The sequence below is a fragment of the Lentzea kristufekii genome (assembly GCF_033949925.1).
Lineage (GTDB): Bacteria > Actinomycetota > Actinomycetes > Mycobacteriales > Pseudonocardiaceae > Lentzea > Lentzea kristufekii.
On record NZ_JAXAVV010000008.1, the window covers coordinates 225,087 to 282,075 of the forward strand.

A 56,989-nucleotide genomic window follows, 5' to 3' on the forward strand; every position below is an offset into this window, starting at 1 on the left:
AATCGATCTGCTTGCCGTCGAGCAACACAGCACCGGACCGAGCAGGCAACAACCGCCCAAGAGCCTTGAGCAGAGTCGACTTGCCACACCCGTTGGGCCCGATCACCGCGGTGACGGTGCCACCGATGATCGACAGGTCGAGGTTGTCGACGACCTGCCGTTCCCCGTAGCCCACGCACAACGACGAAGCCTCAAGACGCACACTCATACCCGCGCCTCCCGGCGGCTTCGGATCAGCAGGAACATCAGGTAGGGCGCTCCGAGCACGGCGGTGACCACACCGACCGGCAGCTCGGTGCGGTAAATGGTCCGCGCGACCAGGTCCGACAACATCACGAGCGCGCCGCCGATCACCACCGAGCCGAACAACGGCGGCTGAGCGGTGCCGGACAGGCGAAGAGCGATCTGCGGCGACGCCAGCGCGACGAAGACGATCGGCCCGGCCGCGGCGGTGGCCACCGAGGCCAGCACGATCGCCACGATGATCAGGAACGACCGCGCCGCGTTCACCCGCACGCCGAGCCCGCGCGAGGTCTGGTCGTCGAACTGCAAGGCCCCGAGAACATGGCCGCCGATCAGGGCCACGGGAACCAGCACGACCAGCGCCAACGCGACCGGCACGACGTGCTCCCAGCCGCGGCCGTTCAGCGAACCGGTGATCCACACCATCGCGCGGCCCGCGTCCTGCACGTCGCCGACGGTCAGCAGGTAGTGCGTGAAGTTGCCGGCCACGGCGGTGATGCCGATGCCGACCAGCACCATCCGGAAGCCCTCGATGCCCTGCCGCCACGCCAGCGCGTAGACCAGCAGGCCCGCGAGCAGGCCACCGGTCAGGCCCGCCAGCGGGACGCCGACCGAGGCGGCGGTGCCGGTCACCACGCCCAGCGAACCGGCGAAGGTGATCACCGAGACCGCGCCGGCACCGGCTCCCCAGGTCACGCCGAGGATGTCCGGCGAGGCCAGCGGGTTGCGCACGATGGCCTGGAAGATCGCGCCGGAGAGTCCCAGGGCGCCTCCGACCAGCAGGCCCGTCAGCGCTCGCGGCATCCGCAGTTCCATCACCACGAACTGGTCGCGGCGCGTGCCGCCGCCCAGGAGCGTGTCGACGACCTGGGTCACCGTCAGCGGGAAGTCGCCGATCATGATGTCGGCGACCAGCAACGCCGCCAGGACGACCAGCGAGGCCGCCACCACCAGCAACGGCCGGCGGCGCAGCCGGAACGAGGCCGCGCCCAGCCGCAGGGCGGGCGCCTTGGCCGCGGGGGTCTTCACAGCGGTCGTCGTCAAATCTTCACCAGCTTCTTGCGCCGCACCAGGAAGATGAAGAACGGAGCGCCGATCAGCGCCAGCATCACGCCGACCTCCACTTCGGAGGGACGGGCGACCACCCGTCCGACGATGTCGGCGAACAGGATCATGATCGCTCCGAGCAGTGCCGAGTACGGCAGGATCCAGCGGTAGTCGGGGCCGGTGAACGCGCGCGCGACGTGCGGCACCACCAGCCCCAGGAACCCGATCGGCCCGCACGCGGCCACAGCCCCGCCGACCAGCAGCGTGATGGCGAAGATGCCCAGCGACCGCGTCCTGCTGACGTGGACGCCCAGCGACTTCGCCACGTCCTCGCCCAGCGACATGGCGTTGAGCCCCGGCGCGTTGAACGCCGCGATCACCAGGCCGACCAGCAGGAACGGCGCCACCTGCGACAACACCGTCAGGTCGCGGCCGGCGATCGCGCCGACCTGCCAGAACCGGAACGCGTCGAGCGACTGCTGGTCGAGCAGCACGATCGCCGACACCAGGCCGTTCATCAGCGCGGAGACCGCGGCACCGGCCAGTGCCAGCGTCACCGGCGACGGCCCGCCCCGCCCGGCCGACCCGAGCAGGAACACCACGACGCTCGCGATCATCGCGCCGGCGAAGGCGAACCAGATGTAGCCGACCAGCGAGTTCACGCCGAGCAGGAAGATCGAGAGCACGACCGCCAGCGCCGCGCCGTGCGTGACGCCGAGGATGCCGGGATCCGCCAGCGGATTGCGCGTGTGGCCCTGCATGAGAGCGCCGCCCACACCGAGCGCGATGCCCACCGCGATGCCGAGCAACGTGCGCGGGATCCGCAGCTCGCGGACCACCACGTCGTCCTCGACACCGGTCGGCGTGAAGAGACCGTGCCACACCCCGGAAAGCGGGATCTCCTTCGAGCCGATCGCGATGCTCGCCACGCACACGGCGACCAGCACGACCAGCAGGAAGAGCAGGCCGAACGACCTACGACCCAAGGCCCACCCTCCTCGATCAAGACAGGAGAGGTAAGCCTAACCGAACCACCTGGTCGCACCGAGGTCCAGGGCGGCGGTTCCGGTCACACCACCGGCCTCATCAGGAGAAGAACGGGCCCAGGAAAGATCACCAAACAATGTTCAGCCAACCCGTTGTCGGGTCAACTAAAAAGTCAGCAGCAAGAGTGTTCATGATCTCGTTTGGACAGGACCGTTCCACCTTCCGCGCACCGAGCAGTAGCTGACCGATCACTCAAATAGCACGAAGGGGTTCCGGGAAGATTCCCCGGAACCCCTTCGTGTTTTGCCGAATTTCAGCCCTGCTGGTGGTAGGCGTCGAGCACCTCGGCCGGGATGCGGCCGCGGTCCGACACCTTCATGCCCTGCTTGCGGGCCCACTCGCGAATGGCCTGGTTCTGCTCACGATCCGCCGATGCGGGGCGCGCCTTCACGCTGCCGGCCGGACGGCCGGGGCCAAGACGCTTACGACCACCCGCGCGACGTGCACTTCCCACGAAGTCGGCAAGAGCATCCCGCAGTTTGCCCGCATTGCCCGAGGAAAGGTCGATGGTGTAGCTGACACCATCCAGTCCGAACTCGACGGTCTCCTCAGCGGTGGAACCGTCCAGATCGTCGACGAGGGTCACCGTGACCTTCTGCGCCATGCGTATCCTCCTGGACCCCGAATGCGCGGTCACCCGCGTGCGAACTAAAGCCTTCTGCGAGGCAGGTTAGCGCACGGATGCCGCATTGCACCTATCGACATCCGGAAAGTTACTCATTCAGGGCGAACGAGCGGGAACAAGATGGTCTCCCGGATACCCAGACCGGTGAGCGCCATCAGCAGCCGATCGATACCCATTCCGACACCACCACTCGGTGGCATTCCGTACTCCAGTGATCGCAGAAAGTCTTCGTCGATCGGCATCGCCTCGTGGTCACCGGCCGCCCCAAGACGCGCCTGTGCTTCCAGGCGTTCCCGCTCGATGACCGGGTCGACCAGTTCGGAGTAACCGGTTCCGAGTTCGAATCCGCGCACGTAGAGATCCCACTTTTCGGCCACACCCGGCTTGCTGCGGTGCTGCCTGGTCAGCGGAGACGTCTCCACCGGGTAGTCGCGCACGAACGTCGGCGCGTAGAGCGAGTCGCACACCAGGTGCTCCCACAGCTCCTCGACCAGCTTGCCGTGCCCGAACTTCGGGTTCACCTCGAGTTCGTGGCGGTCACAAAGCTTGCGCAGGGTCTCGGCAGGCGTCTCGGGGGTGATTTCCTCACCAACCGCTTCGGACAACGACTCGTAGATGCTCAGCGTCGTCCATTCACCCGAGAGGTCGTACTCGGTGCCGTCCGCCAAGGTGACGATCTGAGAACCCGTCACGGCTTCCGCCGCTTCCTGGATCAGCTCGCGCGTCAGTACCGCGTTCGAGTCGTACGTGGCGTACGCCTCGTAGTACTCCAGCATCGAAAACTCGGGCGAATGCGACGAGTCCACGCCCTCGTTGCGGAAGTTGCGGTTGATCTCGAAGACCTTCTCGATGCCACCGACGACGCAGCGCTTCAAGTACAGCTCCGGCGCGATGCGCAGGAACAGGTCGATGTCGAGCGCGTTCGAGTGCGTGATGAACGGACGCGCGGAGGCACCTCCCTGCAGCGTCTGCAACATCGGCGTCTCGACTTCGAGGAATCCACGCCGGTGGAACGAGTCGCGCAGAGAACGAACGACGTTCGCACGGGTCCGAACAGTGTCACGCGCCATCGGCCTGAGGATCAGGTCGACGTATCGCTGACGAATGCGGGTTTCCTCGCCGAGTTCCTTGTGCGCGACCGGCAACGGACGCAACGACTTCGACGTCAGCTGCCACCCGTCGGCCATCACGGAAAGCTCGCCGCGACGTGAGCTGATGACCTCACCGCTCACGAAAACGTGGTCGCCGAGGTCGACGTCGGTCTTCCACTCGGAAAGCGCTTCTTCACCGACACCGGCAAGGCTCAGCATCGCCTGCAGTTCGGTGCCGTCGCCTTCGCGCAACGTCGCGAAGCACAGCTTTCCGGTGTTGCGCATGAACATCACGCGCCCGGTGACGCCGACCTGCTGTCCGGTCCGGGTGTCGGGTTCGAGTTCGGGATGCGCGTCGCGAATCTCGCGCAACGTGTGCGTGCGCGCGACTTCGACGGGATAGGGCTCCTTACCGGAAGCGAGCAGCCGCGCACGCTTCTCCCGGCGCACGCGCATCTGCTCTGGCAGGTCTTCTTCGCTGGTCACGAGGTTTTGCTTCGGCTGCTCACTCACGCGGAGAAGGGTACGGACACCTGTGATGTCAAAGCGAACCGGATACCCGTTTCACGAGGTGGCCGCAACACGCCGACGCCCTGCACGAGAGGCTGAACCTGCGGACGAGCCGCCGTCGTCCCCCTGACACCGGTGGTACCGCTCAAATCCCTGACCGCGGCGGACCAGCCGCCTCCTGGTATCGCCAACGGCCGTGCCGCGCGGGCGATCGGCCACTACGTCAGACGTGCGAACCAACTCGTCCGGCGCCTCGAAGAACCTCACCAGACCATTCTGGACACCGGTCCACTCACTAAGTTGGGGTGATGGATCTACACGCTAGGCGAGCGGACTCGTTCGGCGAGCAGGCCGAGGCCTACGCCGAACACCGGCCTGACTATCCCGTGGCGGCGATCCGGTGGGCTCTGGAGCCGCTGGGCACCGACGAGCGGCTCGACGTGCTCGACCTGGCCGCCGGCACCGGCAAGCTGACCGCGGGACTGTGCGCGGAGGGCCACCGCGTGACAGCCGTGGAGCCCAACGAGCAGATGTTGTCCGAGTTGGTGCGCCGCGTTCACGGCGTGCGCGCGCTGCCGGGTCATGCCGAGCACATCCCCGTTCCCGACCAGACCGTCGACGCCGTGTTCGTCGGCACCGCGTTCCACTGGTTCGACCAGCAGAAGGCGTTGCCGGAGATCGCGCGCGTGTTGCGGCCCGGCGGGGTGCTGGCTGCCATGTGGGCCGAGCCGGTCACGGACGTCGAGTGGGTGCGCGAACTGGAGCAGGTGTCGGCGAGCAGCGTCGAGTCGCAGCGGCAGGACCCCGTCTCGTTCATGGCGCACCCGTCGTTCACGAAGGCGGAGCAGGCCACCTTCCCGCACACGCACCGCCGTGACTCGCCGGAAGCCGCCCTCGCGTGGATCAACACGCATTCACGCCTGCTCGTCATCGACGAAGCGGAGCGGGCCGCGATCAGCGACAAGATCCTGGCGTTCCTGCGCGCGCGTCCGGAGACGTCGAACGGGCCGTTCGACGTCCCCTTGCGCGCGGAGGTCTATCGGATGGTGCGCGTCAGCGAGTAGCGGGCATGTTGCGCTCGAACACCATGCGCAGGCCCAGCAGGGTCAGGTCGGGCACGTGGTGCGCGATCGTCGAGGACTCGGAGACGACCAGAGGAGCGAGCCCGCCCGTGGCGATGACCGTCACGGGACCGGGGTCGGTCTGCTGGAGCTCCTCGGTGATCTTGCGCACCAGCCCGTCCACCTGGCCGACGAACCCGTAGACGATGCCGGACTGCAGGCACTCCACGGTGTTCTTGCCGATCACGTTGCGGGGCCTGACCAGCTCGACCTTGCGCAGCTGGGCGGCGCGGGAGGCGAGGGCGTCGACCGAGATCTCGATGCCCGGCGCCAGCGCGCCGCCGAGGAACTCGCCCCGTGACGAGATGACGTCGAGGTTCGTGGACGTGCCGAAGTCGACCACGATGCACGAGGTCGCGTAGAGGTGGTGGGCGGCCAGCGTGTTGATCACGCGGTCCGAGCCCACCTCCTTCGGGTTGTCGACGAGCAGCGGGACGCCGGTCTTCACGCCCGGCTCCACCAGGATCTTCGGCACCGCGTCGTAGTAGCGGCCGAGCATGACCCGCAGCTCGCGCAGCACCGCGGGCACGGTGGACAGCGCGGAGATGCCGGTGATCTTGTCGGCGTACTCGCCGAGCAGTCCGCGCATGGTCAGCGCGAGCTCGTCGGCGGTCATCCTGGCGTCGGTGCGCATCCGCCAGTCGCGCACGAGCGGGGCCGAGTCGCCGACCCCGTCGTACAGACCGAGCACGATGTTGGTGTTGCCGACGTCGATGGCGAGCAGCACGGTGCGTTTCCTTAGTTCTCGGCCTGGATCAACGCGTCGAGCGCTGTCGCTTCCACGGTCTCAGACGAAGGCGCGCTCGTGGAGCCGTTCACCAGACCGGACCCCTCCGGGGCGTGCGCGGGGTCGCTGCCGAGGTCGACGACCTTGTTGTCGGCGTCCACGAACACGACCCGCGGCTGGTAGGTGCGCGACTCCGCGTCGTCCATCTGCCCGTACGCGATCAGGATCACGATGTCGCCGGGGTGCACGAGGTGCGCCGCGGCGCCGTTGATGCCCAGCACGCCGGTGCCGCGTTCGCCGGGGATGACGTAGGTCTCCAGGCGGGCGCCGTTGGTGACGTCGACGATGGCGACCTGTTCGCCCGCCAGCAGGTCGGCGGCCTCCATCAGGTCCTCGTCCACCGTCACCGAACCGACGTAGTGCAGGTCGGCCTGCGTCACGGTGGCGCGGTGGATCTTGGACTTCAGCATCGTGCGGAACATGTCACTCCCCCTGCTCGTCGCCGTCGCCGAGCAACACCGCGATGTTGTCGATCAGGCGGGTGGAACCGACGCGGGCCGCGACCAGCAGCCGGGCGTCGCCGTTCTCGGGTGCGGGACCGAGGTCGACCCCGCGCAGCTCCAGGTAGTCCACTTCGACCTCGGGCGTCTGCGCCAGCACGTCGTTCGCGGCCTTGAGCACCGCGTCCGCGCCCTGCGACGACACGTGCGCGCCGGCGGTGAGAGCGGCCGACAGCGTCACGGCGTGATGGCGCTGCTCCGGGCTCAGGTAGGCGTTGCGCGACGACAGCGCGAGGCCGTCGTACTCGCGGACGGTCGGCACGCCGACGACGTCGAGCGGGAAGTTGAGGTCGCGCGCCATCTTGTGGATGAGCTGCAGCTGTTGGTAGTCCTTCTGCCCGAACACCGCGTACGTGGGCTGCACGATGTTGAACAGCTTCGACACGACGGTGAGCACGCCCGCGAAGTGGCCGGGGCGGACAACGCCCTCCAGCTCCTCGCCCAGCGGGCCGGGATGCACGGTGACCTGTGCGCCCTCGGGGTACATGTCCTCGACGGACGGTGCGAAGACGATGCCCACGCGCTCCTCGCGGCAGATGTCCACATCGGACTCGAACTGGCGCGGGTACTTCGCGAGGTCCTCGTTCGGCCCGAACTGCAACGGGTTCACGAAGATCGACACGACGACCACCGTGTTCTGCATGACCTGCGCCTCGCGGATCAGCTGCCGGTGGCCCGCGTGCAGGGCGCCCATCGTGGGCACCAGCGCGACGTTGCGCCCGGCGTTGCGCAGCGCCCTGATGACCCTGTTGAGGCGGGCCGGGTCGCGGTGCACCGTGACGTCGTCCGGGCGGTAGTCGTCCTTGGTCAGTGGCTTCGTCACGTCAGTCCTCAAGAGTGGTGCGAACGTCGTTGGCCGCGTCGGGCTTGAGCAGCCCGGAGTCCTCGGCCCGCTCGGCGGTGCGGCGGGCGAGCACGCGGTAGCTGGGAAGGATCTCGGGTGCCTGCTGCGCGAGCACGCCGAGGTGCTTGCGCAAGGTACCCGTGTCGCCTCGGGCGACAGGACCGGTGAGGGCGCGGTCACCGTGCCGCAGCGCGTTGTCGAGCGCGGCGGACAGCAACGGGCCGAGCAGGCGCTCGGCATTGGCGATCCCGGAGCCGGTGAGCAGGTCCGCGGCGTCGCGGACCAGCGTGATCAGGTGGTTCGCGCCGTGGGCCAGCGCCGAGTGGTAGAGCGGGCGGACGGCCTCGGGGACCCTGACCGGTTCCGCGTCCATCTCGACGACCAGCGCCTCGCCGACGCTCCAGGCCACCTCGTCGCCGTCCGCGGCCGTGACGCCGACGCACGCGGCGCTCATCCGCTGCAGGTCCTCCGCGCGACCGGTGAACGTCATGACGGGGTGCAGCGCGATCGTGAGCGCACCCAGTTCGGCAGCGGGTTCGAGGATCCGCACGCCCATCGCGCCGCTGGTGTGCACGACGATCTGGCCCGCGCGCAGCGATCCGGTGGCGACGAGGCCCTTGACCAGGCCTTCCAGCTCGTCGTCCGGCACGGCCAGCAGCACCAGGTCGGCACGCGCGGCGACCTCGGTGGGGTCGGCGATCGGGATGCCGGGCAGCAGCTCGTCCGCGCGGTTGCGGGATGCTTGCGAGACGGCGGAAACGCCGGTCACCACGTGGCCCGTCCTGGCCAGCGCGGCGCCCAGCACGGAACCGACGCGGCCTGCCGAGATGACACCGACGGCGAGCCTCGCCGGACGTGGGGTCGCGTCCATGCGACTAACTCCTTCTGACGTTCCAGTCCCTTGTGCGGGTACCGGACGACGCCGCCGAGGGTAGCTCCGCCGAGTGCCCGTGGACCCGCTCGGTGACCGGATTCACCGACGGGCGGCGGCCCTGGCGGCGTGCAACGTGTCGAGCAGCACCCCGTGGCGTTGCTCGGCGCTCTGACCGGCCGTTCCCTGCTCGATGCGGTGCCGCAGGAAGGCCAGTTCGGTGACGGCGATCTGGTAGCTCTTCACGGCCTTGACCGACGCCTCACCCGACTTGCGCTTGACCGCCCGCAGCCAGTTCCTGCGGCCGTTGAGGCTGGCCAGCAGGGCGACCTCGCTGTTGGCGATCCACCGGTTCTGCGCCATCGCGGCGAGCTGCCCCGCGACGATCCGCTGCTCGCGTCTGCGCTGCCACACCACGATCGCGACGGCGCCGGCGAACACCGGGACCATGATCAGGAAGTACAGGTTGATGAAGGCCGAGCCGGTCCCGACGGTGGTCGAGAAGTTCCACAGCGAGTGCAGCCCGACGGCCGTGAGGTAGCCACCGATCGGCGCGATGACGCGCACCGTGGCGTTGCCGGTGGTCGCCGCGATGCCGACGCCGATGCCCGTCATGGCCGTGAACAGCGGGTGCGCGAACGGCGAGAGCACCCCGCGCAGCACGAACAGCGCGATCACGCCGCCGCTCAGGTCACCGAGCCCGTTCTCCAGGAAGACCCGGCCGAAGTACCAGATGTTCTCGGTGAACGCGAAGCCCGCGGCCGTGATGCCGGCGTAGACCATGCCGTCCACGACCCCGTCGAACTCGTGACGGCGGCGGACGAACACGGCGATGAGGAACACGGCCTTGGTGGCCTCCTCGACGATCGGCGCGCCGACGACGGCCGTGAACGTCGTGCCGTCGTCGGTCAGCAGGTTGCCGAGCACCCTGGACGTCTGGTTGAACGCGAGCGAGCTGATGGTCGCGCCGCACGAGCCCCAGACGAACGCGAAGAGCAGCATCTTCGCGGGTTCCGGTTCCCAGCGGTCGATCCAGAGGAAAGCGCTCACCACGAACGCGACGGGGATCAGCGCCGCGGCGGCACCGACCAGCAGCGGCTCGATGCCGATGCTCGACGTGCCCAGTGCGAACAGCACGAGCCCGGCCGCGGCGAGTGCGATCAGCGCCACGACGGGGAACAGGACGGTCCAGCGGCGCTGCTCGATGCGCTTCTTCGTCGGCGTCGGCATGGGGTCGGCGTCGGTCACGGGAAATGACCTTAGATGCACACTTGTCCGATGTTCGACTGGGAAGCCGCTTGGCACGCCGCGCTGTACGGCCCCGGTGGCTTCTTCGCCCGCGGCGAGAAGCCGTCCGCGCACTTCCGGACGTCTCCGCTGGTCGGACCGGAGCTGGCGGAGGCCCTGCTGACGTTGCTGTCGCGCGTGGACGCCGCGCTCGGATTTCCCCCGGTCGTGGACTTCGTGGACGTGGGTGCGGGCGGGGGCGAGCTGGCGTTCGCGGTGCGCTCGCTGGCGTCCGGTTCGCTGGCGTCGCGCCTTCGGGTGACCGCGGTCGAGGTCGGTCCTCCCGTTGAGCTGCCAGGGGTTCGGTGGACCTCGTCCGTGCCCTCGTGCGTCGGGCTGCTGGTCGGGCACGAGTGGCTCGACGCGATCCCCTGCCCGGTGGTGACCGGGCCTTCTACCGACCCGTGGATCACCCGGTGGTGGCCTTCGCTGGCCGACGGCGCCCTGGCCGAAGTGGGGGCGCCCCGGGATCGGGCCTGGGCCGCGGCGGTGTCGTCGGTGCGCGGTGCGGCGTTGGCGATCGACTACGGGCATCTCGTGTCCTCGCGGCGGTTCACGCTGACCGGGTACCGGGGTGGGCAGCAGGTGGAGCCCGTGTTCGACGGGTCCTGCGACATCACGGCGCACGTCGCTTTCGACGCCTGCGCTGCCGCTGCCGGCGGGGACTGGGTGCTGGTGTCGCAGCGGGATGCTTTGCGCGCCTTGGGGTTGACCGGTGCTGCGTCTGGTTCCGGGTGGGACTGGCTGGAGTCGGCCGCTCGGGCCGGGCGGATCGCCGAGCTGCGCGATCCCTCGGGGTTGGGGGGCTTCGGCTGGCTGCTGCACGGGAACGGGGTGGCGGTCGCGGACCTGCTGCCCGCGCTGCCGCCCTGGCGTCCGAATCCCGCCAGCTTTCCGGAGTTCTGACGGCGATCGTTGGGGGCATGCGAATCCACAACGTCCTGCCTTCGGCCGCGCTGGCCGATCCCGGCCGCGAGTACCGCGCCTCCGAACCTGGCGTGCCGTTGCGCTGCTGCCTGCGCAAGTCGCTGGCCGGTGAGCCGGTCTGGTTGTTCCGCCACTCGCCGTCGGTCGGCAAGGGTCCCTACTGCGAGGTCGGCCCGATCTTCACGCACGTGGACTGCCCGGACTCGCCGTCGTTGGATCGTCTCCCCGTCGAATTGTTGAACAATCCCCGGATCCTACGTTCCTACAACGCCGCAGGTCAGATCCACGACGGCGAGGTGGTGGAGCCCGGATCGTTCGATCGTGCCATCGCCGGATTGTTCAACAATCCCGCAATCGAGGCGATCCAGGTGCGGAGCTTGTCGCACGGGTGCTTCTTCTTCGCGGTCACGAGGTCGTAAGCCTGGTTTTGGCCTGACTCGGCCAGACCTGGAACGGCGAGAGCTGGACCGGTAGGAGCTGGCCCGGCCGGACTCGACTAGGCACGGTCGATGCGGCCAGACCCTGTTCGGCCAGACCCTTCTGGGCAGGACCAATGTGGCCATACCCAACTCGACCAAGCCCAATGCGGCTAGACCCGCCTCGGCAAGGTCCGATGTGGCCGGACTCGACTCGACCAAGCCCCAGGCGGATCCGGTTCGGTCCGGCTCGGTCGGTCCGGCGCGGTCGGTCCGGCGCGGTCGGTCCGGCGCGGTCGGGCCAGCTCAGTCGGGCCAGCTCAGTCGAGCCAGCTCAGTCGAGCCAGCTCAGTCGAGCCAGCTCAGTCGAGCCAGCTCAGTCGAGCCAGCTCAGTCGAGCCAGCTCAGTCGGGTCTGACTCGCTACACCCGCCCGATTCAGCCAGACCGGGCACGGCCAGGGCCGACGCGGTCGCGCCTGATGCGGTCCGACCCGACGCAGTCACCTCGGATGTGGTCACATCCGACTCAGCACAGCCAACGCAGCCACATCCGGCCCAACCAGGCCTCAGGCCGTCACGCGGGAACGGCCGAGCCCCACGCAGCCATTTCCGATGCGGCCACTTCCGATGCGGCCACTTCCGATGCGGTCAGGTCCGATGCGGTCAGGTCCGATGCAGTCAGGTCCAGCTCGGCCAGACGCGACAGCTAGGCCCGACGTGAAGCGGCCCGCCCCGCCACGTCCGCCCCAGCCAAACCCGACACGGCCACGTCGCCCCCCAGCAGACCCGACACGTGCCAGACCCGACGCGGCCAGACCCGACGGGGCGGCAGACGGACGCGGCCAGGCCCGTGCGGCAAGCAGGAGCGGCCAAGCCCGACCCAGCCACCTCCGGCGCGGCCCCTCCCGACGCACAGGCACCGGACCCCGGCGCCCTCGACCGTGCGGCGGCGGATTCGCGGCCCGTGAAACCATGCTCGGGTGAGCGAGCAGATCACCGTCGGCGTAGGCGCAGGCGCCCGCTACCTGGGTGTGGACCGCGTGATCGACCTGGGGCCACTGCACCCGTCGGCCCACGGCGCGTACCGCCTGCGGCTGACCGTCACGCCGGAACTCGTGATCACCGCTGCCGAACCGCTGGTAGGTCACCTTCACCGCGGCGCCGAGAAGCTCTTCGAGGTTCGTGACTACCGGCAGGTCCTGACGCTTGCCAACCGGCACGACTGGCTCTCGGCGTTCTGCAACGAGTTGGCCGTCGCCCTGGCCGTGGAGCGCATGACGGGCATGGACGTCCCGGCCCGTGCCCAGTGGTTGCGGGCTCTGCTGTGCGAGCTGAACCGTCTGATGGCGCACATGGTCTTCCTGACTCCGTTGTCCCCCAACGCCGCCGCCTACCGCGAGGGCGTGCAGGCGTTGATGGAAGAGGCGTCGGGCGGGCGCATCCACTTCATGTTCAACAGGATCGGCGGCCTGCGCGAGGACGTCCCGGCCGGCTGGACCGAGCGGGTCGCCGACTTTTTGTCCACTGTGGACACCACATCCCTGCCCATCGATTTCGGTGCGCTCGAAGGGCTTGGTGTGCTGCCGCGCGAGGACGCGCTGGCGTATGGCGTCACCGGACCCATCGGCCGGGCCAGCGGGGTGGACTTCGACCTGCGCCGTGACGACCCGCTGCCTGCCTACAAGGCTTTGGGCTTCTCGCCCGTAGTCCGGACCGAGGGGGATGCAGCCGCGCGCGTCCGGTGCCTTCTCGGCGAGGTCGAGAAGTCGGTGGAGTTGGCTCGCGCGTGCCTGGAGCAGTTGCCGCAGGGGCCGGTGAACCTTCGGCTGCCCAAGGCCATCAAGGCACCCGAGGGTTCCGTCTACACGCGCGTCGAGGCGCCGTTGGGCACTTCGGGGGTGCACCTGTCGTCACGCGGCGAGAAGACGCCGTGGCGGCTCAAGCTCCGCACGCCGTCGTTCAACAACGTTCAGGCGCTGTCCGCGCTTCTGCCCGGCACGAAGGTGGACGACCTGCCGGCCGTGCTGAGCTCGTTCGCCGTCATCGTCGGCGACATCGACAAGTAGGACCTAGTCGTCGCGGCGGCGACGGCGGCGCGGTGCGTCGCCTCCGCCCAGCGATGCCAGCAGTTCGCTCACCGACTTGCCGTCCGCGTGCGCGCCCGACGGGTCTTCCGGCGCGGCGCGGCGGCCCGTCGAGACCGCGGGCAGGCGGGTGGACGAGTCCTCGGCGACCCGGCGGCCGGAGACCGGGGTCTCGTCGGCCGGGGAACGCCTGCCGGGCGAGACCGCCGGGAGCCTGGCCGACGACTGCTCGGCTGCGGAACGGCGGCTCACCGGGGGCAGCGACACCAGCGAGTCCTCGGAGGCGGTGCGGCGCGACGGCCGCTCGTCGGAGCGACGGCCGGGGCTCGGGGCGTCCGGCTTCAGGGTCTCCCACGAGCCGCTGTCCTGCACCGGAGCCGGGGACTGGGACTGGGACTGGCGGTCGTCCGCTCGGCGGCGGCCTCCGCCGGTGGCCAGGGCCTTCGGGTCGATCATCTCGGTGCGCTCGGCCACGCGGGAACGCGGTTCGGGCTTGCGGGTCTCCACCGACTTCGCGACCGCCGCGGGGGCCTTCGGGGGCTGCTCCGGGCGCTGCATCGGCTCGGGGCGGGCCGGGGGTTGCTGCGGGCGCTGCACCCGCTCGGTGCGGTGGACCTGCGCCTGCACCGGCTGGGCCTTCACGGTGGGAGGCGGCGGGGCCTTCTGGGGAGCCGGGGTGGCACCACCGAGCCTGGCCGAGACGGCTGCCGCCGCCGATGCGGGACGGGGCTGCGGCCTGGGCGGTTCCTGCTGCTTCGGGGCCTTCACGGGCTCGCGGCGGACCACGGCCGGCTGCGGGCGCGGCGAGTTCCTGGCCGGATCCGGGCGCACGGGCTCGGGACGGGCCTGCTCGCGGCGCGGGGGCTGCATCTTGGCGTCTTGGGCGACGCGCTCGATCAGTTCGGTGCGCTCGGACGGCTTCTCCGAGGTGACGGACGACGTCGCGGTGATCACCGGCTTGGCGTTGATGACGCGCTGTTCGGGTGCCGCCGTCAGCCGTGCCGCTTCCGAGCCGAGTGAACGCAGGCGGGTCGACTCGGCGCGCAGGGCCACGCGTTCGACGAGGACGTCACCGCCGAGCAGGGCCTGGAGGTTGTCGCGCAGCGCGTGCAGATCGGCGCGCAGGGCCTCGATGTCCGCGCGCGATTCTTCCTCGATGCGCTTGCGGGTCTCCGACTCGATCTCGAGCTCGTACTCGCGGCGCGCGGCGACCTCGCGCTCCAGTTCCAGTTCGTAGACGGACTGGAGATCGGCCACCTCGTCGTCACGTTCCGTGACCTGCCTGCGATACCTCGCAGCGAGGAAGGCACCCACCAGAGCCGCCCACAACGCGGCCACCACGGCCAGACGCAGCATGCGGGCGCTGTCGCTCAGCACGAGCACCGCCGCGGCCACGAGGGCGAGCGCCAGTGCCGCTACCAACAGCAATCGCCCTGAGCCACGACCGTGATCATCTTGCTCGTCGTCGGTCGACGCGCCTCGCCCGGTCATGCGCACTACGGTACCGCGTAGTTATGTGACTGAGACCTACGGCCGGGTATCTAATCCGTCCCGGAACTCTCGTCCGGCGTCCTGCAGCAGTGCTCCAGCCACAGCGCGGCAGCCGTCAGCGAGACCGCGGCGATCATCCCCACAACGGCCGCCACCAGGTCGTTCGAGGCCGCTGGGAACGAGTCGCGGACGGGCAGCACGAAGATCAGCAAGCCTGTCCAGGCACCGAACATCAAAGCGCCCAGAACGGACGACGCCTTCGCCAGCACGACCGCTCGGGCGGCCGTCAGCGGCTGCACCGGACGAGCGCCCCGCCGGCGCTGGATCCTGGCCCGCAACGAGAACGCGAACACGGTCTCCACGACCGCGATGACGAACAGCGTCGACCCGGCCAGCAGAGGCAACGCCGGCAACGAGTCGTACGTGAGCCGCAGCAACAGGTGCGCGAGCAGACCGCCGACGATCGCAACGGCCGCCAGGTCGCGGGGACGGGTGAACTTCACGCTTCCATCCAACCCGAAAGCACGAGATCGTCGCGCCGACGCACGCCCTCGGCGGAAAACTTCAGGCCCGCAACGGGTCCGTGGCCCGCCAGCACCGCGTCCGGTTCCACGTCGAGCCACGGGATGAGGACTGTTGCGCGCTCAAACGCCCCAGGATGCGGCAGAAGCAGCTCCGGGTGGTCCGAAGTCACCCCGTCCACCGAAACCACGTCCACGTCCAGCGTGCGGGGGCCCCAGCGCTTCTCCCGCACGCGCCCGGCGGCGTTCTCCAGCGCCTGACCGCGCCGCAGCCAGCCCCACTCGTCCACGTCGTCCGATGACACGATCACGACGGCGTTCAGGAAGTCCGGCTGGTCCTCGACGCCCCACGCCGCCGTCTCGTACACCGGCGAGACGGCGACGACGAACGGCCGCAACCCGTCCACGACGGACTGCAGGAACTGCAACCGATCGCCGAGGTTCGAGCCGATCGAGAGGACCGCGCGGCTCAACGGGCCTCCTTGGGCAGCGGCGCGGCCAGCCGGCGCGACCGGCGGATCGTCACCGACACGTCGTCGAACGTCAGCGGGATCGGCGCGGACGGCTTGTGCAGCGTCACCTCGACCGCGTGCAGCCGTGAGTCGGCCATCGCTGCGTCGGCGATCCGGCCGGCCACGGTCTCGATGAGATCGCACGGCTCACCACCGATGATCCCCGCGGCCATCTCGGCCAGTTCGCCGTAGTGGTAGGTCTCTTTCAGGTCGTCGGTGCGGGACGCCGCGCTCAGGTCCAGCCAGAGCGTGATGTCCACGACGAACTCCTGCCCGTCGCGCTTCTCGTGCTCGAACACCCCGTGGTTGCCGCGCACCCGCAGGCCCGTCAACGCGATTCGGTCAGCCATGTCCCCGCCTCCACGCACCGGCGACGGCGACCGCGTCCAGCGTCCGGTCGACGTCGTGCACCCGCACACCCCACGCTCCGTTGAACGCGGCCAGAGCGGACACCGCCGCGGTCGCGTCCTCCCTGCCGTCCGGTGGACGGTTGCCGAGCAACGTGCCGAGGAAGCGTTTGCGCGACGCCCCCACCAGCACCGGGAAGCCCAGCTCGACCAGTTCGTCCAGGCGCTGCAACAACTCCCAGTTGTGGTCGCCGAGCTTCGCGAACCCCAGCCCGGGGTCGAGCACGATCGACGACTCCGCGACACCGGCGGCCAGCGCGGCCTCGACGCGTTCCAGCAGCTCCGTGCGAACGTCCGTCACCACGTCGTCGTACGTCGCCAGCGCGTCCATCTCCGTGCTGTGCCCACGCCAGTGCATGAGCACGTACGGAACTCCGGCCGCGGCGACGACAGCGGCCATCTCGGGATCGGCGAGGCCACCGGACACGTCGTTCACGATCGACGCACCCGCCTCCAACGCCGCCACGGCCACGGAAGCACGCATGGTGTCCACGCTGACCGGCACGCCCTCGGCGGTCAGCGCCCGGATCACCGGCACGATGCGGGCGATCTCCTCGGCCGGCTCGACGCGCCCGGCACCGGGCCGGGTCGACTCGCCGCCGACGTCGATCATGTCCGCACCGCGCTTGAACATCTCGACGCCGTGCGCGACCGCGTCCCGCCGGTCGATGTAGCGGCCGCCGTCGGAGAACGAATCGGGCGTCACGTTCAGCACGCCCATAACGACACAGCGGCCGGGACGAGGCAGACCGTTCACCTCGACCGGCCCCTGATCAGTTCGATCGCTTCCGCCCGTGAGGACGCGGACGTGCGCAGCAACCCCCGCACCGCCGACGTCGTCGTGCGGGAACCGGGCTTGCGCACACCGCGCATGCCCATGCACAGGTGCTCGGCCTCCATCACGACGATCACGCCGCGCGGCTCGAGCTTGCGCACCAGGGCGTCCGCGACCTGCGACGTGAGTCGCTCCTGGACCTGCGGCCGCTTCGAGTAGAGGTCGACGAGCCTCGCGAGCTTCGACAACCCCGTCACGCGGCCGTGCTCGTTGGGGATGTACCCGACGTGCGCGACGCCGTGGAACGGCAGCAGGTGGTGCTCGCAGAAGCTGAACATCGGGATGTCCGTGACGAGGACGAGCTCCTCGTGGCTCTCGTCGAACGTCTTCGCGAGGACGCTGTCCGGATCGGTGTAGAGGCCGGCGAACAACTCCTGGTAGGCGCGCGCCACCCGTCCGGGTGTCTCGCGCAGGCCCTCCCGCTCCGGATCCTCACCGCACGCGATCAACAGTTCGCGCACCGCAGCCTCGGCCCGCGGCTGGTCGAAGACCCGCCGCGCGGAGACGCCGGCCTCCCCGTCAAGGGTGAGGCCGGCGTCTCCGTCGAGCTGGTGTTGCTCGGTCACTGCCGCTCGTCCTGCTCTGACTGCGGCTTCTTCGGCTCCCAGACGTTGTGCGGCTTGCCGCCGGGCACCGTCGCCGGGGTCCATCCGGGCGGGGCGCCGTAGTTCGGCGGACCCGCCTGGTTCGAAGGCTGACCGGGCTGGTGGGCACCGTTCGACCCGTTGGGCGACGGCAGTGCCTCGGTGGCCGGTTCCGCGGCAGGCTCCGCCTGCTGCGTCTCCGGCTCGTCGTCGAGGGTGTCCTCGACGACCGGCGGCCACGGCTCGCCGCGCTCCCTGGCGAGCTCACCAGGGGTCTTGATCGGCGGGATGTCGGACGGCCTGCGGTCACCGAAGTCGTTGAACTGGGTGATGCGCGGCCGCTTCTCGACGCGGGCGAAGATCCGCTCCAGTTCCTTCTGGTGCAGGGTCTCCTTCTCGATCAGCTCGAGCGTGAGGTCGTCGAGGACGTCGCGGTAGGTGACGAGCACCTCGTACGCCTCGGTGTGCGCGGCCTCGATGAGCTTGCGCACCTCCTCGTCGATCTCGTGCGCGACCTCCAGCGAGTAGTCCGCCTGGCGACCGGCCGAGCGACCGAGGAACGGCTCGCCCTGCTCCTGCCCGTACTTCACGGCGCCGAGCTTCGCGCTCATGCCGTACTCGGTGACCATCGCGCGGGCGATCTTCGTCGCCTGCTCGATGTCGTTGGACGCACCCGTCGTGGGCTCGTGGAAGACGAGCTCCTCGGCGGAACGGCCACCCAGTGCGAACACCAGTCGCGCGATCATCTCGGACCTGGTCATCAGGTCCTTGTCCTCTTCCGGCACCGACAGGGTGTGACCACCCGTGCGGCCGCGGGCGAGGATCGTGACCTTGTAGACCGGGTCGATGTCCGGCATCGCCCACGCGGCCAGGGCGTGCCCCGCCTCGTGGTACGCGGTGATCTTCTTCTCCTTCTCGGAGATGATCCGGCTCTTGCGGGCCGGACCGCCGATCACGCGGTCCACCGACTCCTCGAGGGCCGCACCGTCGATGGTGTGGCCGTTCTGGCGCGCGGTGAGCAGCGCCGCCTCGTTGATGACGTTCGCGAGGTCGGCGCCGGAGAACCCGACGGTGCGCTTCGCGAGGCCGTCGAGGTCCGCGTCCGCGGCCAGCGGCTTGCCCTTCGAGTGCACGCGCAGGATCTGCTTGCGGCCCTTCAGATCCGGCACGGACACCGGGATCTGACGGTCGAAGCGGCCGGGGCGCAGCAGGGCCGGGTCGAGGATGTCGGGGCGGTTCGTCGCCGCGATCAGGATGATCCCGCCGCGCGAGTCGAAGCCGTCCATCTCGACGAGGAGCTGGTTGAGGGTCTGCTCGCGCTCGTCGTGACCGCCGCCCATACCCGCGCCGCGGTGGCGGCCCACCGCGTCGATCTCGTCGACGAAGACGATGCACGGCGCGTTCTGCTTGGCCTGTTCGAACAGGTCACGCACACGCGAGGCACCGACACCGACGAACATCTCGACGAAGTCCGAACCGGAGATCGAGTAGAACGGCACGCCCGCCTCGCCGGCGACGGCTCGGGCGAGCAGCGTCTTGCCGGTGCCCGGAGGGCCGTAGAGCAGCACGCCCTTCGGGATCTTCGCGCCGAGTGCCTGGTAGCGGCCGGGGTTCTGGAGGAAGTCCTTGATCTCTTCCAGTTCCTCGACGGCCTCTTCGGCACCGGCGACGTCGGCGAACGTCGTCTTCGGCATGTCCTTGGACAACTGCTTGGCCTTGGACTTGCCGAAGTTCAGAACGCGGTTGCCGCCGCCCTGAGCGTTGTTCATCATCCACATGAGCAGCAGCAACAGGAGGCCGAGCGGCACGAGGTAGATCAAGATCTGCATCAGGATGGACTCCTGGCTGACCTTGGTCTCGACCGTCGGCTTGTTGCCGGCCTGGTCGAGGACGGTGAAGATCTCGTCCGTCGAGCTGGCCGGGAACTGCGTGATCAGGCGGTTGCTGCCCTCGAAGGTGGTGCCGTCGGTGAGGGTGAGTCGGAGACGCTGCTCCTTGTCCTCGATCGTGGCTTCCTTGACCTTGCCGTCCCTGACCTGTTGCAGTGCTTGGGACGTCTTGACCGGGTGATACCCCCGTGAGTCGTCAAAGAGCACGGTGAAGACGAAGTAGAGCAGCAACACCGCAGCGATCCACAGCAGCGGGTTGCGAAGCAGGCGCTTGCGGTCCATGCACTTACGGCCGGCGGGCGGCCTCGACCCTCCCTGACTTGCGCGTCGGGCAGTGGAAGACCCACATACCGCGTCCGACCAGCCTACCGCTCGCTGGCCGGGTACTGAGCAACCAACGGGCGGGGGCCATCTGTGGTTCCCACGGGTGACCCCCACCACGCATGTTCACGCAGTTTGGTTCATCCGGAACAAATACGGCCGTCCAGACGAGTGACGCAGGTCACGCCATCTCATTACGTTTGCGGGTCACATGTCATCCTCATTCATCCCCCGAGTGTTCTCCCGCCACTCGAAAGAGTGAACACGTGACCGAAGGTAAGTAACTGTATGTCAGCACGTCATACGTCCCCCGGATTGTTCCGGCGGGTGGCCCTCCCCGTGGCCGCCCTGCTCGGGGTGGTCGCGGCGGCGGGCGTCACGGTCGTGGCACTGCGTGCCACCAGCGGTGCCGACTGCTCCGGCGCACTGCCGTTGAAGATCGCCGTCACCCCAGCCGCCCTGGATGTGGTGAACGCGGCGGCGCAGGACTACCAGCGATCACAACCGGTCGTGCGCGGCCGGTGCGTTCAGGTCCAGGTCGAGTCGCGCAACGCGGCCGACGTGGCGAACGAGCTCCCCACCGCGCAGATCAACCCCCACTCCCTGTGGATCCCGGACTCCTCGATGTGGGCGGCCGAAGCCCAGCGTCAGGCCGCCGAGACCGGCCCGGAGGCCCCGAAGCTCGACATCAAGCCCTCGCTGGCGTCGAGCCCGCTGGTGATGGCGGGCTCCGAGCAGGCGATGTCCAAGATCGGCTTCCCGGTCACCCCCGTGTCGTGGGCCAAGGTCGTGGACCCGAAGGTCCAGATCTCCATGAGCGACCCGACGATGACGTCGGAGGGCCTCGCCTCGCTGTTCGTGATCCGCACCCTGCTGGGCAATCCGGACGGAACGCCCAAGCCCGAACTGGTCGGCACCCTCCTGCGTGTCGGTCGCAGCGCCGTCCCGTCGGTCCGCGACTCGTTCGGCAAGGTCACCACGGACGCGGACAAGGCACCGCTCTTCGCCGCCACCGAGCAGTCGGTGGTGTCCAACAACCGCTCGGCGAAGGACAACGCCGTCCTGGGCGCCCCGCCCAAGGAGGGCACGCTCTCGTTCGACTACCCGCTGGTCCGGGTCTCCCGCCCGAACGAGCCGGAGGGCATCGGCGAGGCAGCGGCCGAGTTCGAGAAGGTCCTCCGCTCCGGCGAGACCTCCAAGCGCTTCGGGGAGGCGGGCTTCCGCACGGTGGGCGGCGCCGCCCCCGCGAAGTGGAGCACCGACGTCGAGGGCGTCCAGGCGGGCGACGTCAAGCTGATCGAGACCCCGAACGCCGACCAGGTCTCCGAACTCCTGCGCACGTGGGGCGCCATCAGCCTCGACATGCGCATGCTGACGGTCATCGACGTCTCCGGCTCGATGATCGAGAAGAGCGGCAACGGCAAGACCCGCGTGGAAGCCGCCACCGAGGCGTCCATGACGGCTCTCTCCATGCTCCCGGACACCACGGCGATCGGCCTCTGGGCGTTCTCGACCGACAAGAAGCCGCCGAACGACTGGATCGAACTGGTCCCGATCGGCCCGCTGGGCGAACCCCTCGCCGGCGTCACCCGCCGCAAGCGCCTGGAGGCGGGCGCCTCGCAGCTCCCGGGCCTCGTCGGCGGCGGCACGGCCCTGAACGACACGACGCTGGCCGCGTACCGCCACGTCCTGAAGGGCTACGACCCGTCGAAGGTCAACTCGGTCGTCCTGATGACCGACGGCCGCAACGACGACATCTCGTCGATCGACACCAACGCGCTGATCGAGACGCTGAAGCGGGAGTCCGACCCCGCGAAGCCCGTTCCGGTCATCATGGTGGGCCTCGGCGACGAGGTGGACATGGAGGCGCTTCGCGCGATCTCCGCCGCCACCGGCGGCAAGGCGTACCAGGCGCCGAACCCGGAGGACATCCGCGGCGTGCTGCTGGACGCCGTCTCGCAGCGGCGGTGCCGTCCGAACTGCTGACCGTGCAACGCACGCGGGGCGCTTTCGTACTCTCATGCAGTACGAAAGCGCCCCGCGTGCGTTTCGAGCAGGTCGATCAGATGCTCAGTTGGAGTAGACCTTCGGATCCAACGTGCCGATGTACGGCAGATCCCGGTACCGCTCCGCGTAGTCCAGCCCGTACCCGACGACGAACTCGTTGGGGATGTCGAAGCCGACGTACTTCACCGGCACCTCGACCTTCACCGCGTCGGGCTTGCGCAGCAGCGTGCACACCTGCAGCGACCGGGGCTTGCGCGACTGCAGGTTCTTGAGCAGCCACGACAGGGTCAGTCCCGAGTCGATGATGTCCTCGACGATCACCACGTTGCGGTCGGCGATGTCGCGGTCCAGGTCCTTCAGGATGCGCACCACGCCGGACGACGACGTGGACGACCCGTAGGACGAAACGGCCATGAATTCGAGCTGCACCGGAACGGGCAGCGCGCGGGCAAGGTCGGCCATGAACATCACGGCGCCCTTGAGCACAGTGATCAGCACGAGGTCGGAGTCACCTTCTGGGTGATCAGCCGCGACCTGCTTGGCGAGTTCGGTGACCTTGTCGCTGATCTCCTGCTCGGTGATGAGCACGGATGCGATGTCGCCGTCGTACACGGACAGGTCCCCTCTGCTTAAGACTGTGGTTCCACAGCGAGCCTGCCATGCGCGCGCCGCACGACAAAGCCGCCAGGTAGCCAGACACCGCCCTGACCGCGCCATTCACTCACCAGTGCGTCGACACGGCGCAGGTGCGAATCGGACAGTTCAGGCACGCCTTCGTCGATCAGCCACGCCCTGACCACTCTGCGTCGCAAAGCCGCGGGCAGTTCGGCGATGTCGTCAACAGCACAGCAGTCGCCGGCGAAGGCTTCCGCGAGAGAGTCGAGTGCGTCACAGTCCTCACGCAACTGAGCCGCCGTACGCGCCAACGACGAGGCCACGCCGCCCTGCAGCACGTCCTCCAGCAACGGCAGGACCTCGGTTCTCAGCCGCACGCGCGTGAACGACGGGTCGACGTTGTGCGGGTCCTCCCACACCTCGATGCCCTGCTCCGCGCACGCCGCACGGGTGACGGCCCGCGACACGCCGAGCAGTGGTCGTCCCCACGGCGGGTCGAACGCGCGCATGCCGGCGATCGACCGCGGCCCGGATCCGCGCCCCAGGCCCAGCAGCACGGTCTCCGCCTGGTCGTCCAGGGTGTGGCCGAGCAGCACGACGCCGGACGACGGCTTCAGAGCCGCGTAGCGGGCCTTGCGGGCCGCGGCCTCGGGGCCGCCGCCGCCCTCGACGGCAACCGGCTCCACACGCGCTACGAGACCGAACTCGGAGCACTGCTGAGCCGCCCGAAGCGCCACGTCACCCGATCCCGGCTGCAGCTGGTGGTCCACGACGACCGCCGACGCGCCGGGCACCAGCCGTGCCACGGCGGCCGCCAGCGCGAGCGAGTCCGCGCCGCCGGAGACCGCGACGGTCACGTGCTCCGGCTGCACCTCGTCGAGGAAACGGCGGACCGCCGTCCTGATCTCGGCGACCGGTCCGTTCACGGTGACACGCGGCGCAGCCAGCTCATGGGCTCGGCGATCTCGGCGCGGGTCGGCAACGTGTCGGCGGACGTCCAGATCGCGTTGAAGCCGTCCATGCCGACGCGCTGCACCACGTACTCGGTGAACTCCGCGCCCTCCTCGTACTGCCGCACCTTCGCCTCGACGCCGAGCACCGTGCGCAGGATCCGGTCGAGCAGGCCGCCGCCCTTGCGCCGCGCGCTGAAGCGGGTGCGGATGGTCGACACGGACGGCACCACGGACGGGCCCACCGCGTCCATCACGTGGTCGGCGTGGCCTTCGAGCAAAGTGGACAGTGCGATCAGCCGGTCCAGCAGGACCTTCTGCTGCGGCGACTGGATGAGCTCGATCAGTCCCATCGGGCCGTCGCCGGCGCGCAGCTTGTGCCGGAAGTCGCGGATCACGTCGGACAGCGGCGCGCGTTCCTCGTCCATTGAGGACAACAGCGCCGTGACCTGGTCGGAGAAGTACTTGCGCAGCCACGGCACGCCGGTGAACTGCAGCCGGTGCGTGCACTCGTGCAGGCACACCCACATGCGGAAGTCGTCGTCCGGCACGTCCAGGGCCTGTTGTGCGCCAACGATGTTCGGCGCGACGAGCAGCAACCGCCCGGCGAGCTGCTCGTTGGGGCTGAACGGGTCGTACTGGCCCAGCACCCGCGAGGACAGGAAGGCCAGCACGACGCCCGCCTGCACACCGGCCGTGCCGGCGAGGATGCCCGCCATCGGACCTGTCTGGCGCGGCATGGCGGGCGCGGTCAGCGCGGCCAGGCCCTGCGCGGCGGCCGCGACCCACGCCGGCCTGTCCACGACCTCGCCCGGCAGCAGCGGCAGTCCCTGACCGAGGCCGGTCAGCTCGCGGACGTGCACCTCCGCCTGCGGGGCGAGCTCACGAAGTCTGCCTACGACGTGGTCGGCCTCGCCCTTGCCGATCACGGGACCCGGCCGGACGAGCCGCACGGCGGTCGAAACCGCCAGCTCCCAGTCCACCGGGCCGAGCTCTGCCTCCGTCGCGCCGTTCACGCTTCCGACGCTACCTGCGACCGGCCCGCTACGAACAGCCACAACCCCGCAACGCGGCGGCCAGCACGTCCAGCGCGGGCCGCACCTCGGTCTCCGGGTTGCGGTTGCTCGCGGACATGAACGAGAACACGAGCACGCGTCCGTCCACGTCGACGACCATGCCGGCGAGCGCGTTGACGCCGGTGAGCGTGCCGGTCTTGGCCCGCACCCAGCCCTTGCCCGGTGCCGCGGTGCCGCCGTAGCGACCGGCGAGGGTGCCGCTGCCACCCGCGACCGGCAGCGCCGTCAGCAACGGCCGCAGCTTCGCGGTGCGCGCGTCGTCGAGCGTGGGCTTGGCCGCCGTGGTGAGCACGTCGGTGAGCAGCTTGGCCGGGATCTTGTTCGTCGCGGACAGCCCGCTGCCGTCCACGAAGTTCGCCCCGGTGAGGTCGAACCCGTTCTTGCTCAGCACGTCCCGCACGGCCTTCACACCGCCCGCGAACGACGGCTCGTTGCCCGTCTTGATCGCGATCTCGCGCGCGATCGCCTCGGTCAGCACGTTGTCCGAGATCTGCATCATGTTGTCGACGAGCTGCTCGATCGACGCCGACTTGATCTCGCCGAGCACCTGCGCGCCCGCCGGAGCCGCTCCCGCCGTGGCGCCGGGGGCCCCGATGCGCTGCGCGAACACGTCCGCCGCCGCCTGGGCCGGGCTGCCGGTGCGCGCGCCGTTGACGTTGGTCTGGTCGATCCGGCCGCCGTCGAGCATGAACGGCACGATCGGCGCGACCGAGCCGCCCGCGATGTCCACCGACTCCCACTGCGGCCCGAGCGCCTCGCCCGCGTACCGGCTGAGGTCGAACTGGACCTTGGTGACCGCGCCCTTGGCCTTGACCTGGCCGACCAGGTCGTCGAGTGTCGCGGCGCCGGGGTAGACCGACCTGCCGGGCGCGCCGGAGATCGTCGGGTCGCCACCGCCGACGATCACCACGGTGCCGGGCTCCGCGCCCTGGACGACCTTGGTGGACAGCCGGTCGGTCTTCTCGAGGCTCAGCAGCGCCGCGGCGGCCGTGAGGATCTTCAGGCTCGACGCCGGGGTGGCGGGCGTGGTGTCGCCCTGCTGCCACAGCGCGGTGCCGCTGGCGGGGTCGATGACGCTGCCGGTGAGCGTGCCCAGCGCGCTGTTGCCCGCCGGCCCGGTCAGCGCCTGCTTCACGCCGGCGGGGGTCGGGGCCGGTGCGCCCGCGGTGGCGGCCTTGACCAGCGGCTGGACGTTCGCGGGCGCGGCCGGGGGCCGGGTCTCGATCGCCTTGGTGCCGCCGAACTCGTCGACCGCGTAGATCGTGGCGCCGGCCAGGGCCGCGACGACGAGCAGGCTCAGGACCGCGAACAGCGGCTTGCGGCTCTTCCTCGGCTCCTCGGCGAGGCGGTCCTCCGGTTCCTCCTCGTAGCCGGTGACGGGGAGGTCCCGGGACTCCTGGCGCGGAGGCGGTACCGGACGGGCCGGCTCGGCACGCTGCGGTTCCTGACGCTGGGGCTCATGGCGCTGGGGCTCATGGCGCTGGGGCTCATGGCGCTGGGGCTCATGGCGCTCGGGTTCCTGGCGCTCGGGTTCCTGGCGCTGCGGTTCCTGGCGCTGCGGTTCCTGGCGCTGCGGTTCCTGGCGCTGCGGTTCCTGGCGCTGAGGCTCCTGGCGCTGCGGTTCCTGACGCGGAGGTGCCTGGCCCTGGAGCTGGTCGACGCGCCTGGTCTGCTCGGGACGCGACTGCTGCTGGTGCTGCTGCCGGTCCGACTTGACCGGCTTGTCGAACCACGACTGTTCCAGGTGCGGCAGCTGGTCGACGCGCGCCGTCTTGCCGGGCGGCACCGAGAGCTCCGTGGTCTTCTGCTCCGGCCTCGGCACGACGCGGGTCCGGTCGTTCTTCGGCTCGACGCGCACCGGAACGGCCCGAGGTTGGCCGACTTCTGGACCAATCGCCCCGTGAGACTTCCCACCGGCGGCTTCACCGGAAGGCCCGCCGGGAGCGCCGGAACCGGCCGTTGGCACACCCGGAGCGGCCTGGCCCGGACCGGTGGCGTTCGGGCTGGAACGGACCGGCGACGAGCGCAGCGGCTCCTGAGTGGACGGTGCCGAGAGCACCGCGGCGAGCGGGAAACGCATCGTCGGCTGGTCCACGGACGGGCGGTTGACCTGCACCGTTGACTGTGAAGCTGCGGCGACCGACTCGGCGTCGTCGTCCTCGGTCGGCCACTGGGGGTCGTCCGGCAAGAGAGCCTCCGTCAGCTCGGTACGGGCAATCTCACACCCACCAACCGCCGCTCCGATGAGGGTTGACAAGGCGTCGTGGTCCACACTAGTGGGCGTCACGAATGGGCTACATGAGCGAGGACCAGTGGAGTTCGACGTCCTGATCGAGATCCCCAAGGGCGTGCGCAACAAGTACGAGGTGGACCACAAGAGTGGCCGCATCCGCCTCGACCGCACGTTGTTCACGTCGACGCAGTACCCGGCCGACTACGGGTTCATCGAGAACACCCTGGGTGAGGACGGCGACCCGCTGGACGCCCTCGTCCTCGTCCAGGAACCGACGTTCCCCGGCTGCCTGATCGCGGCCCGCGCGATCGGCATGTTCCGCATGACCGACGAGAAGGGCGGCGACGACAAGGTTCTGTGCGTCCCGGCCTTCGACCCGCGGCACGAGCACCTGCGCGACATCCACCACCTGGCGGAGTTCGACCGCCTGGAGATCCAGCACTTCTTCGAGGTCTACAAGGACCTGGAGCCCGGCAAGAGCGTCGAGGGCGCGAGCTGGGTGGGCCGCACCGAGGCCGAGGCCGAGGTCAAGCGCTCCTACCAGCGTCTCAAGGACGCCGAGGCGCGCGGCGAAACGCTGCACTGAGAACGACGAAGAAGAGGGGGCCGCACGCAGCGGCCCCCTCTTCTTCATGTTCTGGCCTAGACCGCGATGGCCTCCGCGTCCGCCACGCGCTCCAGACCCGAACGGGTCGAGAGCGGCTTCTCGCGCAGGAACCACACGAGGACGAACGCCGCGATCATCACGATGCCGCCGGTCAGGAAGACCGTGTCGATCGCGCTGGAGAACCCGTCGAGGAACGGCTTGGCCAGCACCGGGTCGAGGCCGTTGAGGAACTCGGTGTTGTTGATGTCCACACCGGCCCCGCCACTTCCCTGCAGCATCTTCGCGAACTCCGGGTTCTGCGCCAGAGCGGCCTTGAACGCGTCGGTCTGCAACGCGGACTGCAGCCCGGAAGCGATCTTGTCGCCGACCGTGCTGAACAGGATCGACAGGAACACCGCGGTACCGACGGTGCCACCGATCTGGCGGAAGAACGTCGCCGAAGCGGTCGCCACACCCATGTCACGCGGCTCGGCGTCGTTCTGGATCGCCAGCAGCAGCGTCTGCATGCACTGGCCCAGCCCGGCACCCATCACGAACATGTAGACCATGACCAGCCAGCTCGGCGTGTCCGTGCCGATGGTGCTGAGCAGGAACAGCGCGATCGCCATCAGCCCGGCGCCGATGATCGGGAAGATCCGGTAGCGCCCGGTCTTCGACGTGACCTTGCCCGCGATCGCGGTGGCCGACATGATGCCGAACGTCATCGGCAGCAGCATCAGACCGGCCGTGGTCGGCGTGACGCCCTTGACGATCTGCAGGTACAGCGGGATGGAGACCATGCCGCCGAACATGCCGATGCCGAGCACGAAGTTGATCGTGTTGCCGAGCGAGAACGTGTGGTTGCGGAACATCCGCATCGGCAGCATCGCCTCGTCGCCCATGCGGTTCTCGACCCACACGAACGCCACCAGGCCGAGCACACCGACCACGTACATGGCGATCGACGTGGCCGACGCCCAGCCCCACTCACGGCCCTGTTCGGCCACGATCAGCAGCGGCACCAGGCCGACGGTCAGCGCGATGGCGCCACCGAAGTCGATGCGGTGGTTCACCCGCTGGTGCGGGATGTTCAGCACGCGGGCGACGACGAACAGCGCGAGCAGCGCGATCGGGACGTTCACGAGGAACACCCAGCGCCAGCCGGTGACACCGAGGAACGAGCTGAGACCGGCGAACACGCCGCCGATGACCGGCCCGAGCACGCTGGCCGAACCGAACACGGCCATGAAGTAGGCGGAGTACTTGCTGCGCTCACGCGGCGAGATGATGTCCGCCATGATCGCGAAGGCGAGCGACATCAGACCGCCGGCGCCCAGACCCTGCACCGCGCGGAACGCGGCCAGCTCGTACATCGACGTCGCGATGCCCGAGAGCAGCGAGCCGATGAGGAACAGCGAGATCGCCGCGAGGTACATCGGCTTGCGCCCGTAGATGTCCGACAGCTTGCCGTACAACGGGGTCGTGATGGTCGCGGTGATCAGGTAGGCGGTGGTCGCCCACGCCTGCAGCGTCTGTCCGTGCAGCTGGTCCGCGATGGTCTTCATGGCGCTGGCGACGATCATCTGGTCCAGCGCCGCGAGGAACATGCCCAGCAGCAGGCCGGACAGGATCGTCATGATCTGGCGATGCGTCAGGGAAACCCCTGGCGTGGGTGTCGCATCGGTTGTCGTTGACATCTCTAGTTTTCCCCTCCTGCGCGGGTCCCCATCCCGCGTTCGGTCAAAAGCGCTGGAATCGTGCGCTCGTAGTCCTGGACGAAGCGTTCGAACAGGTCCGCGAAGCCCTTGAAGTCCTCGTCGGCCCAGTCCGCGAACACCTGCTCGATCGCCTCGTTGCGCTGCCGGCGTCGGTTCAAGATCAGCTCACGGCCCGCTTCGGTGACCGCGAGAACACTGGCCCGGCCGTCCGCCGGATCAGCACGCCTCTCCACGAGTCCGTCCTTCACGAGCCCGGCCACCTGCCGGCTGATCGTGGACGGATCGGAGAGCACCGCCTCCGCGAGCGCACTCGAGCGGCACTCCCCGAGACCGGAGAGCGTCGCGAGGAGCACGAAGGCGGACTTGTCCATGCCCTGCTTGGCCATCTGATGGGTGACCTGGGCGTGCATCTTGTTCAGCCGCACCATTGCCATGCCGACACGGTCCGCGAGCTCGTGCTCGGGATCGACACCGGTGCCGAGGCACCTGCCCGGATCGACCATCTGACACCTCGTTGCTTGTATCACCCAACTAGTTGCTCGGTACAAGCATCCATCTCGGTCCAGCGAATTGCAAGTGAGTTCCGAGTCTCACTCCACAGTGGAGTGGTACGGGCGCGCCGAGTAGTGGTTACTGACGGGTAGCCACTAGAGCTACCCGTCAGTAACATCCCTCTCATGAGCCAAGACGTGTCGTTCATCGCAGATGCCATGAAGCAGGCCGTGCCCTACGTGAAGACCACGGGCATCGAGTTCGAGGAGGTCTCCGCCAGCCGCATCGTCGCGTCGCTGCCGGACACCCCGACGCTGCACAACCACATCGGCGGACCGCACGCCGCGATGATGTTCGGCCTCGGCGAGTCCGCGTCCGGCGCCGTCGTGATGGCCGCGTTCGCCGCGCACCTCGGCAAGGCCACGCCGCTCGCCGTCCGCGCGGAGATCGCCTACAAGAAGATCGCGATGGGCCCGCTGCGCGCGGAGGCCGTGCTGGGACGCTCCGCGGACGAGGTGCTGGCCGAACTGGAGTCCGGCACGCGGCCCGAGTTTCCCGTCACGATCACGATCACCAACGCCGAGGGCGTGACCACCGGCGAGATGACCGTCGTCTGGACGTTGAAGCCCGCGCGCTGAACTGGGCATCTCCGTATTTCAGTTCGGAATCGCGATGAACCGATCCGATCCAAATACGTAACCTTGGCCACACCGCTGCGAGCAGGCAGTATTCGGGCCTATGTCGGGGTGGAGAAGTGTGGGCGGAGTCGTGCTGGTCCTGCTCACGGCGGGATGTGCCGCGCAGGTGCAGCAGTCGAGGCCCGTCGCGGTGGAGAAGCCGGCCGAGGACGCGCCGGTGACGGCGTCGTCGTCGTCCGCGGCGATTCCGCCCGCCCAGCTGGGCATCAGCGTGACCTCGATCGTCGACGGCCGTTCCGTGATGCTCTCCGACGGGTCGAAGGCCGAGGTCAGCGCCCTCGCGCAGCCCGGGCCGTGCTGGGCTGACGCCGCCGGCAAGTTCGCCAAGGCGATGCTGCTGAACCAGCAGGTGCGCTACGACCGCACGACCGGCGCGCTCACCCTCGCGGACGGCACCGACTACGCGTTGCTCGCGCTGGGCAACGGCGCCGGGCGCACGGCCGGCGCCCCGACACCGGTGCAGAAGGAAGCCGAAGGGGCCGCGCAGCGCGTTCCGATGGGCCTCTGGGGAGCGCCATGCGGCGGCAAGGACACCCTGGAGACCTCCACTCCCCCGCCTCCGCCACCACCGCCGGCCCCGACCACGACGACGAAGCCGCCCACACCGCCCAAACCGAAGCCCGTCTTCTACGCGAGCTGCGACGAGGCACGCCGGGCAGGCGCGGCACCGCTCTACTGGGGTCAGCCGGGCTACCGCGTCGAACTCGACCCGAACCGCAACGGCATCGCCTGCGAGTCCCACTACCGCTGACCGGCGGGGCAATAACCTCAGCGGCATGAAGCTGGACAGCGCTGCCGTCGACTACACCCCCGGCGAGGCCTGGGCCATCGCGAAGCGGGCGGAGGACCGGGGTTACGACGGGTTCTGGCTCGCCGAGACCAAGCACGACCCGTTCCTCGCGCTGGCCGGCGCCGCCGCGGCGACCGAGCGGATCGAACTCGGCACGGCGATCGCGGTGGCGTTCGCGCGCAACCCGATGACCGTCGCGACCACGGCGAACGACCTCCAGCTGCTCTCCGGAGGCCGTTTCAACCTCGGGCTGGGCTCGCAGGTCGAAGCGCACATCACCAAGCGCTTCGCCATGCCGTGGAGCAGGCCGGCCGCGCGCATGCGCGAGTTCGTGCTGGCGATCCGCGCCATCTGGCACGCCTGGGAGACCGGGGAGCGGCTGGCGTTCCGCGGCGAGTTCTACAAGCACACGCTGATGACACCGTTCTTCGACCCCGGCCCGAACCCGCACGGCACCGCGCCGATCTACCTCGCGGGCGTGGGCGAGCTGATGACCGAGGTGGCGGGCGAGGTCGCGGACGGCTTCCTGTGCCACAACTTCACGACCGAGCGGTACCTGCGCGAGGTCACGCTGCCGGCGCTCGATCGCGGCCGCGCGAAGGTCGGGAAGACGCTGGAGGGCTTCGAGATCAGCGGCCCGGTGTTCGCCGCGACGAACGAGCAGGAGATCGCGGACGTCAAGCGGCAGATCGCGTTCTACGGGTCGACGCCCGCGTACCGGCCGGTGCTGGACCTGCACGGCTGGGGCGCGCTGCACGAGGAGCTGCACCGCATGTCACGGCGGCAGCAGTGGGCGGAGATGAGCGAGCTGATCACGGACGAGGTGCTGGCCGAGTTCTGCGTTCTCGGCGCCCCTGAAACCGTCACGGCCGCTCTGCTGGACCGTTACGGCGACGTCGTCACCAGGGTCTCTCCGTCGAGCGCGGTGCTTCAGCGCCCGGAGAAGTGACTGAGCCCGGCACGTGCCAGCTCGGCGTGGAACGCGTCGAGCTCGGCGCGCACCCTCGCGACGCCCCTCTTGCGGATCCACCGCCGTCTGCCGACGTTGGCCGCGGTCAGGGCGAAGGGCAGTGCCAGCAGGGTCAGGGCCAGCATCATGATCATTCTGTCTCCTCAAGGGTTGCGAACAAGCAACGACCAATCGAGACATCGCTTACGGTACCGGCTCGAACGCCACCCAGGTGGAGCAAAGTCACCGACAGCAAGTCAGTTCTTGACTAATTTTGTTTTCGGTGTGACGCTTGCGCCATGTTCGAAGTGGCGGTGATCGAGGATCCTTCCGCGGCCGAGGTGTCGCTGGACCCGGTGCGGGCGCGTCTGCTCGCGGAGCTGGTGGAGCCCGGATCGGCGACGATGCTCGCCGCGAAGGTCGGGCTGCCCAGGCAGAAGGTGAACTACCACCTGCGCACGCTGGAGCAGCACGGCCTGGTGGAACTCGTCGAGGAACGGCGCAAGGGCAACGTGAACGAGCGCCTGATGCAGGCGACCGCCGCGTCCTACGTCATCTCGCCGACGGCGCTCGCGGCCGTGCAGCCGGACCCGGCGCGGGCACCCGATCGGTTGTCCGCCCGGTGGCTGCTGGCGGTCTCGGCCAGGCTGGTGCGCGACGTCGGCACGTTGATCACGGGAGCGACCAAGGCGAAGAAAAGGCTCGCGACCTTCGCGCTGGACGGTGAGGTCAGGTTCGCCACGGCGGCGGACCGCGCTGCGTTCGCCGAGGAGCTCGCCGGGTTCATGACGCAGCTGGTCGCCAAGTACCACGACGAACAGGCCGAAGGAGGGCGTCCGCACCGAGTCGTCGTCGCCCTGCACCCGAGCGTGATCGCCAAGGAGGAAGAGTCGTGACCCACGAGTTCGAGATCAGCAAGGAAGTCGAGGTCGACGGGACCCCGGAGCAGGTCTGGGACGCCATCGCGACCGGACCGGGCATCGACTCGTGGTTCATGGGCCCGCACACCGTCGACGGCCGTCTGGGCGGCCGCATGTCGCTCGACATGGGCTTCTTCCAGGAGGCCTCGACGATCACCGCGTGGGAGCCCGGCAAGCGCCTCGCCTACCAGAGCGACAAGGGCGAGGACGGCACGTTCCACGCGATGGAGTACCTGGTCGAGGGCCGTGAGCAGGGCTCGACCGTGCTCCGGTTCGTGCACAGCGGCATCCTCGCCGACGGCTGGGGCGACGAGTTCGTCGACCAGCAGTCGAAGGGCTGGGACATGTACCTGTTCACGCTGGCCGAGTACGTGCGGCACTTCGCGGGCAGGCCCGGCGTGTACGTGTTCGCCCAGTGGCCGCCGCAGCCCGAAGGGGCCGACAACTGGCCGGTGCTGCTCAACGCGCTCGGCATCCCCGAAGGCGCGAAGGTCGGCGACGAGGTCACCCTCGAACCGTTCGGCGTCCACGGCGTCGTCGACTACGTGGTCGAGCACGACGTGCACAACTTCCTCGGCGTGCGCGGCCCGGAAGGCATCTACCGGTTCCACGGCACCAACGCCGTCGGCCACCACCTGTTCGGCGATGCGACCGGGCAGGCCGAGAAGTGGCAGGCGTTCCTGGCTCAGACCGTCGGCGGGCAGACCTCGTAGACGTACTCGTCGTGCCCGTACGGCACCACGTTCCGATCGCGGCGGATCACCGAGACCCGTCCGCCGCGATCGGCGCACGACTTCCGGAAACCCTCGTCGGTGTACTCGATCTGGAAGAAGTCGTTGCCGAACGCGGCAGCGTACGCGTTGCACTCGTCGCGGGCCTGGCAGTCCTCGGCGATGGCGAAGTCGAAGCCGATCTCCTTCTTGCCCGCGTCACCCAGTTCCGCGGTGTTCTTCTGCGCCACCGCGAGACCTTGTTCGTGCGCGTACCTGACGAACGCCTTCATGAACTCCTTGGTGGCGTTGAGGTCGAACGTCCCCTCAGCCCTCATGTAGGAGTCGAGGTTGTCCGGCTCGACGCCCTTGAAGAAGGCCGTCTTGCAGTCCTTGATCCACTTCTTCTGGATCTCCAGGATCTTGTTCCGCTTGTCGCCGGTGGAGATGTCGAGGATGCCCTCGTTCCACTCCGGGTCGATCGCGACCTCACCGTTCGGCTTCTTCACCAGCAGGTCGGCGTGGTTCTTGCGCCACCAGTCGAGCCCACCGTCCATCGAGCTCGGCTGCGTCTGCAGCGCGTTGAGGTAGCAGATGTTGTAGCGCCTGCCGTCGATGGTCTTGCTCCGGTCGCGCACGACGATCTTGACAGGCACGTCCGGCTGGTAGGCGCCGCCGAGCTGGTAGTCGAGCTGCCCACCGGCCGGCGGCAACTCGCGCGGCGGCAGGTCCGGCTCACCCGAACAGGAGGCGACCAGCAGGAGCAGGGCGGCCACCACCGCGGCGGTTTTCATGCGCGGCAGTCTGTCACTCGTGGGGTTGCGCAGGCGTAACAGCACAGCACTCCATTGCTCATGAATGAGATCTAGCTTCCAGCGGGTGAAAACTCGGTCGCTCTTCCTGCAGCTCCTCGTGGCCGTGGTCGCCGGCGTGCTGGTCGGTCACTTCTTCCGGTCGTTCGGCGCCGACCTGAAGCCGATCGGCGACGGCTTCATCAAGCTGATCAAGATGGTGATCGCGCCGCTGATCTTCTGCGTGGTGGCGACGGGCATCGCGAAGGTCGGGGACCTGCGCGCGGTCGGCCGGATCGGGCTGAAAGCGCTGATCTACTTCGAGGTCGTGTCGACGGCCGCGCTCGGGTTCGGCCTGCTCGTCGGCAACGTGGTGCGTCCCGGCGACGGCATGAACGTCGATCCGTCCACATTGGACGCGTCCGCCGTCGAGGCGAAGACGCAGGGCGGCCACCTCCCCGGCGTCGTCCAGTTCCTGCTCGACCTCATCCCTTCCAGTGTGGTGGACGCGCTGGCGCGCAACGCGTTGCTCCAGGTGTTGCTGTTCGCGGTGCTGTTCGGCTGCGCGCTGGCCCAGCTCGGCGAGCGCGGCAAGCCGGTCGTGGACCTGTTGGAGCGCATCAACCTGGCGTTCTTCGCGGTGCTGGGCTACATCATGAAACTGGCGCCCCTCGGCGCGTTCGGCGCGATGGCGTTCCTGGTCGGACAGTACGGACTGGGATCGTTGCGCACGTACCTGTGGCTGATCCTGGCGTCCTACGGCGCGGCCCTGCTGTTCTGCGCGCTGCTCGGCGTGATCGCCTGGGTGTTCGCACGGGTCAACCTCCTGCAGTTCCTGCGCTACACCAAGGAGGAGTTCCTGCTGGCCCTCGGCACGGCGTCGTCGGAGGCCGTGCTGCCGCGGATGATGGCGAAGCTGCAGCGCGCCGGCTGCGCACCCACGTCCGTCGGCCTGGTGCTGCCGACCGGGTACTCGTTCAACCTCGACGGCGCCTCGATCTACCTGTCGCTGGCCACGCTGTTCCTGGCGCAGGCGTTGAACATCCCGCTCGACCTCGGCGACCAGCTGACGATCGTGCTGGTGCTCGTGCTGACCTCCAAGGGCATGGCGGGCGTGCCGGGGTCGGCGTTCCTGGCCCTGTCCGCCACCGTCGCCGCGGTCGGCTCGATCCCGGCCGCGGCAGTGGCGTTGCTGCTCGGCGCGGACCGGATCATGGACTCCATGCGGGTCTTCACGAACCTGCTGGGCAACTGCGTGGCGACGTTCGTGGTGTCCCGCTGGGAGGGGATGCTCGACGTCGAGCAGATGCGGTCGGTGCTCGACGGGTCTGCCACACCTGAGGACGACCTCGTGGAGGCCGAACACCGCCCCTAGTTACGCCGTTGGGCGGCCATGACACCCATCGTGGCGGGTAAGCCTCTCCCATGCGGTGGCTGTTGCTGATCATCCTGCTGACCGGCTGTTCCGCCCTACCCCTCTCCTCCTCCGCTCCACAGGTGGACCGGGTACCGACCGGCACCCTCGACGCCGCAACCGCGCGCACGTCGCTCGCAGCCCTTCCCGTCGCCGCGCCGGGCCGGATGGACGGCTACGTGCGCGACTGCTCGGACGGCAAGGCGTGCGTCTTCGGCCAGCCGTGGTTCGACACCGACGGCGACGGCTGCGACCAGCGCAGCCAGGTCCTGGCCCGCGACCTGACCGGCGTCGAGCGCAAGCCCGGCCGCTGCGGCGTCCAGGCGGGCACGCTCGACGACCCCTACACGGGCTCGCGCGTCACCGGCGTCTCGAAGATCCAGATCGACCACGTGGTGCCGTTGGCGGAGATGTGGCGCAGCGGCGCTTCGGCGTGGGCTCCCGAACAGCGCCTGGCCGCGGCCAACGACCTGCGCAACCTCGTGGCGGTGTCGAGCAAGGTGAACCAGTCGAAGAGCGACAAGACGCCCGACGAGTGGATGCCGCCCAATGCGGGGTACGCGTGTTCGTACGGGCGGATCTACGTGACGGTGAAAGCCGCTTATGGGTTGTCCGTGGCGCCGGCGGAACGATCGGCGCTGGAGCAGGCACTCACGACGTGCGGTTAGTGGCCCTCGGGACGCTGATGCGCGAGTTCGAGAACGTTGCCGTCCTGATCGGTGACCTCGGCGTGGAAATCGCAGTTCTCGACGTAGACGACCAAGTTCTCCACCCCGGCCGCTCGATCCGCGTCAGTGGCGTGGGTGGAAACGCTGAACGCGAGCTCGTCACCGGTGTAGTCGGTGCGGATGCGGATGCCCTCCCCGCGCCGCAGCCAGTAGTCATGGGCGAGTGGTTCCAGCCACACGACGAGCCACTCCGCGGAGTCGTTGTGCACGTCCATCACAGCCATGACGCGAGCGTAGAGAAAAGGCAGAAGGGCCAGGTCAACGAGTGACCTGGCCCTTCCGTCTCACCGAGCCGCCTATCGGAATCGAACCGATGACCTGCTCATTACGAGTTCCCTGGTGTTCATGTTGAGGACTGACGGGTAGTACCGCACCGGTCTGATTGATCCTGGTCAGGCCGGTGCGGCTGCCGTTCGGTGCCGTTGTCGATCAGCTCGTTTCGGAGCGTTCGGGCACACAATGGGCACACTTTGCGAGCCCTCATGTCGTCCCCGCTGACCAGCACGGATGCCGCTCCGCAGACGGCGAACCAGAGTGCGATCCCTCGGAAGTTGATCGGGCGTGCCGTCGCTTCGACCGCGTGCAGCAACGACCGGAAGACACCGGCTGCTGGTCTAGCTACGGCGTCCACAGGATCGGTCCGGTCGCCTTCACGAGCCGAGGCGCGAGCCGATCGCCAGGAGCGGGAACGCTCAGCAGCTCCTGAACCACGTGCGTGAGCGAACCTGTGCGCTCCCACACGATGCCGGGCGGCTCATCCCCATCGGTGCGCAACGCCATCGCGTCGTCCTCATCGCGAACGCGGACGGCGTCGATCCATCCGCCTGGCCAGACTCGGTAGCCGTCGACCTGTGACGGCACGCCCTCGACCGCGTCGCGGTGGACGAAGGTCCAGCCCGCATCTCTGATCGCAATGAGCGCAGCGAGTGTGGGAAAGGCGCGAATCGCCGCGTCGTCGCTCATGCGGCATCACTCGACGCCCGGACGCGAACACCCGTCGCCACAACCAGTTCCGGCAACGGATCGCCGTTCACGCGATGGACCACGCGCTGCCCGGTGAACGCTCGCCGGCCGTGCAGCCAGCGGTGGTTGTCCAGGACGTACCCCTGCCCGGCAGTCAGCCTGAACTCGAACGCGTGACGGTCGATCGCGGCCCTCAACACCGGAATCCAGCGGTCGACTTCAGGTGCGAACTGAGCGAGCTCATCGAGCCGAAGTCTGACGGCGATCCGACCACGACCGTTGTCGCTGAAGATCGAGCTGAGGTGACCGGCCGCGCCGCCGAACAACACGGAGCGCGGTGTGCTCAAGGCGGTGAGCGCTTCGGGCTCCGACTCGGAGAGATCGTCGTACACGGCCTGGCCATCGATGAGCACGCACTCGCCGCCGCTTGTCGCTGCCTGCGTGCAGCTCATCATCAGCAGCGCGGGCGGATGTGGAACGCCGGAGCGATCGGTATGCGGGTTGAGCGCACAAGCGCTGAAGCCTGCGAACCCGCTACGCACGATCGACTCACCAAGGTCAGCGATCGTGGTGACGCCATCAGGTCCGCTGTCCCGGTGCGGCACGACGATGGCGATCGGCTGCGCGAGCTTGAGCAGGTCCTCAGGGCCGTCGAGACCATCGACTACAGCGAGTCCCTGCTCGGCGATCAGCTCGACCAGGTTGGCGGAGTCCGCGTTGACGCGATACGGCTCGATCATGGCGTCTACCTCCCGAAACGACTCGTCTACGGGATCAGCAGAACGCTGTTCTGTCCACCACGTCCAGTGACAGGTTGTCAACACCGCGTCGCCTCGGCATGGTGGGTTCCGGTGCTACGTTGCCGGTGAGCAGCCAGCCCGCGATCACGGAGGACACCTCGATGAGCCAGCTTGCCTACCCCGTCTCCATCAAGGGCGTGGTGGTCCGCGACGGCAAGGTGTTGCTGCTGAAGAACGAGCGCGAGGAGTGGGAGCTGCCGGGCGGCCGGATCGAACCCGGTGAGACCCCTGAGGAGTGCGTTGCGCGCGAGATCACCGAAGAGACGCAGTGGAAGGTGACGACCGGGCCGATCCTCGACACGTGGATGTACTACATCAACGTTGCCGAGAAGAACGTGTTCATCGTGACCTACGGATGCCACCCGGTCGGCGATAGCGAACCCGTGCTTTCCCACGAGCACAAGGAAATCGGCTTGTTCACGGAGGACGAGGTGCCGGGCTTGAACATGCCCGAGGGCTACAAGCGCTCGATTGCGACGTGGTTTGAGCGGCTGCGCGCGGACGCGGTCAGGTAAGCCATGACGAGCAGGCGGTGCGATGCGTGCGGAGCCGGGTTGAGTCGGCTCGCCGTCGAACCGATCTGCCCAACCTGTCACGCGAGCGCGCGCCACGTCGCACCGGTCGTGCCCGCTCGTCAGCTCGTGCCCGCGGTGTGGTTGTGGTCGACTCCCGAAGCGACGACCGCGCTCAAGAGTCGTGATCTAGCAACCATCCTGCGCGTGTACCGCAGGTTGAACAAGCTGAGTCAGGAACGGCTCGCAGCGCTACTCGGCTACGACAAGACCTACGTATCGATGATCGAGACCGGTCGCCGGAACATCAGCGATGTCGCCACCCGCCGGCACATCGCGCGGACGCTCGGACTGCCGATGCACGCGCTCGGCGTAACCGACAACGACGATGCCGACTTCGCCGCGATGATCCAGTTCGGCGACTCGACCATCCGCCTTGCCGAGATCGCACGCCAGTCAGGCAGGGCCGTCGATGCCGTCAACGAACTGTGGCCGCTGGTCGCACGGCTTGAGGCACGAGCCGCCGAGGGACGGGCCGAACGGGACACGATGATCCTGCTCGGTCAGGGCCGCGCCGCGCTCGGCGTCTCGCTCGGCACAGTGCTGCCGGAGGAACGGCTGACGGCCGCTGCCCGCTGGACAGGCAAGGCGCTGGTGATCGCTGAGCGCCTCGGCGATCGGGCGTTCCTCGCTCACGCGCTGCGGATGCACGGGAACGAGCTGCGCAAGGCTGACCACGTCGGCGCAGCCATCGCTCGACTCAGCCGGGCTGTTGCCGTGTCCGAGGATCGTGAGGGACAGGGAGCTGCGTTCGCGCTACTCGCTCGTGCCGCAGGCGAACACGGCGACCCGGACCTGTTCGACCTCGCGATCAACGGGTACCGCGAACGGCTCGATGACGGTGGCGGCCGAAGCATGTTGTTCAACCCGTTCACCTTCCGAGAGATCGAGCTACGCGGCCTGGTCACGACTGGTCGAGCCGCCAACGCGGTCCAGATCATGCAGACGAACATGCCGGATGCAGCACCAGTCGCCCCGCAATGGCACATCATCGAGCGAGTCACCGCCGGGCAGGTTCTGCTTGCAGCCCGACAACGAGACGGCGCAGAAGACGCCTTGCGCACCGCGCTCCTTGCCGCTGAGACCCACCGCCTGCCGCATCAGATACAGCGAACAATCCGCGCTGCCGACGATGGCGGACTCATCGAAATCAGCACGAGTGGGCAACTGGCACTACAACGCCTCAACGCCCTTCTGGCACCGGGCTGATGATCATCGGCTGAGTCGATCGCAGTGGACGACCACGGTCAGTAACGCGTTGCTGGTGTCACACCGATAGAGGGCATGCCTGGCAGCCAGATGTGACACCACTTGCGACTGCGAAAAGAGTTCCGCATGCGCCGATTCACGCTGCCCTTCATCGCGCTAGGCGCAGTAGCCGCTCTGTCCGCCTGCGGCGCTGCAAGTCCTCCGTCTGAACCGTCCCGATCATCAACGGCGGTAACGACCACGACGACCTCCGCTGCACCGCTTCCACCAGTGATCGACACCGCCAAGTACGTAGGCGTCACTGCGAACACAGCGGTCGCCGAGATCCAAAAACTCGGCTACTACGTCTACGTGACGCATGCGACCAAGAAGTCGAACCTCTTCCAGATTTCGACTACTGGGACGCTCCCCGAGTCCCTGAACAAGTGGGTCGTGAGTTCGATCGAGGCCAACCGCAGCACCTACTCCTCGGCTGCGACCGTGTGGGTCAAGCCTGGAGAACTCACTCCAGTGGAGAAGGTCGATGAGGCTGTACAGACAGCAGGGCTCAACTCTGCCGTAGGCACCACGTACCGCACGGCATCCGCATGGGTGCTCGACGTGTGCAAGAGCATGACCACCCCGGCTCAGTACGTCACCGCGTCGGAGTTCCTCCAGGGGCAGATCAACGAGGACGCGAAAAGCCTGGAGATTTTCAAGATCGGCATACCGTTGCTGTGCGCCGAGCACCAAAGCGCACTGAACGAGGTTCTGGAGGGCAACGTTCCGTTCGGTAGCGGAACCTATGAGATCGGTACCGGAAAGGGGAAGATCAAGCCCGGTAGGTACCGCACGCTGTACAGCGTTGATAACTGCTACTGGGAGCGGACACGCCCTGACGGCGAGATCATCGACAACAACTTCGCCACGCACGCTCAGTCGATCACTGTGACGATCGCACCAACAGACGGCAGCTTCACCACTCAGCGGTGCGGCAAGTGGCAGCTGGTCAAATAACTCCGAGTTTCGTACACGCCGCGAGTTGCTATGACGTACCGGTCAGCGTCAGCGAGCACCAGGGGTGGCCCCCAGGCCACCTCCTTACAAGCCCAGTGCTCGACGAACCACGACTGTCGTAACAGCCGACACGATGGCCTTGCCTGCACCCGTGATCAATCCGGGTGCCTTCGACTTGATGCCTTCCCACAGCTTGAGCTCGTCCGTCTCACTCAGACCAGGATCGCGCAAGGCAGCCAGCCTGTTCGCGAAGATCGAGGAGAACAACGACGAGATCGTCGCGGCCAACGCGGCACGCCGGGCAGTCGACGACGCGCGCAAGCAGGCCACGAAACGAGCCGAGCAGCGCGCGTTTCGGGCACAGCTTCAGGAGATGCCGCCGTTTCGCAGGACGACCGGACCTGCGGCACAGCTCAAGCTCCGGGCGACGCTGCGAGCAGCGCTGAACGACGCGATCGCGCAGCAGATCATCACGTTCAACCCGGCTGCTCACGTCGAGGTCGAGCCAGGCAAGCGCCCCAAGGCGCTGGTGTGGACCGCCGAGCGCGTCGAGCAGTGGCAGCGGACCGGAGAGAAGCCATCACCGGTCATGGTCTGGACTCCAGAGCAGACGGGCGAGTTCCTCGACCTGGTGCACGAGGACAGGCTGTACGGGCTGTATCACCTGATCGCGTTCCGGGGCCTGCGTCGGGGAGAGGGGTGCGGGCTGCGCTGGTCAGACGTCGACCTCGACGCGAAGACGGCGACGGTCGCGACTCAGCTCGTCCTCGACGGGTGGGACGTCGAGGAGGGAGACCCGAAGACGTCGAGCGGTGCGCGAGTCGTCGCGCTGGACGCCGAGACGGTCAAGGTCCTGCGGACGCACAAGGCACAGCAGTCAGCCGAGCGGTTGGAGTGGGGCGAGGCCTGGATCAACACGGGCCGCGTGTTCACCGAAGCCAACGGAACGCTGCTGCATCCCGGCAAAGTGTCCGAGGCGTTCGAGAAGAACGTGCGGACGTCGAGCCTGCCGCCGATCAGGCTGCACGACCTGCGGCACGGTGCGGCGACGCTCGCACTCGCGGGCGGTGCCGACATGAAGACCGTGCAGGAGATGCTCGGGCACTCGTCCATCACGATCACGTCGGACATTTACACGAGCGTTCTTCCCGAGGTCGCTCACCGGGCTGCCGAAGCAGCGGCCAAGCTAGTCCCGCGCAAGTCCACCGGAACCGATGGGCACACTTCGGGCACACACGAGGCCCAGAGCAGCGCAGCTCTACAACTCGTCACGAACCTGGGAACAAAGAAAGACCCAGGTCAGGAAGCCTGACCTGGGTCTTATCTCACCGAGCCGCCTATCGGAATCGAACCGATGACCTGCTCATTACGAGTGAGCTGCTCTGGCCGACTGAGCTAAGGCGGCGAGACGCGATAACTATAACCGACCCGCAACCGCGTTACTCACGGGGGTCGGCATCGTTGTACGGACCGTGACCGACGTCACCACCTCCTAACCGCCGGGGAGAGGTTCATGCGCCGTTCGTTGTCCGTGCCGCTGGCCGGGTTGCTGCTCGCGCTCGTCGCGGCTCCCGCGCTCGCGCAGCCTCCGACCACTCCGGTGCCGGGGCCGCGCGATCCGAACCAGCCGCCTGCGTCTGCACCGAACGGGCCGCAGCCTCTCGCTCATGCCGTCGGCGATGCCGGCACCGGGCTGAGTGTCGTCCGGCTCGGGCCGCAGGGGGTGCCGACGAACACGATCCTGCCCGGGCTCAGCGAGCAGTTGCCGAAGCAGTCGGTGACCGAGTTCGGGCTGGGGCTCGCGAGTGCGCAGGTGAACACCGAGGCGTTCCTGAGCACCGAGCGGGTGGTGACGCAGGCGAATCCGTTCGGGTTCGCGGTGGCGGGGCGGTCGCCGCAGTCGCCGGGCACGTTGGTGCAGACGGCGATCCCGGACAACCCGCAGCCGACCAACGGCGGGCTGCCGATTCCCGAGACGCCGCTCGCGAAGCTCAAGCTGCTCAACGGCAGCGTGCACGCCCGGTGGGACGAGAAGGTCGGGCCGTGCGTCAGCCCGCTGGCCACGGCGAAGACGTCGCTGGCCGGCCTCGAGGTGTTGAGCGCGTTGCCGGCCGAGGTGCCGTTGCCGGTGAAGACCAGTCTGATCAGCATTCCGGACACGTTCGAGGCGAGTTCCGTCGTGAAGCTCGTCGACCTGCCGGGCAGCAAGAACAAGGCGGTCGAGTCGACGTCGACGATGCGCGCGGTCAGCGTCGAGCTGGCCGGGGGCATCAAGATCGACGTCGCCACCCCGCCGACGCTCACGGCCACGGCCACCGGGGACGAGGCGACCTCGAAGATCACCTACACCGCACCGGTGCTGAAGGTCAGCCAGAACGGCAAGGACCTCGGCACGCTCGACGCCGCGCATCCGACGCTCGACATCCCGTTGCTGCTGGACCTGGTCGTGGTCAAGCTGCAGATCGCGGGGCTCAACGAGAAGAAGGCGGCCTTCACGGGCACCGGGTTCAGCGGGTTCCAGCTCGGTGCCACCGCGCGGATGCTCGACGTGCAGGTGCTGCCGACGGACAAGTTGAAGCTGCCGAACCTGCCGACGGCACTCGCGCAGATCTCGCTGGGCGAGCAGATCGTCCGGGCCGCGGCGCCGCAGGGTGGCGTGATCTGCGGGACCTCGCAGCCGCCGCAGACGACCGTGCCGCAGCAGCCCGGTGCGCCGGCCGCGCCTCCCAAGGGTGCGCCGCCGCTGGCTTACACGAACGCCGCGTACCAGTCGATCCCGCTGTTCTGGACCGGCACGGCACTGCTTCTCGCGGGTGTGGTCATCTTCGCCGCGCTGCCGGCCAGGGGCAGGTCGCGCGGCTAGGGAACGCACGCGCACACCCTGGTGAACGGCCGTGCTCTTCGGCGACGAACCGGGCTGGGGCTGAGCGGCGGAACGGAATCAGGCTTGGATGCGCGGTGACGGTCAGGTCGACGTCAGCCGCGGTGCAGCGTCGTCACCATCGCCTCGATGGCGATGCGCGGCTTCACGTTGACCTCGATGGCCTCCCGGCAGGCCAGCACGGCCTCCAGCCGCCGCAGGATCGACTCGGACGACCAGGTGGCGGCGGCGGTCCGGGAGTCCTGGGCGCGGTCCGGGTGCATCAGCGCGGCCTCGGACCCCGTCTTGACCACGAGCGCGTCGCGGTAGAACGCGGCCAGGTCGACCAGGGCCATGTCCAGGGAGTCGCGCTGGGTCCTGGTGGCCCGCGACTTCTGCCGCTTCTCCAGGTCCTTCAGCGCACCCTTGGCACCACGGGTGGCGGCGGCGGTGCCCTTGCCCGTTCCGCCCGCGCCCATCGCGGTCTCCAACGCTTCCCGTTCGGACTCGTTGCGAGACTCGTTGGCGGTGGAGGCGTCGTCCTCGGCGGCCTTGATGAGCTCGTCGGCGCAGGTGAAGACGTCGGCGGGCTTGCGCAACGCCAGCGGGATCCGCAGCACGGCCTCGCGCCGGGCCCGTGTCTGCTCGTCCGAGGCCAGTCGGCGAGCCCGTCCCACGTGCCCGCCGCACACCGCGGCCGCCCACTGGGCCATCTCCGGCGACACCCCGTCGACGGCCTCCAGCGCCGAGGCGATGGCGGCGGGCCGAGGTGATCCCAGCGATACGAGCCGGCAGCGGGAGCGGATGGTCACCGACACGTCGTCGGGGTGGTCGGACGGAGCGCACAGCAGGAACACCGTGCGCTCCGGCGGCTCCTCGACGGCCTTCAGCAGCGCGTTGGCCGCGCCCTCGGTGAGCCGGTCGGCGTCTTCGATGATGACGACCTGCCAGCGGCCCGACGTGGGACGGCGGGCGGAGATCTGGACGAGGGAGCGCATCTCGGCGACGGAGATCGACAGGCCTTCGGGCGCCACCACGCGCACGTCGGCGTGCGTGCCGTGCAACGTCGTGCGGCAGCCGGAGCACTCACCGCAGCCAGGGCGGTCGTCCGCCACGATGCACTGCAGCGCGCCGGCGAAGGCTCGGGCGGTGGACGAACGGCCGGAGCCGGGTGGGCCGGTGAAGAGCCAGGCGTGGGTCATCACGCCGGGTGCGGGGGTGCCGCCCGCGACGATCGTGGCCGCGGCTTCCGCGGACGCCGACAGCATCGCCACCGCCTCGGGCTGGCCGACCACCTCGTCCCACACGCTCATGGGTCCAGTCTTCCAGCGACGGATCAGACCGCGGCCTGGGGGACCGCGCGCTTGCGCCCGGCCATCAGCGGAACCACGGCGGAGCGGACCCGGTCGGCCACGTCGTCGACGTCGCCCTCGGCCTCGACCACCACGTACCGGTCCGGATCGGCGGCGGCCATCTCGCTCAGCAGCCGCTGCACGCGCCAGTGGTGTTCCGGGCCGATGCCCTTGGCGTCGGTGCCGGGGCGGTCGAGCAGGATCGTCAGGTCCGGGCGCAGCCGGCCGGTGGCCCAGTCGACCAGGCCTTCGAGCTCCTGGTGTTCCAGCGAGCTCGTCGCGGTGAAGTGCGCCAACGGCGAGTCGACGTAGCGCTCCATCACGACGACGGAGCCGCTGTCCAGCGCGGGGCGCACCTGCCGTTCGACGACATCGGCACGGACGGCGGCGGCGACCAGCGCCTGCGCGCGCACGCCTGCCAGGTCGGCGGACGACAGCATGGTGCGCAGGCGGCGTTCGTCGTGTTCGGGGTCGGCGGCCAGCAGCACGTCGAGGCCCTCGGCGCGCAACGCGGCGGCCAGGCGGCGGGCCTGCACCGACGTGTCCTCGCGGGTGTCGCCCTCGACGGCGATCAGCATGCCCTTGGTGTGCCGGCGGCCGCGGATCGCCGCGAACAACGACGACAGCACCGGCTCCTCGCGGCGGTCGTCCATCTGCCGGTACGCGACGAGGCCCAGCACGATCGCGATCACGGCACCGCCGAGCATCACCGGACGGCTCGCGTCGACCTCCATCGGGTGGCCGAACACGCTGATCTGCCGCTTCTGCAGCAACGTGAGCAACAGCGGCGCACCACCCGACGCACCGAACAGCACGACCTTCAGCAACGTCTGGATCAGCGCGACCGTGCGGCCGCGCATGTCGTCCTGGACCTGCGAGCCCACGATCGTGAGACCCGTCAGGAACGCCACGCCCGCGCACGCGCCGACCAGCGCCACAGTCAGCAGCGCGATCCACAGGTGCGGGGCCAGCGCGACCAGCGCCAGCGAGATGCCGGCGAGCACGATCGTGACGCCGAACAGGCGGTTGTAGGCGAGGCGCTGGGCCAGCCGCGGCGCCGTCGCCATGCCGACCGCGAGCCCGAGGAACACGGCCACGAACAGCAGGCCGAACGTCGAGGCGCCGCCCAGCAGCGACAACGCGTAGTTCTTCGCCGTCCCGATCACGGCACCGGCCGCGGCGAACGCGCCGATCATGCCGATGAGCAGGCCCCTGACCAGTGGCGTCCGACCGGCGAACCGCAGCCCGTCGCGCAGCATGGCGACGAAACCGGGCTTGTCCTCGTCTTCCCTCTTGCGGGTCGAGACGACGCGGCCGGAGAGCTCCGGCAGGCGGGTCGCGACCAGGATCGCCGAGGTGAAGTAGAGCAGGCCGTTGATCACCACCGCGATCGTCGCGATGTTGAACTCCAGGTTCCCGCCCTGCAGGTTCAGGTACGCGGGGATGCCCGAGATCAGCGAGTAGAGACCGAAACCGCTGATCGTCGAGATGCCGTAGGTCATCACCAGGCCGAGCTGGTTCGCCGACTCCACCTGGTCGGGGCGGCGCAGCAGGTTCGGGACCGCCGACTCCTTGGCCGGGATCCACAGCATCGCGCAGCAGCCGACCAGGAAGTTCGCGACGAAGAGCCAGATCGGGGAGCCGATCAGCGCGATCGAGATGAACAGCGACCCGCGCAGGACGTCGCAGACCACCATCACCTTGCGACGGTCGAACTTGTCCGCGAGCACACCACCGATGGGTGCGAAGAGGATGCCGGGCAGCAGCTGGGTCAGCACTACGAGCGGCAGCGCGAACGACTGCCACTCGTAGCTCTTCGTCATCGCAGTGACCAGACCGGTCAACGCGAGCAGTGACAGCCAGTCACCAACGCTGCACAGGTAGGTGACGAGCCAGAGCCGCCGGAACGGCCTGATGGCCAGTACCGATCGAAGCCGGTGAACCGTGGACACGCTGGACTGGGCCTGCCCTGCCTGGCCTGCCTCGGTCGCCGGTGTGTCCGCGTCCTGAATTTCAGTCACCCCTAAGTCGCCACTCCCGTGCGGTCAGCGTAACCGGATGTGGTGATTCAGGATGCCGGACTCACAGCACGGCTAGCTGAAGATCGCTCCGAGAATGCTGACCAGGACCAGGACGAAGAACCCGATGACGACCAGGCAGCCGATGAACGCGGCCACGCCGCTCGTCTGCTTGGCAGGCTGCTGTTGCTGCTGTTGTTGTTGCGGCGCAGACATTTGGTTCGTCGGAGCGAGCTGCTGGACCGCGTACTGGTGCGCCTGCTGAGGCGCGCGCTGCGCCCGGCCACGCGGCCGCCGCTGCTCCTGCTGCATCTGCGACCAGACGGCCTGCCGCAGTTCCTCGGTCGGCTCAGGAGGTGTCGGCACCACCACACGTGACCTGGACGACGTCCATTGAGGAGCGACGAACTTGTCGGCGGTCACCAGGCCCGCGAGCGGGTCGGGGTACAGCCGGGGAGGCGGCGGGGCCTGAGTCCCGTCGGGTCCGAACTCGTTGATCGGCACCGCCACCCCCTGCTCAGCTCTTGGACTTGGCCGGAGCCTTCTTGGCCGCGGGCTTCTTCGCCGCCGCCGGCTTCTTGGCCGGAGCCTTCTTCTTGACCGGCCCCTTGGCTCGCTTCTCGGCCAGCAGCTCGGCCGCGCGCTCGTCGGTGATCGACTCGACGCTGTCCGTCTTGCGCAGCGACGCGTTCGCCTCACCGTCGGTGACGTACGGCCCGAACCGGCCTTCCTTGATCACCATCGGCTTGCCGGACACCGGGTCGTTGCCCAGCTCGCGCAACGGCGGAGCGGCGGCGGCGCGACCGCGCTTCTTCGGCTCCGCGTAGATCTTCAGCGCCTCTTCGAGCGTGACGGTGAAGATCTGGGCCTCGTCGACCAGCGACCGCGAGTCCGTGCCCTTCTTCAGGTACGGGCCGTAGCGGCCGTTCTGCGCGGTGATCTCGGCGCCCGTCTCCGGGTCCTTGCCGACCACGCGCGGCAGCGAGAGCAGCTTCAGCGCGTCGTCCAGCGTCACCGTGTCCAGCGACATCGACTTGAACAGCGAGCCGGTGCGCGGCTTCGGGGCCTTCGCCTTCGACGAGGAGCCGTTCTCGGACGCCTCGGGCAGCACCTCGGTCACGTACGGGCCGAAGCGGCCTTCCTTGGCCACGATCTCGTTGCCCGAGACCGGGTCGGTGCCGAGCGAGCGGCCCTCCTGCGGCGTCGAGAAGAGCTTCTCGGCGATCTCCGCGGACAGCTCGTCCGGTGCCAGGTCGTCCTGGACGTTCGCGCGCTGCGCGGCCCCGTCGACCTCGCGCTCCAGGTACGGCCCGAAGCGGCCGACGCGCACGACGACCGTGCGGCCCTCGGAGTCGCTGAACAGCGGGATCGAGTTGACCTCACGCGGGTCGATGTCCTCGACGCCCGTGCCGACCAGCTTCTTCAGGCCGCCGGAACGGCCGATCGAGCCGTCCGGGCCGATGCTGCCGCCGAAGTAGAACCCGGACAGCCAGTTCGTGCGGCCCTGACGACCTGCGGCGATGCCGTCCAGCTCGTCTTCCAGCGCCGCGGTGAAGTCGTAGTCGACCAGGCGGCCGAAGTGCTGCTCCAGCAGCCCGACCACGGCGAACGCGACCCACGACGGGACCAGCGCCGCGCCCTTCTTCCACACGTAGCCGCGGTCCTGGATGGTGCTGATGATCGACGAGTAGGTGGAGGGACGGCCGATGCCGAGCTCCTCCATCGTCTTGATCAGCGACGGCTCGGTGTAGCGCGAGGGCGGCGAGGTGGTGTGACCGTCCGCGGACAGCTCCGCGATCGTCAGGTCCTGGTCCTTGACCAGCAGCGGCAGGCGCGACTCCGCGTCGTCCGACTCGCCACCGGCCTCGGCGTCGACGGTCTCGACGTAGGCCTTGAGGAAGCCGGCGAACGTGATCGTGCGGCCGGACGCGGCGAACGTGACGTCCTGACCCGTGCCCGCACGACCCTGGATGCGGATGCTGGTCGTGTTGCCCCGCGCGTCGGCCATCTGGGAGGCGATCGTGCGCTGCCAGATCATCTCGTAGAGCTTGAACTCGTCCGAGTCGAGCTCGGCGGCCACCTGGCCAGGCGTGCGGAAGACCTCTCCGGCCGGCCTGATCGCCTCGTGGGCCTCCTGCGCGTTCTTGACCTTGCGCGTGTACTGGCGGGGCTGCGGCGAGACGTACTGCGCGCCGTAGAGGTCCGTGGCCTGCGTGCGGGCCGCGTTGATCGCGGTCTCCGACAGCGTCGTGCTGTCGGTTCGCATGTAGGTGATGTAGCCGTTCTCGTACAGCTTCTGCGCCGTGCGCATCGTGCGGTCGGCGGAGAACCGCAGCTTGCGGCCCGCCTCCTGCTGCAGCGTCGAGGTCATGAACGGCGCGTACGGCTTGCGCGTGTACGGCTTCTCCTCGACCGAGGAGACCTTGACCGGCGCGTTCTGCAGTCCGGCGGCGATGGCGCGGGCCTGCGCCTCGTCCAGCACGGTGACGTCGGCCTTGCCGGTCAGCTTGCCGTCCGAGCCGAAGTCGCGGCCCGTCGCGAGACGCGTGCCGTCGACGGCCACGAGACGCGCGCCGAACTGGCGCGGCGTGGCCTGCTCACCGGCGTCCATCTGCGCGGAGATGTCCCAGTAGCTCGCGGAGACGAACTTCATCCGCTCGCGTTCGCGCTCCACGACCAGACGCGTCGCCACGGACTGCACGCGGCCTGCCGAGAGCTTCGGCATGACCTTCTTCCACAGGACCGGGCTGACCTCGTAGCCGTAGAGGCGGTCGAGGATGCGCCTGGTCTCCTGCGCGTCGACCAGGTCCTGGTCGAGGTCGCGGGGGTTGGCCGCGGCGGCCTGGATCGCGGACTCGGTGATCTCGTGGAACACCATCCGGCGGACCGGGACCTTCGGCTTGAGCGTCTCCAGCAGGTGCCACGCGATGGCTTCACCCTCGCGGTCACCGTCTGTCGCGAGGTAGAGCTCGTCGACGTCCTTCAACGCTTCCTTGAGCTCGGTGACCAGCGACTTCTTGTCGGCGGAGATCACGTAGAGAGGCTCGAAGCCGTGGTCGACGTCCACGCCGAGCCTGGCCCAGGCCTGGCCCTTGTACTTCGCGGGAACGTCGGCGGCACCGCGCGGCAGGTCCCGGATGTGTCCCCTGGAGGACTCCACGACGAAGTTGGCGCCGAGGTACGAGGCGATCTTGCGCGCCTTCGTGGGCGACTCGACGATCACCAGTCGTCGGATGCTGCCCTCGCCTCCGCTGCTCTTCTTCGTCCGTGTCGATCCAGCCACTCGCCGTCCCGCTCTCTTCCAAACCCGGTTCCCAGGCCCGCCAGTGTTGCCCAGCGTCGGCCGAAAAGCACACCATCCGTCATGTCTCCGCGACGCCCGTACGACGAGACAGAGTGACACAACCATGCCGGACGGCCCGCTCAGGCCGCCGGCCAGGTGCTCATCGCCACTCCCTGCGGAGGGCTTCCGACCAGTTCAGCGAGCCGCGCCAGCCTCCGTCGGCCGGTTACCCGCAACGCCGGAGCCCCTACCAGGGTGCACGGAAGTCCGGATGCGAGCAGCGCATTTTGCAACGGTGCGTGTGTCTGCGGTGCGTTGGGGTCCAAACCGAGCAGGTACGCGGACTCCATCCAGCTGCCCGCGGCGAGCGCCCAGACGCGCAGCACTGCTCCGTTCAGCTCGAAGTCAGGAGGCACGGTCTTGACGGATCCGTCCAGCCAGCGGGCGGCCAGAGGGGTGAGATCGGTGCGGAACGGCGTGCGGACGAAGTGCGTGCCTTCCCCGTTGACGCACAGCTCGGTGGTGACGCCGCGCTCGGCGCAGGCCTGCTTCAGGGGGCGCAGCCGCCACTCGTCGCGCAGCTCGGTGTACACGCGGGCGGCCGTACCGCGCGCGAAGCTGACGGCCTGCCCCGGCCCGCAGAGGAAGCCGGCGAGGTCCGCCTTGGCCGGCGTACGCGCCTCGGCCGAGAAGAAGGACAGCTGCCCCACCACGGCCCACAGGGTAGAACAGACGTTCGAGTGTGGCCAGTGTTGTAGTTGTGACTACGCCGGTCGAGCGATCACTGCTGCCCGACCTCCTGCCCCTTCGACCTGATCTCCGAGCACGGCTGCGACCTGCCCAGCGCGTCGGAGTACTTCGGCCGTTTCTGCAGCTCCTGGAAGGTCGCGCGGAGGTCTTCCGGGGTGGTCACGACGTTGGTGTCGGCCAGCGCCTTCTCGGCGCCCTCCAGGAACTGGGCGTTGGCCTCCAGGGCCTGGACGGGAGCCTGCGCGTCTCCGTACGACTTCGCGGACTCCGCGACGAACTTGACCAGCTGCTCGTGCACCTTCTCGAGGTCGTCCTCGGGCGGGCCGAGCTCCTTCAGCTTCTTCTCCGCGCCGGCGAACGCGGTGGCGTTGGACGTCAGCAGCCCGAGGTAGGCGGTCTTGACGGCGGCGAAGTCCGCCGGATCCTGTTTGCGCAGCTCAAGGCCCGCTTCCAGGCCTGGGAGGACACCGCCGCAGAACGCGTCCACCCACTGCCGCTGTGCGTCGGTGATCGGCTTGTCCGCCTCCGAACCGCAGGCGGTCAGCACGAGGGAACCTGTCATCAGAACGGCGAGCAGACGTGTCCTCACCCGGCCTAGTTTCCCCCGGACTGCTTCGCCAGCCCCTGCCAGGCCGTGCACACCTTGTTCGCACGGAACGCCTCGGAGTACTTCGGGGTCGTCTCCACGATCTGCTTGAACAACGTCCCCACGCTGCTACTGCTGCTGCCGACCATGATCTGCTCGTACCGCTCGGGGAACTTGTCGTCCGCCGCCTGCGCCCGCAGCCGCGCTGAACTGTCGTCGAAGGTCTTGGCCTCGTTGCGCAGCGCGCTGACCAGCCGTTCGTGCAGGCTGCGCACGTCGGAACCCAGCGGGCCGAGCTTCTCGAGTTCGTCCGCCATGTGGCGGTTCGACACCGCTGCGCCCGCCGTCCAGGCGACCACGGCCACCTTGACGGCCTCCATGCCCTCCTGGGCCTTGCCCTGGAGCTGGAGCCGCGCGGTCTGCGTGACGCCCATGGGGCCGCAGTACGCCTCGAACCAGGCCACCGGATCGGCACCGGGCACGTCCACCGTCGTGGTGGGCGTCGGCGCGGTCGTCGGCGGACTCGGAGGAGGAGGTGTGCTGCACGCGGTGAGCGCGACAGCACTCAGGACAGCAGCGATCGACGAACGTGCGTTCACGCGAATCCCCCAGGAAACGTCTGACCAGATCGCCGAACGGTACACGTTCGGGCGATCTGGCCAGACCGGATTCAGCGGGTCAGGAAGTAGGTGGAGACGCCTGCAGGCCCTTGCAGTTCGACGCCTTCTGCGCCGCTCCCGCGAGGCCCGTCTCGTCGAACTTCTTCTGCACGTCGGCGCCGGCCTTCTCCAGCTCGCCGGCCTTCGCGACCATCTCGGTGAAGGCGGTGACGACCTGGGTCGGGTCCGTCGACGAGTCCAGCTTCGACTTGGTGTCCGCGAGCAGGGTCTTGATCTGGCCCATGCCGTCCTGCGCGGCGGTGGTCAGCTCCTTCGACTTCGGGTGCGGGCCGTTCTCCAGGCCCTTGAGGTCCGCGATCGACTTGTCGACCGCGGACACCTTGGACCCGAGCCAGTCCGACAGGCCCGTCTTGAGCTTCGCCGGGTCGCTCATGTCGATCGGCGGCTCGTCGGCCATGGTCTTCACGGTGCCGTCGACGGCGCCGCAGACCTTGTCCATCCACGCCACGACATCCGCCTCGCTGGCGGCGGTGGGCGTCGACGAACCTCCGCCGGTGCACGCGGTGACCGCGAGCAGGCAGCTGGTCATGACTGCGATGAGTGTGCGGCGCATGGGCCGGAAGTTACTCCGAACGGCCTTGCTCAACTCGTCGGCGTGACGTTGAGGCGCTGCATCTCCTGGCACTTCTGCGCCGACTGCGTGGCCTTCTGCAGCTCGGGGACGTCCTTGAGGTCGCGCAGCGGGTCGGCGAGCTCGGAGAGCTTGGCGATGGCCTCTCCGGCGGCCTGGAGGCCTCCGGTGGCGTTGTTGGCGTCGGCCTGCTCGACCTTGACCTTGGCGTCGGCGAACACGGCGCCGAGCGAGGTGAACGTCTCGGCCATCTTGGTGACGGCCTCCTCACCGCCCGCGACGGGCGACGGACCGACGTTCTTCAGGCCTTCGGCCGACTTGGTGAAGGCGTCGGCGAGCTGGCCCATGTACGCGGCCATCTCGGCCTTGAGCTTGGCGGAGTCGCCGGCGTCGAGCTTGGGGGCCGTCTTCTCGATCTTGGCGAACTCGGATGCCGCACCGCACACCTTGTCCATGTAGGCGACGGCCTGGGGGTTGGCCGCGCCGCTGGTGGGTGTCGTGGAAGTGCCGGAGTTGCCGCCGGTGGTGCACCCGGCCAGCGCAAGGGCGGCAACAGCGGCAGTGGCGACGAGGCTGCGCCTCATGTCGGAACTCCTCGGTCGGGGTACGTCGGGGGAGACCCGAACGTACCCCGACCGGAGGTGGATCTACGCGGCGCCGTTGCTGACGGACTCCGCGGGCGAGTCCGCGATCGACGTGCCGCGGCGCTTGGACACGACCACCGCACCGATGATGATCAGCGTCGCGACCACGGCGATCGCGATGCGGATCGGCTCGGACGCGCTGTCACCGATGGTGAAGGTGACGATGGCGGGCGCGATCAGCACCGAGACCAGGTTCATGACCTTGATCAGCGGGTTGATGGCCGGGCCGGCGGTGTCCTTGAACGGGTCGCCGACGGTGTCGCCGATGACCGTCGCGGCGTGGGCGTCGGAGCCCTTGCCACCGTGGTTGCCGTCCTCGACCAGCTTCTTGGCGTTGTCCCAGGCACCACCGGAGTTGGCCAGGAAGACCGCCATGAGCGTGCCGGTCGCGATGGCACCGGCGAGGTACCCGGCCAGCGGGCCGACGCCGAGGCCGAAGCCGACGGCGACCGGGGCGAGCACCGCCATCAGACCCGGGGTCGCCAGCTCACGCAGCGAGTCCCTGGTGCAGATGTCGACGACCTTGCCGTACTCCGGCTTCACCGAGTAGTCCATGATGCCCGGGTTCTCGCGGAACTGACGGCGCACCTCGAACACGATGGCACCGGCGGCACGCGTCACGGCGTTGACCGCAAGGCCCGAGAACATGAAGACGACGGCCGCACCGATGGTGACGCCGACGAGCACGTTCGGGCTGAACACCACGTTGGTGAACGAGATGGGCAGATCACCCGCGAGGTTGCCGACCTTGGCCACGGCCTGGTCGATCGCGTCCTTGTAGGAGCCGAACAGCGCCGTCGCGGCGAGCACCGCCGTCGCGATCGCGATGCCCTTGGTGATGGCCTTGGTGGTGTTGCCGACCGCGTCGAGCTCGGTGAGGATCTGCGCGCCCTCGCCGTGCACGTCACCGGACATCTCGGCGATGCCCTGCGCGTTGTCGGAGACCGGGCCGAAGGTGTCCATCGCGACGATGACGCCGACGGTCGTGAGCAGACCACAACCGGCGAGCGCGATCGCGAACAGACCGACGACGACCGAACCGGAGAGCAGGAACGCGCCGTACACGGCGGCACCGATGACGAGTGCGGTGTAGACGGCCGACTCGAAACCGACCGAGATGCCGGACAGGATCACCGTGGCCGCACCGGTCAGCGAGGTCTGGCCGACCTCCTTGACCGGCTTGTGCTCGGTGCCGGTGTAGTAGCCGGTCAGCCAGAGGATGATGCCGGCCAGCACGATGCCGATGATCACCGCGACGGACGCGATCAGTGCCGGGTTGCCGCTCGTGGACTTGACCGCGTCGCTGATGCCGTTGAGGTCTGCGAAGGAGCTCGGCAGGAACGCGAACGCCGCGATGGTGCACAGCACCGCGGAGATGACCGCGGAGATGTAGAAGGCGCGGTTGATGGCCGTGAGGCCGTTCTCGCCCGCCTTCGCCTTCGTCGTGTACACGCCGATGACCGCCGTCAGCACGCCGATCGCGGGAACGATCAGCGGGAACAGCAGGCCCTGCGCGCCGAACGCCGCGGTGCCGAGGATCAGCGACGCGACGAGCGTGACGGCGTAGGACTCGAAGAGGTCCGCTGCCATGCCGGCGCAGTCACCGACGTTGTCGCCCACGTTGTCCGCGATGGTGGCGGCGTTGCGGGGGTCGTCCTCGGGGATGCCCTGCTCGACCTTGCCGACGAGGTCGGCGCCGACGTCCGCGGCCTTGGTGAAGATGCCACCACCGACGCGCATGAACATCGCGAGCAGCGCGGCACCGAAACCGAAGCCCTCCAGGACCTTCGGGGCCTGGCCGGCGTAGACGAGCACGACGAGCGCCGCACCGAAGAGACCGAGACCGACGGTGGTCATGCCGACCACGCCGCCGGTGCGGAACGCGATGCGCGTCGCCTTTTCGCGACCGCCTTCTTCGTTCGCGGCGGCGGCGACACGCACGTTGGCGCGCGTGGACAACCACATGCCCAGGTAGCCGATAGTCGCCGAGAACGCGGCACCGACGAGGAAGAACAAAGACCGGCCGATTCGTTCGGCCAAATCATCCGCCGGTAGCGCGAACAGCAGTACGAACACGATCACGACAAAGATGCCGAGCGTGCGGAACTGCCGGTTGAGGTAGGCCGCTGCGCCCTCCTGAACCGCCTTGGCGATGTCCTGCATCTTGGGGGTGCCCTGGCCCGCGGCCAGCACCTCCTTGAGCAGCACGTACCCGACGGCGAGAGCAGCCAGGGCGACCACGGCGACCACGGCTACGACGCCGCGATCACCCCCGGAGAGCTCTAGGCCCTCCGCGAGGAAATGCCGGGACATCCGTCCTCCTGGTGAGTTGCCATGTGCAGCGCCAAGGCAGACCAGCCGCCCAGCGCGACGTGACGCATCCCTCATTGGATGCGATGAGCGGGGAGTCTAGGGGTTGCTTGCAACGAGGCAACGAAACGTCCCGATCCGTGCACACACCGTTATCTGCGCAGGAAGTCGAGTACGGCCCGGCCGGGACTGTCGGTGGTGTATGCGAAGCTCGATCCCGTGGTGGATCAGGGACGCCGGTTGCTGGACCGCGTGCTGGCGGGTGTGCCCGCCGGGGAGTCACCCCTCACGCACGCGCGTGATCTGCCGTTGCGGCAGGCAGATCACGTGGAGTGGCCTGCGTGGACGGCCCCCGCGGTCGTCGAGGCGTTCGTCGGGACCGGTGTGCGCGAGCCGTGGCGGCACCAGGCCGAGGCCGCCGAGCTGGCGTGGTCCGGGCAGCACGTGGTCCTCGCGACGGGCACGGCGTCGGGCAAGTCACTTGCCTACCAGTTGCCCGTGCTTTCCACTCTTTTGGCGGACACGAAGGCCACCGCGCTGTACCTCTCACCGACCAAAGCCCTTGGTGCGGACCAGCTCCGATCGCTCGAGGAGCTGGGGATCAAGGGGGTGCGCGCGTCGGCCTACGACGGTGACACCCCGATGGCCGAACGCGACTGGGTCAAGGCGCACGCGAACTGGGTCTTCACCAACCCGGACATGCTGCACCGCGGAATCCTTCCGCAGCACCCGAAATGGCTGCGGTTCTTCCGCCGGC

The 56,989-nt window shown here is 68.7% G+C and carries 57 protein-coding genes and 1 tRNA gene (2 of these 58 only partly in view); 19 read left to right on the top strand and 39 right to left on the bottom strand.

From position 1 onward, the window contains the following. The 5 genes from SK571_RS18435 to lysS form a co-directional block, all read right to left on the bottom strand. Positions 1–208, bottom strand: the start of a protein-coding gene (locus SK571_RS18435) for an ABC transporter ATP-binding protein (protein WP_319985303.1). It extends 590 nt beyond the left edge of the window; the window shows 208 of its 798 coding nt (coding positions 1–208); the start codon lies at positions 206–208; the stop codon falls past the left edge of the window. Further along, positions 205–1,287 carry a FecCD family ABC transporter permease gene (locus SK571_RS18440; protein ID WP_319985304.1) on the bottom strand — a complete coding sequence of 361 codons (1,083 nt, stop codon included), beginning with the start codon at positions 1,285–1,287 and terminating at the stop codon, positions 205–207. The genes SK571_RS18435 and SK571_RS18440 overlap by 4 nt, the downstream gene beginning before the upstream one ends. Further along, positions 1,284–2,276 (bottom strand): FecCD family ABC transporter permease, encoded by a 993-nt coding sequence (locus SK571_RS18445; protein WP_319985305.1) that lies wholly within the window; start codon positions 2,274–2,276, stop codon positions 1,284–1,286. The genes SK571_RS18440 and SK571_RS18445 overlap by 4 nt, the downstream gene beginning before the upstream one ends. 314 nt (positions 2,277–2,590) lie before the next feature. Further along, entirely contained in the window at positions 2,591–2,941 is a 351-nt protein-coding gene (locus SK571_RS18450) for a histone-like nucleoid-structuring protein Lsr2 (RefSeq protein WP_030477509.1), read from the bottom strand. A gap of 113 nt (positions 2,942–3,054) precedes the next feature. After that, the gene (gene lysS, locus SK571_RS18455) at positions 3,055–4,509 is read right to left on the bottom strand and encodes a lysine--tRNA ligase (RefSeq protein ID WP_319985445.1); all 1,455 of its coding nucleotides are present in this window, start codon (positions 4,507–4,509) and stop codon (positions 3,055–3,057) included. 362 nt (positions 4,510–4,871) lie between these two features. Between lysS and SK571_RS18460 the strand changes: the two genes are divergently transcribed. Beyond that, a complete protein-coding gene (locus SK571_RS18460) occupies positions 4,872–5,627 on the top strand; it encodes a class I SAM-dependent methyltransferase (protein ID WP_319985306.1) in 756 nt (251 codons plus the stop codon). Here the strand turns inward: SK571_RS18460 and SK571_RS18465 are convergent. From SK571_RS18465 to SK571_RS18485, 5 genes are all read right to left on the bottom strand, one after another. Next, positions 5,617–6,411 (bottom strand): type III pantothenate kinase, encoded by a 795-nt coding sequence (locus SK571_RS18465; protein WP_030477513.1) that lies wholly within the window; start codon positions 6,409–6,411, stop codon positions 5,617–5,619. The genes SK571_RS18460 and SK571_RS18465 overlap by 11 nt on opposite strands. A gap of 11 nt (positions 6,412–6,422) precedes the next feature. Then, complete coding sequence (panD, locus tag SK571_RS18470; protein ID WP_266044007.1) at positions 6,423–6,893, bottom strand: aspartate 1-decarboxylase; 471 nt, start codon at positions 6,891–6,893, stop codon at positions 6,423–6,425. A gap of 1 nt (position 6,894) precedes the next feature. Beyond that, positions 6,895–7,794 (bottom strand): pantoate--beta-alanine ligase, encoded by a 900-nt coding sequence (panC, locus tag SK571_RS18475; RefSeq protein WP_319985307.1) that lies wholly within the window; start codon positions 7,792–7,794, stop codon positions 6,895–6,897. 1 nt (position 7,795) lies between these two features. Next, complete coding sequence (locus SK571_RS18480) at positions 7,796–8,686, bottom strand: Rossmann-like and DUF2520 domain-containing protein (RefSeq protein WP_319985308.1); 891 nt, start codon at positions 8,684–8,686, stop codon at positions 7,796–7,798. 102 nt (positions 8,687–8,788) lie between these two features. Next, a complete protein-coding gene (locus SK571_RS18485) occupies positions 8,789–9,916 on the bottom strand; it encodes a PrsW family intramembrane metalloprotease (protein WP_406602004.1) in 1,128 nt (375 codons plus the stop codon). 48 nt (positions 9,917–9,964) lie between these two features. On the opposite strand from SK571_RS18485, the gene SK571_RS18490 reads away from it, so the two are divergent. The 3 genes from SK571_RS18490 to SK571_RS18500 all read left to right on the top strand — a co-directional run bounded on the left by SK571_RS18490 (position 9,965) and on the right by SK571_RS18500 (position 13,383). Continuing rightward, positions 9,965–10,879, top strand: coding sequence for an SAM-dependent methyltransferase (locus SK571_RS18490; protein ID WP_319985310.1), 915 nt, complete (start codon positions 9,965–9,967; stop codon positions 10,877–10,879). A 17-nt stretch (positions 10,880–10,896) separates the two neighbouring features. After that, positions 10,897–11,319 carry a DUF1203 domain-containing protein gene (locus SK571_RS18495; protein WP_319985311.1) on the top strand — a complete coding sequence of 141 codons (423 nt, stop codon included), beginning with the start codon at positions 10,897–10,899 and terminating at the stop codon, positions 11,317–11,319. 978 nt (positions 11,320–12,297) lie between these two features. Continuing rightward, positions 12,298–13,383 carry an NADH-quinone oxidoreductase subunit D gene (locus SK571_RS18500; protein WP_319985312.1) on the top strand — a complete coding sequence of 362 codons (1,086 nt, stop codon included), beginning with the start codon at positions 12,298–12,300 and terminating at the stop codon, positions 13,381–13,383. Between the two features lie 3 nt (positions 13,384–13,386). Here SK571_RS18500 and SK571_RS18505 read toward each other — a convergent pair whose 3' ends face one another. Genes SK571_RS18505 through ftsH form a run of 7 tightly spaced genes read right to left on the bottom strand, consistent with a single transcriptional unit; the run spans position 13,387 to position 19,922 of the window. After that, the gene (locus SK571_RS18505) at positions 13,387–14,892 is read right to left on the bottom strand and encodes a DUF6779 domain-containing protein (RefSeq protein WP_319985313.1); all 1,506 of its coding nucleotides are present in this window, start codon (positions 14,890–14,892) and stop codon (positions 13,387–13,389) included. Positions 14,893–14,942: 50 nt separating this feature from the next. Then, complete coding sequence (locus tag SK571_RS18510; RefSeq protein WP_319985314.1) at positions 14,943–15,395, bottom strand: DUF3180 domain-containing protein; 453 nt, start codon at positions 15,393–15,395, stop codon at positions 14,943–14,945. Then, entirely contained in the window at positions 15,392–15,886 is a 495-nt protein-coding gene (gene folK / locus SK571_RS18515) for a 2-amino-4-hydroxy-6-hydroxymethyldihydropteridine diphosphokinase (protein WP_319985315.1), read from the bottom strand. The genes SK571_RS18510 and folK overlap by 4 nt, the downstream gene beginning before the upstream one ends. Beyond that, complete coding sequence (folB, locus tag SK571_RS18520; RefSeq protein ID WP_319985316.1) at positions 15,883–16,275, bottom strand: dihydroneopterin aldolase; 393 nt, start codon at positions 16,273–16,275, stop codon at positions 15,883–15,885. Before folB ends, folK begins: the two co-directional genes overlap by 4 nt. After that, positions 16,268–17,053 (bottom strand): dihydropteroate synthase, encoded by a 786-nt coding sequence (folP, locus tag SK571_RS18525; protein ID WP_319985317.1) that lies wholly within the window; start codon positions 17,051–17,053, stop codon positions 16,268–16,270. Before folP ends, folB begins: the two co-directional genes overlap by 8 nt. Positions 17,054–17,085: 32 nt before the next feature. Beyond that, on the bottom strand, positions 17,086–17,733 hold the full coding sequence (folE, locus tag SK571_RS18530; RefSeq protein WP_319985318.1) for a GTP cyclohydrolase I FolE: 648 nt from the start codon (positions 17,731–17,733) through the stop codon (positions 17,086–17,088). After that, positions 17,730–19,922 carry an ATP-dependent zinc metalloprotease FtsH gene (gene ftsH / locus SK571_RS18535; protein WP_319985319.1) on the bottom strand — a complete coding sequence of 731 codons (2,193 nt, stop codon included), beginning with the start codon at positions 19,920–19,922 and terminating at the stop codon, positions 17,730–17,732. Before ftsH ends, folE begins: the two co-directional genes overlap by 4 nt. A 366-nt stretch (positions 19,923–20,288) precedes the next feature. Between ftsH and SK571_RS18540 the strand changes: the two genes are divergently transcribed. Further along, positions 20,289–21,947 carry a substrate-binding domain-containing protein gene (locus SK571_RS18540; protein ID WP_319985320.1) on the top strand — a complete coding sequence of 553 codons (1,659 nt, stop codon included), beginning with the start codon at positions 20,289–20,291 and terminating at the stop codon, positions 21,945–21,947. Between the two features lie 84 nt (positions 21,948–22,031). Here the strand turns inward: SK571_RS18540 and hpt are convergent, their stop codons facing one another. Genes hpt through dacB form a run of 4 tightly spaced genes read right to left on the bottom strand, consistent with a single transcriptional unit; the run spans position 22,032 to position 26,797 of the window. Next, positions 22,032–22,580 carry a hypoxanthine phosphoribosyltransferase gene (hpt, locus tag SK571_RS18545; RefSeq protein ID WP_319975994.1) on the bottom strand — a complete coding sequence of 183 codons (549 nt, stop codon included), beginning with the start codon at positions 22,578–22,580 and terminating at the stop codon, positions 22,032–22,034. 17 nt (positions 22,581–22,597) lie between these two features. Continuing rightward, positions 22,598–23,509 (bottom strand): tRNA lysidine(34) synthetase TilS, encoded by a 912-nt coding sequence (gene tilS, locus SK571_RS18550; RefSeq protein ID WP_319985321.1) that lies wholly within the window; start codon positions 23,507–23,509, stop codon positions 22,598–22,600. Beyond that, the gene (locus SK571_RS18555; RefSeq protein WP_319985322.1) at positions 23,506–24,549 is read right to left on the bottom strand and encodes a zinc-dependent metalloprotease; all 1,044 of its coding nucleotides are present in this window, start codon (positions 24,547–24,549) and stop codon (positions 23,506–23,508) included. The genes tilS and SK571_RS18555 overlap by 4 nt, the downstream gene beginning before the upstream one ends. 28 nt (positions 24,550–24,577) lie before the next feature. Then, a complete protein-coding gene (gene dacB / locus SK571_RS18560) occupies positions 24,578–26,797 on the bottom strand; it encodes a D-alanyl-D-alanine carboxypeptidase/D-alanyl-D-alanine endopeptidase (protein ID WP_319985323.1) in 2,220 nt (739 codons plus the stop codon). A 124-nt stretch (positions 26,798–26,921) separates the two neighbouring features. Here dacB and SK571_RS18565 point away from each other — a divergent pair, with 124 nt between their 5' ends. Then, positions 26,922–27,428 (top strand): inorganic diphosphatase, encoded by a 507-nt coding sequence (locus SK571_RS18565; RefSeq protein WP_090070060.1) that lies wholly within the window; start codon positions 26,922–26,924, stop codon positions 27,426–27,428. Positions 27,429–27,484: 56 nt separating this feature from the next. Here SK571_RS18565 and SK571_RS18570 read toward each other — a convergent pair whose 3' ends face one another. Beyond that, positions 27,485–29,125 (bottom strand): MDR family MFS transporter, encoded by a 1,641-nt coding sequence (locus tag SK571_RS18570; RefSeq protein ID WP_319985324.1) that lies wholly within the window; start codon positions 29,123–29,125, stop codon positions 27,485–27,487. Positions 29,126–29,127: 2 nt separating this feature from the next. Next, positions 29,128–29,649 (bottom strand): MarR family winged helix-turn-helix transcriptional regulator, encoded by a 522-nt coding sequence (locus tag SK571_RS18575; RefSeq protein ID WP_319985325.1) that lies wholly within the window; start codon positions 29,647–29,649, stop codon positions 29,128–29,130. 174 nt (positions 29,650–29,823) lie between these two features. Here SK571_RS18575 and SK571_RS18580 point away from each other — a divergent pair, with 174 nt between their 5' ends. The 3 genes from SK571_RS18580 to SK571_RS18590 all read left to right on the top strand — a co-directional run bounded on the left by SK571_RS18580 (position 29,824) and on the right by SK571_RS18590 (position 32,075). Continuing rightward, entirely contained in the window at positions 29,824–30,276 is a 453-nt protein-coding gene (locus SK571_RS18580) for a DUF4442 domain-containing protein (RefSeq protein WP_319985326.1), read from the top strand. 118 nt (positions 30,277–30,394) lie between these two features. Continuing rightward, positions 30,395–31,087 (top strand): excalibur calcium-binding domain-containing protein, encoded by a 693-nt coding sequence (locus SK571_RS18585; RefSeq protein WP_319985327.1) that lies wholly within the window; start codon positions 30,395–30,397, stop codon positions 31,085–31,087. Between the two features lie 25 nt (positions 31,088–31,112). Next, a complete protein-coding gene (locus tag SK571_RS18590) occupies positions 31,113–32,075 on the top strand; it encodes a TIGR03617 family F420-dependent LLM class oxidoreductase (RefSeq protein ID WP_319985328.1) in 963 nt (320 codons plus the stop codon). Here the strand turns inward: SK571_RS18590 and SK571_RS18595 are convergent. After that, a complete protein-coding gene (locus SK571_RS18595) occupies positions 32,057–32,230 on the bottom strand; it encodes a hypothetical protein (protein ID WP_319985329.1) in 174 nt (57 codons plus the stop codon). The two genes, SK571_RS18590 and SK571_RS18595, sit on opposite strands and share 19 nt — an antisense overlap. Before the next feature lie 144 nt (positions 32,231–32,374). Here SK571_RS18595 and SK571_RS18600 point away from each other — a divergent pair, with 144 nt between their 5' ends. After that, on the top strand, positions 32,375–32,971 hold the full coding sequence (locus tag SK571_RS18600; protein ID WP_319985330.1) for an ArsR/SmtB family transcription factor: 597 nt from the start codon (positions 32,375–32,377) through the stop codon (positions 32,969–32,971). Next, positions 32,968–33,708 carry an SRPBCC family protein gene (locus SK571_RS18605; protein WP_319985331.1) on the top strand — a complete coding sequence of 247 codons (741 nt, stop codon included), beginning with the start codon at positions 32,968–32,970 and terminating at the stop codon, positions 33,706–33,708. Before SK571_RS18600 ends, SK571_RS18605 begins: the two co-directional genes overlap by 4 nt. Here SK571_RS18605 and SK571_RS18610 read toward each other — a convergent pair. Continuing rightward, on the bottom strand, positions 33,681–34,499 hold the full coding sequence (locus SK571_RS18610) for an endo alpha-1,4 polygalactosaminidase (protein ID WP_319985332.1): 819 nt from the start codon (positions 34,497–34,499) through the stop codon (positions 33,681–33,683). The genes SK571_RS18605 and SK571_RS18610 overlap by 28 nt on opposite strands. Positions 34,500–34,584: 85 nt before the next feature. On the opposite strand from SK571_RS18610, the gene dctA reads away from it, so the two are divergent. Together dctA and SK571_RS18620 are read left to right on the top strand one after the other, a co-directional pair. Next, positions 34,585–35,871: a C4-dicarboxylate transporter DctA gene (gene dctA, locus SK571_RS18615; protein ID WP_319985333.1), complete on the top strand. Its 1,287-nt coding sequence runs from the start codon at positions 34,585–34,587 to the stop codon at positions 35,869–35,871. A 50-nt stretch (positions 35,872–35,921) separates the two neighbouring features. Continuing rightward, positions 35,922–36,578 (top strand): HNH endonuclease family protein, encoded by a 657-nt coding sequence (locus SK571_RS18620; RefSeq protein WP_319985334.1) that lies wholly within the window; start codon positions 35,922–35,924, stop codon positions 36,576–36,578. Here the strand turns inward: SK571_RS18620 and SK571_RS18625 are convergent. The 3 genes from SK571_RS18625 to SK571_RS18635 all read right to left on the bottom strand — a co-directional run bounded on the left by SK571_RS18625 (position 36,575) and on the right by SK571_RS18635 (position 38,341). Next, positions 36,575–36,862, bottom strand: a complete 288-nt coding sequence (locus SK571_RS18625) for a hypothetical protein (protein ID WP_319985335.1) — start codon at positions 36,860–36,862, stop codon at positions 36,575–36,577. The two genes, SK571_RS18620 and SK571_RS18625, sit on opposite strands and share 4 nt — an antisense overlap. Positions 36,863–37,256: 394 nt before the next feature. After that, positions 37,257–37,601 carry a hypothetical protein gene (locus SK571_RS18630; protein WP_319985336.1) on the bottom strand — a complete coding sequence of 115 codons (345 nt, stop codon included), beginning with the start codon at positions 37,599–37,601 and terminating at the stop codon, positions 37,257–37,259. Further along, the gene (locus SK571_RS18635) at positions 37,598–38,341 is read right to left on the bottom strand and encodes a TauD/TfdA family dioxygenase (RefSeq protein ID WP_319985337.1); all 744 of its coding nucleotides are present in this window, start codon (positions 38,339–38,341) and stop codon (positions 37,598–37,600) included. Before SK571_RS18635 ends, SK571_RS18630 begins: the two co-directional genes overlap by 4 nt. 161 nt (positions 38,342–38,502) lie before the next feature. Between SK571_RS18635 and SK571_RS18640 the strand changes: the two genes are divergently transcribed. From SK571_RS18640 to SK571_RS18655, 4 genes are all read left to right on the top strand, one after another. Continuing rightward, complete coding sequence (locus SK571_RS18640) at positions 38,503–38,916, top strand: NUDIX hydrolase (RefSeq protein WP_319985338.1); 414 nt, start codon at positions 38,503–38,505, stop codon at positions 38,914–38,916. 39 nt (positions 38,917–38,955) lie between these two features. Continuing rightward, the gene (locus tag SK571_RS18645) at positions 38,956–40,182 is read left to right on the top strand and encodes a helix-turn-helix transcriptional regulator (RefSeq protein WP_319985339.1); all 1,227 of its coding nucleotides are present in this window, start codon (positions 38,956–38,958) and stop codon (positions 40,180–40,182) included. Positions 40,183–40,452: 270 nt separating this feature from the next. Then, complete coding sequence (locus tag SK571_RS18650) at positions 40,453–41,178, top strand: hypothetical protein (RefSeq protein WP_319985340.1); 726 nt, start codon at positions 40,453–40,455, stop codon at positions 41,176–41,178. A gap of 193 nt (positions 41,179–41,371) precedes the next feature. Further along, on the top strand, positions 41,372–42,490 hold the full coding sequence (locus SK571_RS18655; protein ID WP_319985341.1) for a site-specific integrase: 1,119 nt from the start codon (positions 41,372–41,374) through the stop codon (positions 42,488–42,490). A gap of 19 nt (positions 42,491–42,509) precedes the next feature. Here the strand turns inward: SK571_RS18655 and SK571_RS18660 are convergent. Beyond that, positions 42,510–42,583 (bottom strand) — tRNA-Thr (locus SK571_RS18660). Between the two features lie 108 nt (positions 42,584–42,691). On the opposite strand from SK571_RS18660, the gene SK571_RS18665 reads away from it, so the two are divergent. Then, positions 42,692–44,041, top strand: coding sequence for a hypothetical protein (locus SK571_RS18665; protein WP_319985342.1), 1,350 nt, complete (start codon positions 42,692–42,694; stop codon positions 44,039–44,041). A gap of 113 nt (positions 44,042–44,154) precedes the next feature. Here SK571_RS18665 and SK571_RS18670 read toward each other — a convergent pair whose 3' ends face one another. From SK571_RS18670 to SK571_RS18715, 10 genes are all read right to left on the bottom strand, one after another. Further along, positions 44,155–45,351, bottom strand: a complete 1,197-nt coding sequence (locus SK571_RS18670; RefSeq protein ID WP_319985343.1) for a DNA polymerase III subunit delta' — start codon at positions 45,349–45,351, stop codon at positions 44,155–44,157. Between the two features lie 23 nt (positions 45,352–45,374). Next, complete coding sequence (locus SK571_RS18675; RefSeq protein WP_406602001.1) at positions 45,375–47,411, bottom strand: bifunctional MFS transporter/dTMP kinase; 2,037 nt, start codon at positions 47,409–47,411, stop codon at positions 45,375–45,377. Positions 47,412–47,483: 72 nt separating this feature from the next. Next, entirely contained in the window at positions 47,484–47,912 is a 429-nt protein-coding gene (locus SK571_RS18680) for a hypothetical protein (RefSeq protein WP_319985344.1), read from the bottom strand. A gap of 13 nt (positions 47,913–47,925) precedes the next feature. Then, positions 47,926–50,691 (bottom strand): type I DNA topoisomerase, encoded by a 2,766-nt coding sequence (gene topA, locus SK571_RS18685; protein ID WP_319985345.1) that lies wholly within the window; start codon positions 50,689–50,691, stop codon positions 47,926–47,928. A 140-nt stretch (positions 50,692–50,831) separates the two neighbouring features. Next, positions 50,832–51,404 (bottom strand): hypothetical protein, encoded by a 573-nt coding sequence (locus SK571_RS18690; protein WP_319985346.1) that lies wholly within the window; start codon positions 51,402–51,404, stop codon positions 50,832–50,834. Between the two features lie 68 nt (positions 51,405–51,472). After that, the gene (locus tag SK571_RS18695) at positions 51,473–52,030 is read right to left on the bottom strand and encodes a hypothetical protein (RefSeq protein ID WP_319985347.1); all 558 of its coding nucleotides are present in this window, start codon (positions 52,028–52,030) and stop codon (positions 51,473–51,475) included. A 5-nt stretch (positions 52,031–52,035) separates the two neighbouring features. Further along, positions 52,036–52,626 (bottom strand): hypothetical protein, encoded by a 591-nt coding sequence (locus SK571_RS18700; protein WP_319985348.1) that lies wholly within the window; start codon positions 52,624–52,626, stop codon positions 52,036–52,038. A 79-nt stretch (positions 52,627–52,705) separates the two neighbouring features. After that, the gene (locus SK571_RS18705; RefSeq protein ID WP_319985349.1) at positions 52,706–53,260 is read right to left on the bottom strand and encodes a hypothetical protein; all 555 of its coding nucleotides are present in this window, start codon (positions 53,258–53,260) and stop codon (positions 52,706–52,708) included. Between the two features lie 29 nt (positions 53,261–53,289). After that, the gene (locus SK571_RS18710; RefSeq protein WP_319985350.1) at positions 53,290–53,862 is read right to left on the bottom strand and encodes a hypothetical protein; all 573 of its coding nucleotides are present in this window, start codon (positions 53,860–53,862) and stop codon (positions 53,290–53,292) included. 63 nt (positions 53,863–53,925) lie between these two features. Next, a complete protein-coding gene (locus SK571_RS18715; RefSeq protein WP_319985351.1) occupies positions 53,926–56,235 on the bottom strand; it encodes a sodium-translocating pyrophosphatase in 2,310 nt (769 codons plus the stop codon). Positions 56,236–56,451: 216 nt separating this feature from the next. Between SK571_RS18715 and SK571_RS18720 the strand changes: the two genes are divergently transcribed. Beyond that, positions 56,452–56,989, top strand: partial view of a DEAD/DEAH box helicase gene (locus tag SK571_RS18720; protein WP_319985352.1) — the beginning only. 1,760 nt of this gene lie beyond the right edge of the window; 538 of the gene's 2,298 nt are visible here — the first part of the coding sequence; it begins with the start codon at positions 56,452–56,454; the stop codon falls past the right edge of the window.

Coding starts and splice junctions, on each gene's coding strand:
- SK571_RS18490 (WP_319985310.1), top strand. CDS start 9,965: ATGTTCGACTGGGAAGCCGCTTGGCACGCCGCGCTGTACGGCCCCGGT.
- folP (WP_319985317.1), bottom strand. CDS start 17,053: ATGGGCGTGCTGAACGTGACGCCCGATTCGTTCTCCGACGGCGGCCGC.
- SK571_RS18665 (WP_319985342.1), top strand. CDS start 42,692: ATGCGCCGTTCGTTGTCCGTGCCGCTGGCCGGGTTGCTGCTCGCGCTC.
- SK571_RS18595 (WP_319985329.1), bottom strand. CDS start 32,230: ATGATCATGATGCTGGCCCTGACCCTGCTGGCACTGCCCTTCGCCCTG.
- folB (WP_319985316.1), bottom strand. CDS start 16,275: ATGGCTGACCGAATCGCGTTGACGGGCCTGCGGGTGCGCGGCAACCAC.
- SK571_RS18495 (WP_319985311.1), top strand. CDS start 10,897: ATGCGAATCCACAACGTCCTGCCTTCGGCCGCGCTGGCCGATCCCGGC.
- lysS (WP_319985445.1), bottom strand. CDS start 4,509: ATGCGCGTGCGCCGGGAGAAGCGTGCGCGGCTGCTCGCTTCCGGTAAG.
- SK571_RS18715 (WP_319985351.1), bottom strand. CDS start 56,235: ATGTCCCGGCATTTCCTCGCGGAGGGCCTAGAGCTCTCCGGGGGTGAT.
- SK571_RS18485 (WP_406602004.1), bottom strand. CDS start 9,916: ATGCCGACGCCGACGAAGAAGCGCATCGAGCAGCGCCGCTGGACCGTC.
- SK571_RS18635 (WP_319985337.1), bottom strand. CDS start 38,341: ATGATCGAGCCGTATCGCGTCAACGCGGACTCCGCCAACCTGGTCGAG.
- SK571_RS18625 (WP_319985335.1), bottom strand. CDS start 36,862: ATGGCTGTGATGGACGTGCACAACGACTCCGCGGAGTGGCTCGTCGTG.
- panD (WP_266044007.1), bottom strand. CDS start 6,893: ATGTTCCGCACGATGCTGAAGTCCAAGATCCACCGCGCCACCGTGACG.
- SK571_RS18600 (WP_319985330.1), top strand. CDS start 32,375: ATGTTCGAAGTGGCGGTGATCGAGGATCCTTCCGCGGCCGAGGTGTCG.
- SK571_RS18590 (WP_319985328.1), top strand. CDS start 31,113: ATGAAGCTGGACAGCGCTGCCGTCGACTACACCCCCGGCGAGGCCTGG.
- SK571_RS18630 (WP_319985336.1), bottom strand. CDS start 37,601: ATGAGCGACGACGCGGCGATTCGCGCCTTTCCCACACTCGCTGCGCTC.
- SK571_RS18450 (WP_030477509.1), bottom strand. CDS start 2,941: ATGGCGCAGAAGGTCACGGTGACCCTCGTCGACGATCTGGACGGTTCC.
- SK571_RS18670 (WP_319985343.1), bottom strand. CDS start 45,351: ATGAGCGTGTGGGACGAGGTGGTCGGCCAGCCCGAGGCGGTGGCGATG.
- SK571_RS18710 (WP_319985350.1), bottom strand. CDS start 53,862: ATGAGGCGCAGCCTCGTCGCCACTGCCGCTGTTGCCGCCCTTGCGCTG.
- SK571_RS18505 (WP_319985313.1), bottom strand. CDS start 14,892: ATGACCGGGCGAGGCGCGTCGACCGACGACGAGCAAGATGATCACGGT.
- ftsH (WP_319985319.1), bottom strand. CDS start 19,922: ATGGACCGCAAGCGCCTGCTTCGCAACCCGCTGCTGTGGATCGCTGCG.
- SK571_RS18705 (WP_319985349.1), bottom strand. CDS start 53,260: ATGCGCCGCACACTCATCGCAGTCATGACCAGCTGCCTGCTCGCGGTC.
- SK571_RS18580 (WP_319985326.1), top strand. CDS start 29,824: ATGAGCCAAGACGTGTCGTTCATCGCAGATGCCATGAAGCAGGCCGTG.
- SK571_RS18620 (WP_319985334.1), top strand. CDS start 35,922: ATGCGGTGGCTGTTGCTGATCATCCTGCTGACCGGCTGTTCCGCCCTA.
- SK571_RS18480 (WP_319985308.1), bottom strand. CDS start 8,686: ATGGACGCGACCCCACGTCCGGCGAGGCTCGCCGTCGGTGTCATCTCG.
- SK571_RS18460 (WP_319985306.1), top strand. CDS start 4,872: ATGGATCTACACGCTAGGCGAGCGGACTCGTTCGGCGAGCAGGCCGAG.
- SK571_RS18610 (WP_319985332.1), bottom strand. CDS start 34,499: ATGAAAACCGCCGCGGTGGTGGCCGCCCTGCTCCTGCTGGTCGCCTCC.
- SK571_RS18570 (WP_319985324.1), bottom strand. CDS start 29,125: ATGTCAACGACAACCGATGCGACACCCACGCCAGGGGTTTCCCTGACG.
- SK571_RS18640 (WP_319985338.1), top strand. CDS start 38,503: ATGAGCCAGCTTGCCTACCCCGTCTCCATCAAGGGCGTGGTGGTCCGC.
- SK571_RS18575 (WP_319985325.1), bottom strand. CDS start 29,649: ATGGTCGATCCGGGCAGGTGCCTCGGCACCGGTGTCGATCCCGAGCAC.